Source organism: Azorhizobium oxalatiphilum, assembly GCF_014635325.1.
Lineage (GTDB): Bacteria > Pseudomonadota > Alphaproteobacteria > Rhizobiales > Xanthobacteraceae > Azorhizobium > Azorhizobium oxalatiphilum.
On the sequence record NZ_BMCT01000001.1, the window covers coordinates 223976 to 280479 of the forward strand.

The following is a 56504-nucleotide window of genomic DNA, read 5'->3' on the forward strand; positions in this document are numbered from 1 at the left end:
CGCCCGGCGTGTCGGCAATCAGCGTCTCCAGAGCCGCCGAGCCATAGCCGCGTGGCCCGCAGATCAGGTAGTCCACCCCCTCATCGACGAGCCCCGACTGCACATAGGCTTCGATGCTCCGCTCGAAATTCTTGCGCCGCTCCAGCGCCCCCACCGTGAGGAGGAAGGGACGGGCGACCGCCTCCGGCCGCTCCACCAGCCCATCGGTGGAGGCGGCGCGCGTATAGAGGGGGATCACGTCCAGAAACCGGAAGTCGCTGCCGAACAGGGAGGTGAACTGGTCGCGCGAAAAGGCGCTGACGAGGACGATGCCGGGCCGCGCCTGCGCGATCCGGCTATAGGCCGCCTGATAGAGCTGCACCGTGCGCCGGTCGAACAGCGCGGGCATGGTCAGCGGGCCGACGTCGTGGCACAGCACGATGTCGCGGGGCGACACGCCCGAGAACAGGACATAGAGCGGGTCGAGGAACAGAACCCGGCCGCGCCGGGGGGAGGGCGTCCCGCGTCCGAGCGGGAGGCCGGCGGCGCGCAGCTTCAGCTCCGCCAGCATGGCCTTCGCGAGGCATTTGCGGATCAGGCCACTGGGCTCGCCGGACAGGCGAAAGCGCCAGAACCTCTTGCTGCCCACGAAGTCGGCGCTGGCGGCCACCAGATCGCGGCACGCATAATAGGCTCCCGTGCGGTTGATCAGCGCCAGAGAGAAGTCGGCGATAAGGGCGCGATCAGGGTTCATGTGCTCCCGTCCCGGAAAGAGAGGGAAGCCGCGGCGGCATGCCCGGCCTCGTCTGCGGAGCAGGGTCGCGCGCTCCTGCATGCTGACGGAAGATGCCGTCCCGGCGCGGGGCCACCGCCGTTTTGACAGCTGGCTTTGTTGCAGTGCGGTCGGCGGCGTTGGCCTATCCGTTTTACTTAAGACCATACCGCTCTTGAGCTGCCCGCCGTGGTCGGTGGCCGGCTATACTGCGCGCCGGCTTCGGGGGGCGGCCTAGGTCGGATCGACATTCAAAACACAACGCCAATGCAGCAATAGACCGTCATGGCCGGGCTTGTCCCGGCCATCCACGCCGGGCCGACGGTGCTGACCTCTAAAGACTGATCCCAGCGGAACCGCGTGGATGCCCGGGACAAGCCCGGGCATGACGGTGTTCTGTTGAAAAACGAGCCCGTTGAATGTCGATCCCTCCTACCACCTGATGGTCGGCTCCGTGGTGCCGTCGGGCATCTGCCAGCGGCGGAAGGTCTGGCGGCCGGATGCCGGTCTGTCGGGTGCCCATTGCGGGTTCGGCACATCCACCTGCCGCATGCCGGCCGCCTCCGGCGTCCAGTCGGGCGCGTCCATCCAGAGCCGGAGGCCGGGTGTGTCCGTCCCGTTCCCGCGCAGCGCGAAGCGGCGGGCGGCGGCCAGTTCGCTGAGCCGGTCGCGCAGCGCATCCGGGGCATAGACCGCTACCCGGAGCAGAAAGCGCGGTGTGGGATCGGAAGGCGTGACGGGCGCCGAGCCCGGCAGGTTGGGATCGAACCGGGGCGAGCGCGAGAGGTCCGTCAGCGAGAGTTGCAGCCTGTTGCCCGAGACGCTGGTGAGCGTGGCATAGACCTTCCGGTTGTTGGTGGAATTGCTGTCCATCTCATCGCCGGGGCGGAACAGGGTTTCCGCCTGCCAGCCTGCTTTCAGCAACTGGTCCGTCAGCGCGAGCGCCCGCCGGTCGGCCTCCGGGAAGGGGAGGGGCTGGTCGTACAAAGTGGTGTCGAAATCCGCCACCACGCCCGCGCTCTGCCCGACCATGAGGATGCGCCCCGGCGGCAGATCGAAGCTGGCCGCCACATCCTCGAACCGCACCGCCACCCAGACATCGGTGAAGAAGAGCGTGCTGTCGTCGCGGTGCCTGTCCACGGCGATCGTATAGGCCCGTGGCCCGCCCGGCCCTTCCTTCAGCTCATTGGCCGTCATGAAGGTGCCCACCGTCTCGCCCAGCCGCAGGCGGATGGGGCGCGCGGTGCCCGTGGCGGGGTCGGAGGGCAGGGCCTGATAGACGCCGGCCCCCGCCAGCACGGCGGCGGCGAGGGCGAGGCCGAGCCATGTGCGTCTCTTCATGCGGGGCAGGGGGCTGTGCGGGCCGGGTGTCGCCCGTCTGCGCGGAAGCTCAAGGGTCCGTCCGTCTCCGTTTCCGAAACCTTCGTTCTCCGGGCGATCCGGCCGGTCAGCCGGGATTGCCCGGAATGGTGCGTCCGACTGTATAGTTAGGTGCTGCGTGCGCCCGAGGCCAGTCCGAGGGGGGGCGCGGCAATATCCGCCAACAGACCGGCCACGGCACGGCCGGCACCAGAGCGGGACGGGAGGGACATGCTTCAGGCCTGGGTCGTCGTCATTCTGGCGTTCGCCTATATCGGCAGCCTGTTCGCGGTGGCGAGCTTCGGCGACCGCTGGTCGCCCGGCCGTGTGCTGGCCACCTCCCGGCCCTTCATCTATGCCCTGTCGCTGGCGGTCTACTGCACGTCCTGGACCTTCTACGGCTCGGTGGGCCTTGCCACCGCGCAGGGCTATGACTTCCTGACCATCTATGTCGGCCCGGTGCTGGTGATCGCAATTGGCACGCCGGTACTGCTGCGGGTGGTGCGGCTCGCCAAGGCCCACAACATCACCTCCATCGCCGATTTCATCGCCGCCCGCTATGGCAAGAACCAGGGCATCGCCGCGCTGGTGGCTCTCGTGGCGGTGGTCGGCGCCATCCCCTACATCTCGCTGCAACTCAAGGCGGTGGCCGCCTCGCTGGTGGCGGTGATCGGGCATCTCACCGGCAATGAGACGGTGGGGCCGGTGGTGGGTGATCTGGCCCTGTTCGTGGCCTTCGCCATGGCGGTGTTCGCCATATTGTTCGGCACCCGCCACACCGACGCCACCGAGCATCAGGAGGGCCTGATGCTGGCGGTGGCGACCGAGTCCCTCGTCAAGCTCATTGCCTTCCTCGCGGTGGGCGGGCTCGTCACCTTCGTCATCTTCAACGGTCCCGGCGATCTGTGGCGGGCGGCGGTGGCGGGGGGCGTGGCGACGCCCTTCCAGCACGGCGTCTCGCTTGAGAACTGGATCACCATGACGGTGCTGTCGGCGGGGGCCTTCGTGCTGCTGCCGCGCCAATTCCATGTGGCGGTGGTGGAGAACAAGAGCGAGGCCGAGATCCGCCGCGCCCGCTGGCTGTTCCCGCTCTATCTGGTGCTCATCAATCTGTTCGTGGTGCCCATCGCGCTCGCCGGCATGACGCTGTTCCGGGGCGGGGGCGTGGACAGCGACGTCTATGTGCTCGCCGTGCCGCTGGCCTCCGGCTACGAGGGCTTCGCGGTGCTGGCCTTCATCGGCGGCCTGTCCGCCGCCACCGCCATGGTGATCGTGGAATCGGTGGCCCTCGCCATCATGATCTCCAACGATCTGGTGGTGCCGGTGCTGCTGCGCCGCCGGGCGCGACGGGCCAACAGGGAGGGCGGCGGCGGGGAAAGCCTGTCCGCCCACGACATGTCGGAGACGCTGCTGCTGGTGCGGCGCGCCGCCATCTTCGCCATCATGTTCCTCGCCTATCTCTATTACCGCACCACGGGCGAGGTGCAGCTGGCGCAGATCGGCCTGCTGTCCTTTGCCGCCATCGCGCAGGTGGGGCCGGCCTTTGCCGCCGGCCTCATGTGGCAGCGGGCCACCGCGCGGGGAGCCATGGTGGGCATCCTCATCGGGGTGGGCATGTGGGCCTACACGCTGCTGCTGCCGAATCTGGCCGATGCCGGGCTCGTGCCGCGCGCCATCGTGCTGGAGGGGCCGTTCGGCCTCGGCTGGCTGCGCCCGACCGCGCTGCTGGGGCTGGAGGCGACGCCGCTGGCCCACGGCGTGGCGTGGAGCCTCGCGCTCAATACGCTCAGCCTCATCATCGTGTCCTTCCTCACCCGGCCCAGCGACATCGAGCGGGTGCAGGCGGGGCTGTTCGTGCCCGGCGGGCAGGCCATGGTGCGCCCGCCCTTCCGTCGCTGGCGCTCGGCGGTGGGCACGGAAGAGCTGATCGCCACCGTCGCCCGCTATCTGGGACAGGAGCGCACCCGCTCGGCCTTCGACACCTTCGCCCGCGACAATGGCATCCGGCTCGATCCGCTGCGCGAGGCCGACGCCCATCTGGTGCGCTTCGCCGAGCATCTGCTCGCCTCCGCCATCGGGGCTGCCTCCTCGCGCCTCGTGCTGTCGCTGCTGCTGCGCAAGCGCACCGTCTCCACCAAGGCGGCGCTGCAATTGCTGGACGATGCCTCCGCCGCCATCCAGTACAATCGCGAGCTGCTGCAGAACGCCATCGACCATGTGGGGCAGGGGATCGCGGTGTTCGATCGCGAGGCCCGCCTCGTATGCTGGAACCGCGGCTTCGGCGCCATGCTGGACCTGCCGCCGGACTGCTACGCCATCGGCATTCCGCTCGCCGACATCCTCGCCAACGCCCCGCCGGACGGCGAGATGCCGCAGGCCGGCGCGCGCCTTGCCCGCTATGCCGCCGCCACCGGCGCGGTGCTGGAGCGCCTGAGCCAGCGCGGCGCCGTCATCGAGGTGCGCTCCGACCCCATGCCGGACGGCGGCACGGTGGTGACATATACGGACATCACCGCCTCGGTGGAGGCGGAGACCGCGCTGGAACGGGCCAACGAGACGCTGGAGCGCCGCGTGCGCGAGCGCACCGAGGAGCTGGAGCGGCTCAACGGCGCGCTGGAGAAGGCCAAGGGCGAGGCGGAGGAGGCCAACATCTCCAAGACGCGGTTCCTCGCCGCCGCCAGCCACGATATTCTCCAGCCGCTCAACGCCGCCCGCCTCTATGTGACCAGCCTTGTTGAGCGGGCACGGGGAGCGGATGCGGAGAAGCTCGCCGGCAATATCGATGCCTCGCTGGAGGCGGTGGAGGAAATCCTCGTCGCGCTGCTCGACATCTCGCGCCTCGACAGCGGCACGCTGAAGCCGGAGATCTCGCCCTTCCGGCTGGACGAGGTCCTGAAGCAGCTGCAGCTGGAATTCACCCCGCTGGCGCAGGAGAAGGGCATCGACCTGACCTTCGTGCCCTGCTCGCTCTCCGTGCGCTCCGACCGCCGCCTGCTGCGCCGCCTGTTGCAGAACCTCATTTCCAACGCGGTGAAATATACGCCCAGGGGGCGCGTGCTGGTGGGCTGCCGCCGCCGCCGGGGGCGCCTCGTGGTGGAGGTGATCGACACCGGGCTGGGCATTCCCCGTTCCAAGCAGAAGCTGGTGTTCCAGGAGTTCCAGCGCCTCGACCAGGGCGCGCGGGAGGCGCGCGGGCTCGGCCTCGGCCTGTCCATCGTGGAGCGGATCGGCCGGGTGCTGGATCATCCGGTGAGCCTGCGCTCGGCCTCGGGCAAGGGCACGGTGTTCGCGGTGACGCTGCCGGTGGCGGTGCCGCTGCCGGAGGAAAGGCTGGAGCTGCCGCCGCCGCCGCGCGGCGTGGCGCAGCTCTCGGGGCTCACCGTGCTGGCCATCGACAACGAGCCGGCCATTCTGGACGGCATGGAGCTGCTGCTCACCGGCTGGGGTTGCCACGTGGTCAAGGCGCCGGATGTGGCCGGTGCGCTGGAGGCGGTGCGCCTCGCCCGCGCCCAGCCGGATGTGGTGCTGGTGGATTATCACCTCGACGAGGGCACCGGCATCGAGGCGGTGGCGGCGCTGCGCTGGCAATTGGGGCGCCTGCCGGCGGGCCTGATCACCGCCGATCGCACCCGCAGGGTGCGCGAGGCGGCGCGGGAGGCGGATATGGCGGTGCTGCACAAGCCACTGAAGCCCGCCGCCCTGCGCGCGCTGCTGGCGCAGGCCCGCGTGGCGGGGAAGGCGGCGGAGTAGGGGCTGTGTTCAGCCTGCCCGGGCTTGGTCGTTTGATGGCGGAAGGCGAATGGGCCTCAGACAAGCGCGCGCCGGTTCCAGGGCAAGATCCGAAGTAGGCTCGCCATGCCGCACCAGCCGGTCGTTCCTGCGAAGATCAGCCCGGCACCGACAAAGGCCGACAGACCGAAGAAGGCCGGAGCGACCAGAAGCCCCAGAACCACGCCCAGCAACACCAGAGCGCCCGCCGTGATCTGCACTTGCCGCATGATCTCTAGGGGCTGAGAGCGGTCCGTGACCGTAGGACGGCCCGCGCCGCGCCACGCATCAATCCCGCCATCGAGAATGAAGGCCGTCGCAGATCCCGCCGCCGCAGCAGCCGCAGCGAGCTTCCCGGAATTGGTCGAGGTTCGCATGCCGGAGCGACAATGGAAGATGATCGGCCGATCGTCGGGCGGCAGATCGCCCAGACGCTCGAGCGGCAGGTTGAGCGCACCGGATATATGCTCCCTGCCGTATTCATCGGCATTGCGAATGTCGATGAGACGAGCACCGGCGTCGATGGCACGCCGGGCATCGTCGGGAGAGATGAGCTTCAACGTCATCGCATCAATCCTTGCAGTAGAGGCGATAGAGGGTGGCGAGCAGCGCCTCGACGCGCGGATCGGCGATCGCATACCAGAGCGTCTGGCCCGTGCGCCGGAACGTCACCAGGCCTTCGTCGCGCATCTTGGCGAGGTGCTGCGAGCAGGCTGACTGCGAGAGGCCAACGTCCTGTGCGAGGTCCGTCACCGTCACCTCGCCGTGCTCCACCAGCTTGCAAAGCAACATCAGCCGCCGGGTGTTGCCGATCGCCTTCAGCGTGTTGGCGACCTGTCCAGCCTTCGCCTCGAAGGTCGCGGGATCCATCTGCGGTTTCGGCATCGTCGCTCGCATATTAAGCTTTACTAATTTAGTATCTTCTAATGTTTCGTCAAGGCACGTTGAAGGGACGCTCTTGATCACCCTTTCACCGAAGCTCTTCAGCGCCGCCGAAACCACGCATCGTGTCGAAACGCGCGCGGTGTCGGCCCACCGCCGGCTTGATCGTGGCCGTGGGAAGGCGCGCGCCTGCCGGCCGCCTTACCGAAAGGTTAAACCACGGGCGGCAACCCGGACTGTGGCCCGCAATCCACATCCCTTTCCGGCCTCTGGATGATCCCTGTTCTTCCCCCTCGCCGCCGCAATCGCGCCCGGATCGGCTGTTCTTCTTGGGGTCATGCCGGGGGCGAAAAGGTCTCCACCGCTTCGCTGCTCCGGCATCAAGAACAACCATCGTCTAAACTATGGTTAACGCTTTATTAACCTTGCGGGGATGCCATGACGATCACCATCAACATGCCCATCTTTCCGATGCGGAAGGAAATTGAAGCCCGCAAGGCGCGAAAGGCCATGTCTTTTCTGTTCTCCATGCCCGGCACCGGCCGCTCCGACCGCAATCGCTCGCGGGATGCGGAGGGCTATCTCGAGATGGAGATGCTGCCGCTCGAGGAACTGGAAGGCGTGCGCCGGCCCAAGTCCAAGGCCAAGACGCCGAACGGCCGCAAGACCTCCTGAGCCGAATTTTCTGAGTTCAAACACCCCGGGCACCGCCTCCGAGGCGGCGCTCTCCCGGCGCGGCCTCGGGGACGGAGGCGCGCCTGCCCGCCGGGCGTATCCCGGCCGGTACTTGAAGCTTGGCCTGTGCCGCAGCGTGCGTGCCGCCATATGCGTCCATCCGATATTGACTCCACATCGGATTGTGACGTCTAATTTCCTCAACCCTTGAGTATTGGCGGCCGCAGCCGGGGGGCGAATGCGGCCAGCGTCAAAGGCGGAACCGTCCCGGTTTGCCGCCGCGTGTTGACGCGTGCTCTCGCCCTGCACGATCCGGTTTGGGATGTCGCCCGGTCACGCCGGCTGAGGCGATCCCATGCCTGTGGCTGCAACGCTTCCGTAGGGTGCGCGGGGGAGAGGCGGGCGACAGCATGAGCCTGAGCGACGTCATCGTGGCGGGACCGCTGCCGCGCCGGTCTTTCTTCCGGCGCGGGCCGTGGCATGCGCTCGCGGCGCTGGTGGGCTGGGTGGCCGCCATCGCATGCGCGTCCTTGATCCTGTCAGGCATCCTCATCACCGGCTCCTTCTTTCTGGTGGGGATGGGGATGGGGCTGCGCGTGGTCGAGGATGTCCCCGCCGGCCTCATCGATCTCTATGCGCCCGAACACAGTGCGGCGCTGGTCTGGTGCGTCCTCCTGGCTCTCACCTTCCAATGGCTGGCCATGCTGCGGGTCGGCCTGCGCCTCGCCCGCGTGAGCGGGTATGGCAACACGGCAGAGGGGGCGGGCAACCGGCCGCTCCGGCACCCGCTGGCGATGGTTGCCCTTGCCGTCGGCATGTGCGCGGTGGCGGCGGCGTGGACGTCAGGCGGGTGGACAGGGGACGTCACCCCCCGGCTGCCCGCGCTGCTACGATTGGTGGATGACACGCGCGGCGTGGCGGATCTGGGCTTCGGCTGGCATTGGCACCTGGCCGAAATCGTGCTGATCCTTGAGATCGTGCTTCTGGCTCCGGTGGCTGAGGAGCTGTTCTTTCGCGGCTGGATCTGGACTGAACTCAGCCGCAAGTGGTCCGCGCCCGGCGTCATGCTCGCGACAGCGTTACCCTTCCTGCTGCTGCATGGCGTGACGGACGTGGGGCGTGTGCTGGTTTTACTGCCCGTGACGGCGCTGCTGACGCTGGCCCGGCATTTCGGAGGCGGCATACGCGCCTCCCTGCTCTGCCATGTCTTCTACAACGCCGGGGTGTGCGCGGCCGTTCTGGTTCTGTGGGATCCTATGGGCACCCCCTGAACCACCCCATCCACCCCCCTGCCACCCCGCCGCGTGGCATCCTGCGCCGTGATCCGGTAAGGTCGCGCCGAAACGACGCCGGGACCCCACATGGAACGCTCTGAAACCACCGCAGCCGAAACCCATTTCGGCTATCGCACCGTCCCGCTGGACGAGAAGCAGACGCTGGTGGACGACGTCTTCCACAAGGTCGCCAAGCGCTACGACATCATGAACGACTTCATGTCCGGCGGCCTGCACCGGGCGTGGAAGAACCTGCTCATCTCCCGCCTGCGCCCGCCGCAGGGCGATCGCCCCTTCCTGCATCTGGATCTGGCCGGCGGCACCGGCGATGTCGCCTTCCGCTCGGTGAGCGCCGGCGGCACCGGCACCCGCGCCATCGTCGCCGACATCAATACCGAGATGCTGGCGGTGGGCCGCGAGCGGGCCGAGAAGCGGGGCCTTGCCGACCGGGTGGAGTTCCGCGAGGCCAATGCGGAGGAACTGCCCTTCGAGGACGGCATGTTCGATGCCGTCACCATCGCGTTTGGCATCCGCAACGTGCCGCGCATTCCGCTGGCGCTGAAGGAGATGCGCCGGGTGCTGAAGCCGGGCGGCCGCTGCATGGTGCTGGAATTCTCCACGGTCGATGTGCCGCTGCTCGACAAGATCTACGAATTCTATTCCTTCAAGGTCATCCCCAGCATCGGTGCGCGGGTGGCAGGCGATGCCGAGCCCTACCAGTATCTGGTGGAGAGCATCCGCAAGTTCCCCCCGCCGGAGGCGTTCGCGCAGATGATGCGCGATGCCGGCTTCGGCCGCGTCACCGCCACCCCGCTCACCGGCGGCATCGTGGCGCTGCATTCGGGATACCGCATCTGATGGCCGGGGCCGCGCTCCTGGTCGTTCGCTCAATGTCTGTCGCTGACCGCCCCGCCGTCTCGGGCGCCGGGGCGTGTTCGGGAAAACGCTCGTGATCCTCGTTCTCATCGACGCCGCCCGCCTCGCGCGGGCCGGCTATGTGTTTGCCCGCGAGGGCGTGCTCAGCCTCGTGAACCCGGCGCTGGTGCCCCCGCTCGCGCGGCCCGGCCTGCGCATCGCCCGCCTGCTGGCCCGGCCGGATGCCGGCTCGCGTGCCGCGCGCCTCTCTGCCGCGCTCTCCCGCCTCGGGCCCACTTATGTGAAGCTCGGCCAGTTTCTCGCCACCCGCCCCGATGTGGTGGGCGCTTCCGTGGCGCGCGATCTGGAGATCCTGCAGGACCGCATGCCGGCCTTCGGCCATGATCTGGCCGAAGCCACGGTGGCGGATGCCTTCGACCGGCCGGTGAAGGACACCTACAGCTGGTTCGGCCCGCCGGTGGCCGCCGCCTCCATCGCCGAGGTGCACAAGGCCGACGTGACCGAGCGCGACGGCACCACCCGTGCCGTGGCGGTGAAGATCCTGCGCCCCGGCATCGAGCGCCGCTTTGCCGCCGACATCGCCACCTTCCGCCGGGTGGCGACCTTCGTGGAGCAGATCTCCGCCGAGGCGCGGCGCCTGCGCGTGACCACCGTGGTGGAGACGCTGGGCCGCTCCGTCACCATGGAGATGGACCTGCGCCTCGAGGCCGCCGCCTATACGGAGCTGGCCGAGAATGTGAAGGACGATCCGGACGTGCACGTGCCGGCGGTGGACTGGGACCGTTCCGCCCGCGAGGTGCTCACCACCGAGTGGATAGACGGCATCAAGCTCTCCGACCGCGCGGCGCTGGAGGCGGCGGGGCACGATCTGCAGAACCTTGCCCGCATCGTCATGCAGTCCTTCCTGCGCCAGGCCATGCGCGACGGCTTCTTCCATGCCGACATGCACCCCGGCAATCTGTTCGTGGATGCGGATGGCCGCCTCGTGGTGGTGGATTGCGGCATCATGGGGCGCCTCGGCCTCAAGGAGCGGCGCTTCCTGGCCGAGATCCTCTACGGCTTCATCACCCGCAACTGGCGGCGCACGGCGGAGGTGCATTTCGAGGCCGGTTACGTGCCCATGCACCATTCGGTGGACGACTTCGCGCTCGCCATCCGCGCCATCGGCGAGCCGATCCATTCGCGCAGCGCCGAGCAGATCTCCATGGCGCGTCTGCTGACGCTGCTGCTGGAAGTGACCGCGCTGTTCGACATGAAGACGCGGCCCGAGCTGCTGCTGCTGCAGAAGACCATGGTGGTGGTGGAGGGCGTCGCCCGCACCCTTGATCCGCAGCTCAACATGTGGACCACGGCCCGTCCGGTGGTGGAGGACTGGATCGCCCAGAACCTCGGCCCCGTGGGGCGTTTGCAGGAAGTGGGCTCCGGTCTCGGCGAGGTGGGGCGTTTCGTGCATGACGTGCCCATGCTGCTCACCCGCGCCGGCCGCGTGGTGGCGCAACTGGACGATGCCACCCGCAACGGCCTCCAGCTTTCGCCCGAGACGCTGGAAGGCATCGGCCGCGCCGAAGCCCGCCGCGCCTTCTGGGGCAATCTGGCGCTGTGGCTGATCGCCATCGCGCTGCTGATCCTCGCCTTTGATTGAGCGGGTGACTGCCCGCTGACGCGACGCACCCCCTCCCCCCTTGCGGGGGAGGGCCGGGGAGGGGGGTAGTGCCCTCTCCGCATTAGCAACATCAGGGAAGTAGCAGGCGCAACAGACGCAGCCGCGTTACCCCCCTCTCCAACTCTCCCCCGCAAGGGGGGAGAGAGCGCGTTGCGCTTGCGGCGCAGGCAGAGCTCGACGCCACACCTGCCCCATCCCGGCGTCCCCCGGACCTCGCGCCAAGCCTGACCGGAACCAGAGACGGAGCAGATCGTTCTTCTGCTACCGTGTCGTTCCGGAGTTCTGGCACCATGAGCACGTGGGCCACCAAGACTTGCGCCACAAGGGTTTCGCCCGCCGGATATGCGCGCCTTCTGGCTTGCGCGGCCGTGCTGGCGCTTGGCCTCGGCGGCCCTGCGCACGCGTTGACGGCGCAGGACATCAACGCCGCCACCTTCACCCCGCCGCCCCCGCCGGACGCCAAGCCCGAGAAGGGCGCGAAGGCGGGTAAGGACGCCAAGGCGAAGGACAGCAAATCCGAGAAAGCCAAGGCCGCCAAGGCCAAGAAAGACGCCGGCAAGCCCGATGCCCTCACCGCCAAGGTGCAGGTGCTGCTCGCGCGCCGCAGCATCTCGCCGGGCGAGATCGACGGCATGGACGGCGAGAATTATCGCAAGGCGCTGGCCCAGTTTCGCCGCCAGAATAATCTGGGCGAGGGCGACCAGCTGGACGAGCCCACATGGATGGCCCTCGGCGGCCCCGATGCCACCCCCGTGGTGAGCGAATACGAGCTGACGAAGAAGGACGCGGGGCAAAAGTTCCCCAAACGCATCCCGCGCGACTACGCCAAACAGGCGAAGATGAAGAAGCTGGATTACACCGGCGAACGCGAGATGCTGGCCGAGCGCTTCCACATGAGCCCCGGCCTGCTCGCCGCCCTCAATCCGAAGCTCAGCAAGGCCAAGGCCGGTGACAGGCTGTTCGTGGTGAGCGTGGAGCGCAGGAAGCCGGAGATGCCGGTGGAGCGCATCGAGGCGGTGAAAGCCACCGGCATGGTGGTGGTGTATGGCGCGGGGGACGCCATCCTTGCCAGCTATCCTGCCACCATCGGTTCCAGCGAGACGGCGTCACCGCAGGGTGAGCACACGGTCAAGAGGGTGGTGAAGAACCCGACCTATCACTACGACCCGGAAAAGAATTTCCAGCAGGGCAAGAACAAGAAGCGCCTCGTGCTGCCGGCAGGGCCGAACAATCCGGTGGGGACGGTGTGGATCGGCCTCTCCATGCCCACCTTCGGCATCCACGGCACGCCCGAGCCCTCGCAGGTGAGCAAGACCTCATCTCACGGTTGCGTGCGTCTCACCAACTGGGATGCGGAAGAGCTGGCCTCCATGGTGAAGCCGGGCGTGAAGATGCGCTTCGTGGAGCCCTCCGGGACATGAGGGCGCGGCGCGGCCTCGCGCTCGCGGCTGCGGTGCTCGTGGCCGGGGGAGGTTTCCTCGGGGCAGGGGGCGGCCCGCTCAGCATCGCCCCGGCGCAGGCGCAGTCCCTGCCGTGGCCCTTCAACACCCCCGCCAAGCCGCGCCCGAAGAAGCGCGTGCCCGCCGCGCAGAAGCCGGGTGCCGCTCCCGTGCCGGCGCCCGCGCCCGGCCGCATGGCGCAGGACGTGCCTTTGCCGCTGCCCCGCCCGCGCACGCTGGGTGCGGTGGCCGGAGCCGCAGCCGGAACGGCGAAGACGGAGTCCGCAAAAGCCGCCGTGAGCGCGCCCACCCCCATCGCGCCTGTCTCGCCGGCCCGGCCCGATGCGGGCGCACCGGCCGCCAGCAAGGCGGAGGCGGCGAAGCCGAGGGACGGGCAAACGGATGCCCCGAAGGCCGATGCGGCCAAGACGGATTCGGGCAAGACCGAGGCTGGCAAGGCCGATACGGGCAAGACGGATCCGGGCAAGACGGACGCAGGCAAGACGGAGACGGCGAAGACGGATGCCGACACTCCGCCCGCCGCGCCCCTTCCGCCGGCCCGTCCGCCGCGCGATCTGGTGGCCGAAGCGCCCGCCCCGCCGCCCGTGATGGAGGGGGCCTATGCCGCCTGCCTCGCCGAATTCGCCAGGCGCGGCGGCGAGGTGGAGCAGCAGGCGGAGATGCCCGCACCGGAGCCGGAAAAGGTGAGCGCTGCGCAACCGGAACGATCAACCGCTCAGCACGTCTTCGCGAAGGAGACGGATCGCAGTTCGCCCAGCGCCACGGCGGCAAACGTCGCGAAGGAGACGGCGACGGCCGACTTTGCCCCGCCGCCCGAGCCGACCACCCAACCGGAACCCGGATCCGCCGCACAGCCCACCGAAAAGCCCGCCGAGCGGATCGTCGCCAGCCTTCAGGCCAAGGGCCAGCCGGCGGCCTGCGCCATTCCCGGTCCGCTCACCTTCCGGACGATCAACGTGCCGGATGCCCCCGCCGTGACGCTGGAAGGTGCCGTCACCGTGCGCTGTACCATGGCGCTGGAGCTGGCCGGCTGGATCCGCGACGACCTTTCCGCCATCGCGAAGCGCCACGGCAGCACGCTGGCGAAGGTGACGGGTGTCGGCGGCCATGCCTGCCGCCCGCGCAACAATCGCCCCGGCGGGCAGGTGAGCGAGCATGCCAGCGGCAATGCCTTCGATCTGCTGGGCCTGAAGTTCACCGACGGCCGGCTGATCGAATTGTGGAAGGATGATCCGGCGACCAAGGAGATCCGCGAGGAGGTGAAGAAGAGCGCCTGCGCCCGCTTCCACACCGTGCTCGGCCCCGGCGCCGACAGCGCCCATGCCAACCATGTGCACGTGGACCTGCGCGAGCGCCGCAGCGATTTCCGCATGTGCCAGTGGAACGTGAAATAGCCCGCCGCGCTCGCCTTCACGCCTGTCGCCGGCGCTTGCGTGCATTCGCATGCCTGCCATGATGGCGCGCTATAGCGTTTCAGTGTTTCATGGAAACACAGAAACGCTCTAACTCTTTGATAGAGAATGTCTTGCGGCTTGGATTGCGAAGCAATCAAAGCCGGACATGCTCTAGCCTCCGGCATCCCCGTTAAGGATATGGACCCGTGAATGTGACCCCCGATCCTGAACGCCTCGCCATCATCGCCGCCTGCATGGACAGCTACGATGTGGGCGAAGCGGATGCTGAATGGCCGAACAACATCATCTCGCGCTTCGCCGCGGTCCATGGCGACGGCACCATCGCCCGGCAGGGCGAGGCGGTCGCCCATGAGGTGGATGCGGCCGAGGTGGCGTTGTGCGCGGCCCTCGCCATGGAGGCTGCCGGCCTCATGGGCGAAGCCGGCGTCGGCATGGGCTCCGAGGCGGACGATCCCTTCCGCCCCTTCTCCGTGCCCGGTGGGCCGGCCCCGGCCATCGACGAGGCGCTGGTCCGCGCCCGCTTCGGCGGCACGCTGTTTCCGCAGGCCACCCTCACCGTGGAGCCCCTGGCGGAAGACACCGTATGGTGGCGGGAGGTGCTGGCGGACGGGGAGGGCATGGATGACGCCTATTTCGCGCCGTGGCGGGCGATGATGGACTGGTTCCGCCGGAACCCGGCCTTCGTCGCCACAGCCTTCGTGCGCATCGGCGACGCGCAGGCGCTGTACGAACTGCCCGAGGCGGCCTATCCGCCGGGCACGGTCATCACCGGCTGCTGCCTGCCCCGCCTCGCTCTCGGCCTCACACCGAAGGGCAGCCTCACCGGCCTCTTCGGCCATGTGGTGCGCACCTGAAGGCGCCTGCTGATCAGGGCATCAACGGCTCCGCGCTGCGATCCTCCCCCATCTCCGCCCGCGCGCGCACGGCGTCGCGCCTGGGCGAGAGCTGGAACAGGCGGCCGTATTCGCGGGTGAATTGCGATACGCTCTCATAGCCCACCGCGAAGGCGGCCTGGGTGGCCGAATGGCCCTCGTCCAGCATCAGCCGGCGGGCCTCGATGAGCCGCAGGCGCTGCTGGAACTGGCCCGGCGAGAGCGAGGTCATCCGCTTGAAATGCTGGTGGAAGGCGGTGACGCCCATCCCCGCCGCCCGCGCCAGCCGCTCCACCGGCACCCGCTCGCGAAACGCCTCGCGCAGGATGGCGATGGCGGCGGCGAGCCTACTGGCATGGCTCTCGGGGGCGGCGAGCGCGCGCAGCTCCGCGCCGTGGCGGCCGGCCAGCAGCCAGTAGTGCAGCTCCATCATCAGGCCCGGCCGCAGCAGCGGCACCGCCTCCGGCCGCGCCAGCAGTTCCATCAGCCGCGCGGCACAGCCGAGCACATGGGCGTCGGTGTCCTCGGTGAAGACGGTGCGGGCCGCCGCGAGCCGCTGCCCGGGGGCGGCACCGGCCTGCGCGGTCACTTCGCGCAGCAGGCTCATCTCCAGCTCCACCGCGATGGCCATATAGGGCGCCTCCGGGCGCGCCGTCACGATTTGGCCCACCACCGGCAGATCGGCGGACACGATCACCGACTGCCCGGCGGTGACGAGGCGCATCTCGTTGCCGATGGTGAGGCGCTTGGTGCCCTGCAGAATGAGGCAAATGAGCGGCCGGTAGATGGAATGCAGCTCCCCGCGCGGAACCGTGACGTGCATCATGCGCAGGCCCGGCACCGGCGTGAGCGTCAGGCCGTCAGCATTGGCATGGGCTTGCGCGTGCCGGCCCACGGCGGATTTCAGCATGTGGAGGGTATCGTCGCTCATGGCGCTGTTATAGCAGGGCGAGCGTGGCGCATCACCTGTCCTGAAGGATCAGGCAAATATTCCGCAGCGTCAGGCAAGCGGCGCCGGCGGGAGCTGTGGCTGGATGGGGCTCGCCATCCCACAGGAGATATCGCCATGTCCGGCCAGCCCGAATTCCCCCGCCGCTCCCTTCTCGCGGCCGCTGCCACGATCACGGCGGCTGCCGCCACCCTTGGCGCCGCCAGCGCCCAGACCGCCGGTGCCACGCCAGCTCCCGCGCCGAGCGCCAGGGGCAAGGTCGCGCTGGTCACGGGCTCATCACGCGGCATCGGCGCGGCGACCGCCAAGCGCCTCGCCCGCGATGGTTATGCGGTGACGGTGAATTATGTGAAGAGCCGCGATCTCGCGAGCGCCGTGGTGAAGGAGATCGAGGCCGCCGGTGGTCGGGCCATCTCCGTACAGGCGGATGTGGCCGATCCCGCCGCCGTGCGCCGCCTGTTCGAGGAGACCGCGAAGGCCTTCGGCGGTGTTGACGTGGTGGTCAGCAATGCCGGCGTCATGCGCCTCGCGCCGTTCGGCGAGATGTCGGATGCCGACTTCAACCTGATGATGGACGTGAACGTGAAGGGCAGCTTCAACGTGCTGCGCGAGGCCGCCCGTCGGGTGCGCGAGGGCGGGCGCATCTTCACTCTGTCGTCCAGCATCGTGGAGCTGCGCAGTCCCACCTATGGCCCCTACACCGCCAGCAAGGGCGCGCAGGGCTATTATGCCAGCATCCTCGCCAAGGAGCTGGAGGGCAAGATGATCTCGGTGAACGCCATCGCGCCGGGCGTGGTGAACACGCCGCTGTTCACCGATGGCAAGACGCCGCAACAGATCGCCGGCTTTGCCGCCCGCACGCCCATGAAGCGCCTCGGCGAGCCGGCGGACATCGCCGGCGTCATCGCCACCTTGTGCGCGCAGGATGGCGGCTGGATCAACGGCCAGACGGTGTTCGCCAACGGTGGCATCGTGTGAGGCGAGGGGCGGGGCGCGCCGGGGAGGCTGGCGCGGCCCTTGCCTGCTGCGACATCTGCGGTTCCTTTGGCATATGAAGGGGGTCTCACGTTCTGGCACGTATTTGAAGGTTGATCCCGCGCCCTGTTCTGATCTGATGTCCGGATTGCCGCGCGCGGGGTGGGCCGGGCCAGATGACGACCGCTGTTACAGAATATATGGAGCAATACAAAAACGCGGTGCGATGGGTGGAGGGCATGCCCTTCCGCTGGGCGCGCAATGTGGGCGTACCGGGTGTGCTTCTGGCGATCCCGCTGGTGCTGCAAGCCTACATGGCCGGCAATGCCAAATGGCTCGGGCTGCTCTTCTTCCCGGTCGGATTGACCGTGCTGGGCGGCTTGAGCGGCTTTGTGGCCAGCCTCGCGTTGATGCGCGCCCTCAAACGGGGACGCGAGGCCGCGCTGCGGGCGGTGCCGTTGGCGGCCATCCTCGGCATGATGGCAGTGGCTGGGGCCAACGCGCTGGTCGGGCTGGTCGGCGTACTGGCCTCCGGCACCCAGGGGCGGATTCTCGAGGAGATGGTTGAGAGGCCGGGCAGGCCAGTTGGGTTCATTGCTGCTCTTCTGCTCATTCCCGTGGTGGTCGGGTTTCCGATCTCGCTTTTCTCCCGTCGTGGCCTGCGCAAGGCGTTGGACCTGGACACCGGGGACCGGGTTGCGCGCCGCTACATGGAAGAGCTGGAAACGGCGGATCAGGAGACGCTGAAGTCCGAGGCAGGTGCGGCGGCGGAGGGGGATGTGCAGGACGCACCTGCATCTGCCCTCTCGCCACCCCCTCTGCCCTCCGGTCCCCAGCCGCCGCCGCTGCCCTCCACCCAACGCCCGCCGCTCCTGCCGCCGGGCCATGACGGCAAGCACCGCCGCTTCAACAATTTCATTGCCCGCCACTGGCGGGGAGAGCTGTCGTTGCCGGTGTCCTATTGGGGCATCTCCTTCCTGGGCGCCATCGTCGTGGCGGCTGTCAGCGCGCTGATGGCGTTCCTGTTCGACGTGGACAAGGGCTATGAGCCGCGCGCCATCTTCTTCATGCTGGCGCTGGTCTGGGCCACGGTAGTGGTGGTGGCCGTTTGGCAGGTGGTCGGCACCTGGCGCTCGGCCGGCACTTATAGCCGCCAGCGCCGGGCCATGGGCCGGCGCACCGCGTGGGCGGTGGTCGCCCGCGTCATGCTCGTCCTGACCGTAATCCGCGCGGGCGTGACCTTCGCCGATACGGGCATTCCGCAATTGAGAGAAACCTACAAGATGGCCTTCCGGGGCGATCCGGACATGCCCGCCTATGCGCTGCGCGTCATGCGCAACGGCACGGAGATGGAGGTCTCAGGGGGCTTCAAATACGGCCTGACGCAGGATTTCGAGAAAGTGCTGGCGGCGTCGCCGCAAGTGCGCGTGGTGCATCTCACCAGCGTCGGCGGGCGGCTGGGCGAAGCCGCCAAGCTGGGGGAGGTGATCCGCGCACACGGGCTCGACACCTATGTGTCGGCCCATTGCGAATCCGCCTGCACGCTGGCCTTCGTGTTCGGCGGGCGGCGCTGGGTGGCGCCGGACGGCAAGCTGGGGTTCCACGGGCCGAGCTTCGCGGGCCTGCGCGGCGCGCAACTGGCGGCGAGCCGGCAGTCCATGAAGGCGGACTATGTCCGTGCCGGCATTCCGACCGCTTTCTTGGACCGGGCTCTGGCCGTTCCCGGCGACGACATGTGGTACCCGCCCCTGCCGGAGCTGCGCATGGCGAAGGTCATCACCGATGTGGCGGCCCGGGGGCAGTTCGCCGTCTCGGGCTATGGCATGATCCTGACGCGGGAGAAGATGGCGACGCTTCTGGCGGACTCGCTGCCGCTCTACGCGGCCCTCGAGGCGCGCATGCCGGACGCCTATGGCACGCTGGTGGATGGCTTCTTCGAGGGCTATCAGAGCGGCCTCACGCAGCCGGAGCTTTACCATCACCTCGATGAGAAGGTGCTGCCGCTCCTTCTGGCCGCCAAGCGTACGGCGTCGGACGATGTGGTGGTGGCCTATGGCCGTCTGGCGCTGGATCAGTATCTGGCGTTGCAGCGCGATCCGGCCCGCTGCTATCGCTTCATTTCGCAGGGGGCGGAAGAGGACGGGGCGAGCGCGGCTTCCCTGCCGCCGGCTCTGAAGGAGCGCGCTCTGGAGCTGGCGGCGCAGGCGGTGCTGTCTTCCGCGCCACGGCCGGAGCCGGACCCGAAGGCCACCGATGCCGCCTTCCGGCGGGTCTTCGCCGCCCTGCGCAAACAGTATGGCGCGCGGGTGGATGTGCTGGAACAGTCGGATGTGCCGGCGGCGCGGCAGGCGGATTATTGCGCCATGGTCATTGCCATGCAGCGGGAGATTCTGGCGTTGCAGCCGGCAGAGGCGGCATTGCTGCTGCGGGAGACGCAGGCGCAGTGAGGCGCGCAGGCCAGTGCCCTCTAAAGCTGCCGGCCGAGGTTTTCCGCGAAGGAGAGGATGTGCGCGCGCATGGCGGCTTCGGCGCCGTCCGCGTCGCGGCGGGCGATGGCGTCCACGATGGCGGCGTGCTCCTCCACCACGCGGTTATGGTGCTCGTGCTCGCGCAGCGACAGGAACCACACCCGCTGCGAGCGGTCGTGCAGATTGCGCAGGATGTCGCCCAGAACCATGTTGCGGGCAGCAGCCGAAATGGCGCCGTGGAAGCGGCGGTCGAGAGCCATCAGCGTGTCGGGATCGCCGGCCTGCGCCGCCGCCCGGCCGCGCGCGAGGGCGTCGTTCAGCGCACCGAGAACGGCATAGTCGGCCCGTTCCGCCGCGAGGCGGGCGCAGAACCCCTCGTTGAGCAGGCGCACGGCGACCATGTCCTGCACTTCGTCGCGCGTGATGGGGCGCACCATGATGCCCTTGCGGGGCAGGATCTCGACGAGGCCGTCATGCATCAGCCGGTCGAAGGCCTGGCGCACCGGGGTGCGGCCGAGGCTCAAGGCGGAGGAAACCTGCGCTTCGCTCAGCGCCTCACCGGGCCGGAACAGGCCGGTGATGATCCGCTGCTTGATGATCTCGTAGGCTTCCTCGCGCAGCGAGCGCGGCGCCTCCTCAGGCTCGAGGGAGCGGAAGGAGGCGCCGTTCGCCTGCATGCTCAGCCGTTCACCGGCAGCACGACCACGTCATAGCCGTGGCGGATGGTGCGCTTCAGCACCGGGTCTTCCATCTCGAACTCGAAGCGCTCGGCCGGGCGGATGCCGCCGTGCACGGCGAACGTGCCGCAGAACATCACCGAGCCGGCGGAAAGATCCGCGCCCGAGAAGCCGGCCACGACCTCGTCCGGCGGCAGCATGGAGTTCACGGTGCCTTCCTGATAGAGCACGCGCTCACCGTCGATGATCGCGAACGAGCGCAGGATCAGGCTGTCCCAGTGCGGCAGCACGTCGTCCAGCACCCACAGCTCGGGGGCGATGGGCTTGTCGCACATCTGCTTGGAGACGGTGATGCCATAGGTCTCGACCTTGCGGTCGGTATGGTCGGAGCCGACGCCCAGATAGCGCTTGCCGCCCACGTTCACCAGCATGAACTCCACCTCGCCGGAGGAATCCGGGCCGGTGTTCTCCAGCACGGTCGCGGTGGTGAAGCGGGAGGTCGAGCAGCGGTAGTAGATCGGGGTCGAGGCGGGGCGGGCGACGCCCAGCTCTTCCAGCTCGACGATGTGCTTCTCCAGCGCCACCTTGTCCCGGCCGGTCCAGCCGGCGATGACCGCGGTCGTGATGTCCAGGGTTTCCTGCCGGCTCGTGCCGCCGGAATGGATGGTGAAAGTGAGCGCGGTGCCCATGATGGCGTGTCCTTGGAAGAGGGTCGTTGCCCGATAAGAATAGGGGGGACCGGCGGCAGGGGGGAGGGGGAGCCGCCGGTCCCGTACTCGCAGGCCTTATTCAGGCATGCGGGTGTCGAGAAGGGTCCACTTGCCGCCCTTGACCTCGAGAATGTAGATCGGCTTCACGGCGTCGCCGTCCTTGAAGGAGATCTTGCCTTCCAGGGCGTCGAAGTCCTTCAGCTTGGCCAGCTCGTCGCGCACCGCGGTGCGGTCGGAGATCAGCTTGTCCTTGGTGCCGGCCACTTCGCCGCGCTTCATCGCCTCGGCATAGAGATAGACGATGTCGTAGACAGCGGCGTCCATCTGGTTGGGCTCGGTGCGGGCGATGCCGGCAGCCTTCGTGCGCTTGGCGAACTCGGCCGAGAAGGCCTTGGTCTTGTCGTTCACGTCGGGGAAGAAGGTGGTGCCGATGGTCAGCGTCTCGCCGGCGCCGTCCATGCGCTTGGGAAGCTCCGGATCAGCGATGGTGGTGCCACCGATGACGCGGGTGTTCACGCCCTGGCGCTTCAGCTCCTTGGCCAGATTCACGGCGCCTTCCGGGGGCGAGCCGAGACCGACGATGTCGGGGGCCATTTCCTTCAGCTTGGAGACCTGGGGAGAGAGGTCGAAGGCGGAGAGCTGGAAGTCCACCGAGCCCTTGGCGGGGACGGAATACTTCTCGAACAGCTTCGGCACCACGACCGTGCCCATGGACTTGGACACCACGTCGTCGGTGGCGTAAGCGGCGGCGCCGGAAGCGGCCGGCAGGTTCTTGGACTTGATGGAGGCCATCACCTGATCGAGGACGATGCCCTCGTCGGTGGTGTTGCGGAAGCCGTAGGAGAAGCCCTTGGTGAGGCCCGGGGCCGAAGAGGCCATGGACATCTGCGGGATGCCGGCGCGCTCGCCCACCGGGAAGGTGGTGCGGATCTCGGACGAGGAGAACGGGCCGATGACGGCGATGGCGGCATCGTCGTCGGCGAAGCGGCGCAGCGCGGTGGTGGCCTGCTTCGGATCGCCGGCGGTGTCGAACTTGACCACCTTGATCTTCTTGCCGTTCACGCCGCCCTTGGCGTTGATCTCTTCCACCGCGAGATCGACCGCGATCTCGTTGGTGCCGGCGAGGCTCACATAGGGGCCGGACTTGGCCATCATGTAGCCGAGGATGAGTTCACCATCGGCACGGGCGGCCATGGCGCCGGCCGAGACGGCGGCCAGCAGGGTTGCACCAAAGACAAGCGACTTCTTCATTGAACCGGCTCCTTGTGGAAGGGGGGTCGTCAGTGAGAGGGAGTACCTTCGCCGAGATAGGCCTGTTGCAGGCGCGGATCGGCGGCGAGGGCCTTCGGATCGCCGGCCATCACCACGCGCCCGAGTTCGAGCACGGTGGCCTGATGGGCGACGCCCAGCGCCTTGCCGGTGTTCTGCTCCACCAGAAGGATGGAGAGGCCGTCACGGTTGAGTTCCTTGATCAGATCGAAGAGCTTCGAGACGAACAGCGGCGAAAGGCCGAGGGAGGGCTCGTCCAGCATCATCAGTCGGGGTTTCGCGAGCATTGCACGGCCGATGGCCAGCATCTGCTGCTCGCCGCCCGAAAGGCACGAGGCCAGCATGTGCCGGCGCTCCGCAAGGTTCGGGAAACGTTGATAAATCGCGTCGATCTCGGCTTTCACTCTGGTTGTGTCGGTGCGCATATGCGCGCCCAGCTGGAGGTTCTCCTCCACAGAAAGCGAGATCAGGATGCGCCGGCCTTCCGGCACCAGCACGAGGCCGGAGGCGATGCGGCTGTGGGTGGGTGCGCGGGTGATGTCCGCGCCGCTGAAACGGATACCGCCAGCCTTCAGCGGCACGGCGCCGAGGATGGCGCGCAGCAGCGTGGACTTGCCGGCACCGTTGGCGCCGAGCACGGTGACGATCTCGCCCTCGTTGACCGTCAGATCAACACCGGACAGCGCGGTCACGCGGCCGTAATTGACCTCGATGGCGGAGACTTCCAGAAGCGCCATCGGCCTCACTCCTCGTCCGAGCCGATATAGGCTTCGCGCACTTTCGGGTCCTTCCGCACGACGGACAGCGGCCCCTCGGCGATCTTCTCGCCGAAGTTCAGCACCACCACGTTCTCGCAGATGCTGTCGACGAAGTGCATGTCGTGCTCCACCACCAGCAGGGTCAGGCCGGAGGCGATCAGCGCCTTCAGGTGGTCGCGCAGCGCATTGGTCTCGCTGGGGTTGAGGCCGGCGGCCGGCTCGTCCAGCATCAGCACGTTGGCCCCGGCGAGCGTGGCGCGCACCAGATCGATGCGCTTGCGCACGCCATAGGGCAGGGCGCCCACCGTCTCGTCCGCATACTGGCCGAGCCCGCTCTCCTCCAGCGCGCGACGCGCCTCCCGCTTCCACTTGTGGTTGGGGATGAGGCGATAGGGGGTGATCAGCGCGCAGAGCGAGGAGGCCCGCACATGCTGGCCCACCAGCAGGTTTTCCAGAACCGAGAGATGGCCCATGAGCCGGATGTTCTGGAACGAGCGGGCGACACCGGAGCGGATGCGCTGGCGCGAGGGCATGCGGGTGATGTCGGTGCCGTTCACATGGATGGAACCGGCATCGATGCCGTAGACGCCGCTGACCAGATTGAACACCGTGGTCTTGCCGGCGCCATTGGGGCCGATGAGGGCCGTGGCGTGGCCCTTGGGCACGGTGAACGACAGGTCGCGGATGGCGCGCACGCCGGCAAACGACTTCTGCAGGCCCTTTATCTCAAGGGCAGGGGTGGCGGCGGTCATGCGGACGCTCCCTTGCCCTGAGCTTCGGTGCCCGCAGCAGCCTTGGGGCGGCGGCGGAAGATGCGGAACAGGGAGGCGGTGATGAGCCCCTGCGGACGCAGCGCCATGAAGACGATGATGAACATGGCGAACAGGGCATAGCGCCACTGCTCCGAGGCGCGCAGCAGCTCCGGCACCAGCGTGAAGAAGGCGGCGCCCACCAGCGGGCCCCACACGGTCTGCGTGCCGCCGAACAGCACATAGAGCACGGTGTAGACCGAGAGCAGCACGGAGAAGTGCTGGGCCTCGATGAAGTTGTAATGGTGGGCGTAGAAGGCGCCGCCGAAGCCGGCCACCGCCGCGCCGAGCGCGAAGGCGGACACCTGGATGCCGCGCACCGAAATGCCCATCAGGTCCGCGACCGTCGGGTCGCTCTTCACGGCGGTCAGATAGAGCGCATAGCGGGTGCGGGACAGCAGCACCATGAACAGCGTGACGCCGATGGCGGCCGCGAACACCACATAAGGCGAAGCGAACTCGGTGACGGGATAGCCGGCGGCGCCCCCCACCACTTCGAGGTTGAGGAAGATGGCGGCGATCACCTGCCCGAGGGCGAAGGTGGCCAGCGCCAGATAGATGCCGTGGGTGCGCAGCACCGGAATGCCGATGAGGATGCCCACCAGACCGGCGGCGGCGCTGCCGATGGGGATGGCCATCCACATGGGCCACATCATCTCGTTGGTGAGATAGGCGGCGGCATAGGCGCCCACCGCCATGAAGCCGGCGATGCCGAGATTGAGCTGGCCCGCCGCCATGGGCAGGTAGACGGCGTAGGCCGCCATGACATTGAAGGCGAGGACGACGAGGACGCCGGTCAGATAGCCGCTCATCACAGCTTCTCCCGCGCAGGCGGACGGCCGAGCAGGCCCTGTGGCCGCAGAATGAGGATCACCAGAAGAAGTCCATAGACAGTGATGTTGACCACGTCGGCGCCGATGAAGCTCACCGAGAGCACCTCGGCGAGGCCGATCAGCAGGCCGCCGATGACCGCGCCCCAGATGGAGCCCATGCCGCCGATGATCATGGCGGCAACAGCCTTGAAACCGATGCCCTCGCCCATGAAGGGCGTGACCTGCTGGTAGTTGATGGCGAACAGCAGGCCGGCCAGCGCCGCCAGCAGCGCGCTGCACACGAAGAGCTGCGGCACGAGGCGCTCGATATTGATGCCCATGAGCATGGCCGTCTCGCGGTTCTCGGCCACCGTGCGGATACGGCGCCCCGCATTGGTGGTGCGCAGGAACCAGGAGAGCCACGCCACGAGGCCGAGCGAGATGGCCATGGAGACCAGCTGCACGATGCCGATGACGAGGCCGCCCACGCGCAGGTTCATGTCCGGGAACAGCGCCGGGAAGGCCTGCTGGTCGGAGCCGTAGCGGATGAGCACGAGATTTTCGAGCAGCACCAGGAAGCCGAGGGAGGAGACAAGGGGCACGTCCGCGTCCCCCTCCTTCATCCGTCTGTAGGCGAGCCGCTCCACCAGCAGCGAGACGAGGGCGGCGATGAACAGCGCGCCGGCAGCGGCCAGCAGGAAGGGCCAGCCCATCTTCAGGAAGCCGAAGGTGGCCACCCCGCCCAGCATGAACAGGCCGGGGATGGAGAAATTGAGGAAGTTCAGCACGCCGATGGCGAGCGTGAAGGCCACGGCCACCAGCATGTAGATGGCGCCGAGCATCAGGCCGTTGATGATCTGCTGTGTCAGCATGGGCGGCTCTGGCACCTTTCCTGAAAGGACCGTCTGGGGGACGGCGGGACCACCCGGCCGACCGCCTGCGGACGCAGGGGAAGGTCGATCGGTACGGCAATCAAATTAGATAATAAACAAAGCTAAACGTAAGAGTTGGTCAAGCTGAAATTTCAGGCGGATTTCAGTTCATTTCGCCTCTTGTGACGTCACTTGGGTAACGGCGGGAAAACCGGAGGCTGGGCCTTTCGAGGGCTAGAAAATCCTTTTGCGGCGGGGCTTCGAGGCGCTTGACGGGACGCCGGTATATGGTGGACGTTATTCGGGTGTAATCTGGGGGGATGCGCGTTCGGGTGGCGGGTTCGCGGTGCGGTTCATGGTGAAAGGTGGCCTGAGGCTACCCACTTCCTGTGGACCACGCGACGGATCGGGCACCGGGTCGACGGATTGCCGGCCGCAGACAGCCGATCGGCGCCTCCGGGGGAGGCGGGCCATGGGCTGTGCGGGCCGCGATGCCGGTTTCGGGCGAACTCCGCTCGCAGGCTGCTGCGGGTGACGTCCCGAGGGCTTGACCCACGAACGGCTTGATCCGTTGCGACAGATGCATGTGGTCGGCACCGCTGGCGAGGGCTGGGGTGCACGTGGCGTGTGTGGGCGCTCTGCGTGCGGGTGCCTTCTGTGATGAGGCAGATCGTTTCTGCGCGCGACAAATCCCTTCCCCCGCAAGCGGGAGAGGGCTTTCCGGCAGGTGGGAGCGGAGAGGGCGCTCCCTCTTCGCCCGCACGACAGGTCCCCTCTCCCGCCTGTGGGGAAGGGGGCCAGGGAAGGGCAAGGGAAGGGGCAGAGGGCGTCCGGCATCGGAGCGCCGGGCGGGCTTGATGCGGACGAGCCTGTCGGCGGACGAAGCGTCGGATGAGGAACGGGGCGGGGGAGCCACCTTCCGAAAGGGCTCCGGAAATGCGGCTGCCTTCCGAAAGGGAAGGTTCGGCATCATCCGGCGGCTCCGGGGTGCGTAAACAGGGCACGGTACAGGTACAGGCACAGGACTTGGACGATCGAAAGCACCGGGGGCGGGAGCAAAAGCGACATGGCGTCCATTACGCGCGAAGACATCGCGGATCTGACCGGTCGGCTCTATGAGGCGGCCTATGACGCGGAGGCGTGGCCGGCGGCCATCCGCACCCTGCAGGATGCGTTTCATGGCGCAGCGGCCTGCTTCTGCATCGAGTTCGCGCACCATGCCGACGTGGTGAGCGGCAATTGCGATCCCGGCTATGCCAACCTCTATCTGAACGACATGCTGAACCACAACCAGATCTGGCGCCCCCTCATGGGCGCCGTGGACGGGCTGGTGGCCACCGATCAGTCGTTCATGACCAAGGCCGAGTTCCGCAGCAGCGTCTTCTATAACGAGTGGTACGCCCCGCAGGGCTATCTCGGCTCCATGGCCTGCAAGGTGCCTGCGCCGCAACTGGGCGGCTCCGGCTTCTTCATCGTCACCCGTGGCCGCACGCAGCCGGATTTCGATGCGGAAGACATGGCGGCCATGCGGCTCATGGCGCCGGTGATGATGAAGGTGGCGCGGCTACGCCAGCAGTTCGGCGCGCTGCGCGTGGCCGAGCGGGCGGAGGCGGCGCTGCTGGCCAATGCGGGGGTGGGCTTCGCGCTGGCTGACCATGAGGGGCGCCTGCTGCACACCAGCCCCACCGCCACCGATCTTCTCGCCCGCGCCGGCCTGCTGGCGCGCGGCGACCGGCTCGGCGTGGCGCGCACGGCGAATGCCGGGGAGAGCGTGGGCCGCACCTTGCAGCGCCTGCTGGCGCGGGCCTGCGCGCCGCAGCCGGGCGTTCTGGATGGTGGCAGCGGCGAGCTGATGCTGCGGCCCGATCCCACGCGGCCGGATCAGGTCTATGCGGTGGCGATCAGCCCGGTGCGCGATGCGGAGGCCTATGGTCTTTCGGCGCGGGGCGTCGCGGCGGTGTTCGTGCGTCAGGTGGGCTTTGGCCTGCCGGAGGGGTTCTCGCGCATGACGCGGACCCTGTTCGGCTTTTCCGCCCGCGAGGCGGAGATCGCCGCCTGCCTCGCCGCCGGCGGGGCGCTGAAGGATGCGGCGGCGAGCTGCGGCATCACCATGGCCACCGCGCGCACCTATATGGCGCGCATCTTCGAGAAGACCGAGACCAGCCAGCAAAGTCAGGTGGTCGCCCTCCTGCGCGGCCTCATCCCCGCGCCGGGGTGAGGGAGGCGTGCCCCTGCGCGCGATCTGAACCGGATGTGAGCCACACGGGGGGAGCCGATGGCGGGGAAGCGGCAGGCGATCGTCCTCATTCCCGGCCTGCGCCGGCTCCAGCGCAACGTGCAGCGCGCCGTGCTGGTGGAGAACCTGCTGGTGGACGAGCACGTCCCCCTGCGGCGCTCGGGCACGGACGAGACGGCGGAAATCAAGATCCCCGGCGCATCGGGTGTTCGCCTGCGGGTGGTGGAGGCGCGCGCGGGCGAGGCTGCGCCGCCGGCAGGGCTCGAAAGCTGCGATGTGTTCGAGGCCTATTGGGTCGATCTGCTGCCCGCCGAGGCCGAGACCAAGCCGTTCGTGCGCATGATGCGCGGCTTCGGTCTTCTGTCCTACTGGTTCATCAGCCGCATCTGGCTGGCCGTGCTTTGGGCCACGAGCTGGCAGGTGGCGCTGGGGCTGCTGCTCGGCGGCATCGCGCTCATCGTCTGGTACGCCTCAGTCGTGATCACGGCCGCCAATTGGGTGCTCGACCCGGCAACCGGCGGGGCGATGGCCACCACGTTGCTGGGAATGTTTCCCCGCACCACGTCCGGGCTGCGCTGGCTGGCGGGATGGTGGGGCTGGCCCATGATCGCGCTGCTGCTGCCGGTCACGCCGCTGATGGTGCTGGTGGAGCATGCGCAGGCGGTGCGGGTGCTGCTGACCAATGCGCTGGACGAGCGCGGCGTCGGCCAGCGCAGCCGCATCCGCAAGGCGGTGGGCGACGTGCTCTCCGCCGTGGCCGGGGCGAGCGACGAGCAGGGCCTGCCGTCCTATGACGTCATCACCGTGGTGGCGCACAGTTTCGGCGCGGTGATCCTCATCGACCTGTTGGCGGACTGGCCGCATGACCGCGACTTCGCCCGCATGGAGGTGGTGACGCTGGGCTCGCCCGACAGCGTGCTCGCCGTGCGCTCCCGCTGGCTGCGCGAGGAGACCGCGCGCGTGCTGGCGCAAAAGCCCGTGGCGCGCTGGACCGACGTGTCGGCGGGCAATGACTATCTCAGCGCGCCGGTGGCGGGGCATGCGGCGGCCTATGGCTCACAGGCAAGCCGCCAGTTGGTGCTGGATCAGGGCGGGCTGTTCCAGACCCGCGCCCACGGCGCCTATTTCACCTCGTCCGAAGTGCTGGAATTGCTGCTGGCCCGGCCCGCCCAAGCGCCCGCGCCCCACACTCCGCCCGAATAGGGCCGGAACAGACGGCCTGCCGCGTGGATTGCGGCGTCACCAAGTCAGCGGTGTTTTAGCCCTCCATTTGTCCTCCATTTGGTGGATACCGCCATGCCCGTATCCAGCATAAGTTCATGTTCAGTGGCTATATGCTTGGCGGTGGATCTTGCGGGGGGCGACCCCGGCAGGCGGCCCGTCCGGGCATATGGGAGAGCCACTGGAGTTTCGGGGGACGTGCCGCGGGCGGCCGTTTCCTGTTCGGGCTCCCAGCCTGGGGACACCCCGTTCGCGGGGTGCAAGGGGAGAAAACGGCCGGCCTGCCGTAGGCCGGCCGTTTTATTTTGCCCGCCTGTCCACGCCGGGACTGCCGACGCCGGGGCTGCCCGCACCGGAACTGCCCGCACCGGACCTTCCGTGACATGAAAACGGCCGGCTGCGGGGCGCAGCCGGCCGTCGTCTTCCCCCGGGCGAAACGGGGACAGCTACATTTCCAGCGGGCGCTGAAGGCCGTGGAAATCGGCCATGCGCGCGGTGGATGAGCGCATGGAGCCGGGGCGGGATAAAAGGCTGTCCAGCGCCGGCTGCGACGGCTCGATGAGGGCGTCGAGGAAGGTCTGCGCCCAGTGGTCGATGTCATTGTCGGTGAGCACCGCCATCATGCGCTGGTAGCGGTCCTGCCGCTCCTTCAGCGGCATTTCCAGCGCCCGGCGCAGGGCGAGGGCCACGCCCTCGATCTCGTGCGGGTTCACCATCAGCGCCCCGCCGCCCATCTCCGCCGCCGCGCCCGCGAACTGGGAGAGCAGCAGCACGCCGGGATCATTGGGATCCTGCGCCGCCACGAATTCCTTGGCGACGAGGTTCATGCCGTCGCGCAGCGGCGTCACCATGGCCACGTCCGCGACCCGGTAGAGGCCGGCCAGCGCCGAGCGGGAATAGGTCTTGTTGACGTAGCGCAGCGGCGTCCAGGAGACGTCGCCGAACTCGCCGTTGATCTGCCCCGCCTTGGTGGAGATGTAGCGGTCCATCTCCGCATATTCGGGCACGGCCGTGCGGCTCTTCGGCGTGATCTGCACGAACGTCACCTTCTCGTGCCATTCGGGCGTGGTGCGCAGCAGGCTCTCGAAGGCTTCGAGGCGATTGGGGATGCCCTTGGAATAGTCGAGGCGATCCACGCCCAGCACCATCTTCTTGCCGCCGAGGCTGGAGCGGAAATCCTTCATGAAGTTGGTGCGCATGGCGTGGCGGGCACGGCGCGCGAAGCTCTCGGTCTCGATGGCCACCGGGAAGGCGCCCACCTTCACCCGCCGGCCGCCGATGTCATAGGCGCGGCGATCGGCGGTGGCCTGTCCGCCACGGGATTCCAGATAGCGGCCGAAGTTTTCCTTGTCGCTCTCGGTCTGGAAGCCCAGCAGATCGTAATGGGCCAGCGCGCCGATGATCTCGCCATGGCGCGGCAGCGCCTGGATCAGCTCCGGCGGCGGCATGGGGATGTGCAGGAAGAAGCCGATGCGGTTCTTGTGCCCGCGCTCACGCAGATACCGGGCCAGCGGCATCATGTGATAGTCGTGCACCCAGATGATGTCGTCCGGCTCCAGGATCTTCGAGACATGGTCGGCGAAGATCTTGTTGACCCGGATATAGCCCGACAGATCGGAGCGGTGGAACTCGGCCAGATCCACGCGATAGTGCAGGATCGGCCACAGCACGCGATTGGCGAAGCCGTTGTAATATTCCTGGTAATCGTCCTCTTTCAGGTCGATCACCGCGTATTTGACGCCGTTGCGATTGGAGATGGCGGGGCGCTCGGACGGCTCCTCGCTGATCTTGCCGCTCCAGCCGAACCAGATGCCGGAACGCTCCTTCAGCGCCGCGTTGACGGCGACCGCAAGGCCCCCGGCGGCGGTCTTGCCGGCCTCGGGAACGGCAACGCGATTGGATACGACGATCAAGCGCGACACGGTCAGTTCCTCCGGGCGGTTTCGGCGAGGGTCTCAAGGAGGGCGCGCACGTCCTCCGCCTGGGGCAGCACCGCATCGGCGATGGGCAGGTCACGGCCGACGGACACCACCACGCCGCCCATGTCCTTCATGACGGCGAACGCCGCCTCGTCGGTCACGTCGTCGCCCATGAACACGGGCGTGCGGCCGGCGAACGCGGGCATCTGCATGAACTGGCGCACGGCCGAGCCCTTGTCGTGGCTGGCCCGCTTGACCTCGAACACCAGCCGGCCCGGCAGCAGCGAGAGGCCGTTCCCGGCCTCGCTGACAAAACGCTCAAGAAGCGATTTCAGTTCGGGTCCGGCCTCCGGATTGAGGCGATAATGCAGGGCGACGGTGGATTTCTTGTCCTCCACCAGCACGCCTTCGATGTGGCGGGTCAGGTCCACGAGGCCGTGGCGGATGTCCTTCTCAAGCTCCGGGCTCTGGCGGTCGATCTCGGCGTCCGCCGACAGCCGCATCTCGCCGCCATGCACGCCGGATGCGGCAAGGCGGAGCGGGGAGAAGAGGGCGTCGAGACCGGCCACGGTGCGTCCGCTGACGAGCGCAAGGGCGCCTCCGGTCTCGCGGTCGAGGGTCTCCAGGGTCTTCAGCAGGGTTTTCGGCACGGTGACTGCGTCCGGATGGATCGCGATGTCGATCAGGGTGCCATCTACGTCAAAGAAGAACGCGCAATCGTGCGGGTTCAGGAGATCCTCCAGCGGGAGCGCTGAACGACCATGCGCCTCGGAAGGTGCAAAGGGTGCGTGCATGAAATCCTCTTGGATGAATCGCTTATGAACAACGCGTCGTGCGCGCCACGGTTCCCCCTAAAGTTGAACGAACTTTCGCCAGAATAGGCAGCCGCGGCGCAGATGTCCAATTGCGGCGCAGGCGCGCAGGGGTCGATCATCTCAGGATCAACCCAAATGAAGTAATTGCTTCATCCAACCTCAACCGTCACCGGAACCTGCGACGTGACTCTGCGTTTCCCTAGCGAACAACGGAGATAGGCTCATGCTTGGCTATGGATCGCGATCCTCGACCAACGATATTTCCCGCCAGATCGATGCGCTGAAGACGGACATCGCGAAACTCGGCGAGGCCCTCGCCGGGGCGGCGGAGGAAAACACCCGCCAGCCGCGCAAGGATGCGGCCCGCTATGCCAGCCGCGCGCTGCATGTGGTGGAGGACGGCGCGCAGGCGCTGGCCGCCAGCGGCTTCTCCCTGGCCCGCGACGGCAGCCGCTCGGCGGCGCGCTCCATGGGCCGCACGGTAAACCGCGCCGAGGGCCTGGTAAGCGCCAATCCGGGCACCGCCGTTCTCGCGGCGGTTGCCGTGGGCTTGACCGTGGGAGCTGTATTGTATGCCATGGCGGCAGGTGAGCGCGCCTCGCGCCGCTGATGGCGGGCCGGCCTGACGGCGCGTCCGTCGGGGTCGGAGGTGAGCGACGCCAAGGGTTTTCATGTCGTCGCGGGCTCTGCCTGCGGGGCTGGAAAGCGGAGGGCGCGTCCTGCGGAGGGAATCATCCCGGCCGCAGGGTTGCGCGTAGTTAGAGTGTCAGCGCCACGCGATCGGGAGCATGCTTCCGGGGGCGGCGCAATCCACCGGCCAGGCCGGCGACGACTGAAGGGAGAGTAGTTATGAAGGGTGCTATGGTGGTCCTCGCTGCCGCGTTGGCTCTGGCCGGCTGCAGCCAGTATTCCGAATCCGACCGCGCTGTGGGCGGCGGTCTCATCGGTGCGGGCGCGGGCGCCCTGATCGGCGGCGCTGCCACCGGCACGGCCGGCGGCGCGCTGATCGGCGCGGGCCTTGGCGGCGTCGGCGGCGCGATTGCCGGCGCGGCCACCACCCCGAACGCCTGCTGGGCGCGCGATGCCTATGGCAATTCCTATCAGGTGCGTTGCCCCTGATCGCTTTCGCGATCACATCTGCGAGATCGGAACGGGGCGCCTTCGGGCGCCCCGTTTGCGTTTGGGGGGGCTTAGCGAGGCGGGAAGTGGGCGCATCGGAGTGGAATGCGCGGGCAGGCGCGACTTCGCCTGATGCCGTGCGCCCGGCTGTGGCCCCTCTCATCGTCCCCGCCCATTTCACCCTCTCCCGCTTGCGGAGGAGGGCAGGGAGGGGGCCGCGGGAAGCGCGGGCGTTGGGGGATGGCTGGGAAGCCGCGGGCACTGTCGGCGCGCGTCCTTTGCCCCCTCCCCAACCCTCCCTCGCAGGCGGGAGAGGGGGCGCGTTGTGCGGGTGGGAAGGGGCGCGTCAGTCTCCCCCGCAGCTAAGAGAAAGGGGCGCGTTGCGTGGGCGCGAAGGGCGCGTGTCAGCCCAGGAGGCCTTGGCGGAAACGACCATGCCTGATGCCGTGCGCCCGGCTGTGGACCCGCTCACCGTCCCCGCCCATTTCACCCTCTCCCGCTTGCGGGGGAGGGCAGGGAGGGGGCCGCGCGTAGCGCGGGAAGCGCAGGGCGTTAGGGGATGGCTGGGAAGCCGCGGGCACTGTCGGCGCGCGTCCTTTGCCCCCTCCCCAACCCTCGCCCGCAAGCGGGAGAGGGGGCGCGTTGTGCGGGCTGGAAGGGACGCGTCAGTCTCCCCCGCAGCTAAGAAAGGGGCACGTTGCTTGGGCGAGAAGGGCGCGTGTCAGAGTGAAGCGCAAAGACAAAATTACTGAGCGCGCGATCAGACGGGGTGGGATAGAGCCGCTGTCTCCGGAATCAGCCCGTCTGCCGGAAAGTTATCCGCAGGCACCGGCGCGATGCCGGCCAGATCCACGAACACCACGCCATCGGCACCGCACGGCTCCAGCGCCGCTCCCGCCAGCCCCGCGCCTTCCAACTGCTCCACCACGTCGTCCGGCACCGCGATCGGGGCAAGCGGAGCTTCCGCTTCCGCCCCCATCTCCGCCGCCCCCGCCGCGCCCGCATCCTCCAGCACGGCGGACATCATCAGGACCGCCGCCTGCGTCCCGCTCCGCCTGCCGTCCTTCGGCCCGTCCGGTGCTGCCTGCCCGCCCGTCGTCCCCGTCCCCGGCGGGGCGGAGAGCACCGGCACCGCCGGCATCACGCCGTGCGAGGACACCAGCACTTCCACATCCATGCCAAGGAACGCGCCCGGCGAACCGGAGAAGCTGCCCGCCACCGGGACCGCCTGCCGGGGATCGCGCGCCACTGCCACCCGCACCAGATGGTCGGTGCCGATGAGCGCGTTGGTGGGGTCGAAATCGATCCAGCCTGCCCCCGGCAGATAGACGGTGGCCCAGGCATGGGTGGAGCCTGCGCCGAGGAAATCGCCTTCCGCCAGAGGATCGAGCTGGGGGGTGTAGAGATAGCCGGTGACGAATTGCGCGGCGAAGCCCAGCTCCCGCACCGTCTCCATGAGCAGCAGCGCGAAATCGCGGCAGGTGCCGGTGCGCAGCTCCAGCGTCTGCGCGGGCGACTGCGTGCCCTCCTCGTGGCGGGCCTGATAGGTGAAGGTGTCCCGGATCGCCTGATTGATGGAGGAGAGCAGCGCCAGCGTGGGGATGCGGCTGCCGTCCGCCGGCAAAAAGGAGCGGGCGAAGGCTTCCACCGCGCCCTGATCGGGATAGGCGCGGGCAGCGGTGAGGGCGATGTCCAGCCGGTCGTCGCTGGAATAGACGAAGGGATAGAGCGCGGCCTCATTGGAGATCAGCGCCTCCAGCGGCGGCACCGGATAGATCTCCAGCTCCAGCACGCTGTCGACGCGCAGTTCCTCTGCGCCCTCCTTCAGCTCCACCAGCGCGATGGAATTGCCGAAGACGTCATAGACATAGTTCACGTCGGCGATGGGAAAGAGGGTGAGGGTGGCGTCCAGCAGGCGCAGGCCGTGGCTGTCGCGCGGGCGCAGCATCAGCCGGTGCTGGCCGAAGGAAACCGGCTCGCCGTAGCGATAGCGCGTGCGGTGCTCGACGGTGAGGCGTCTCATGGCGGCGTCTCTTTTCCCTACGTTGGAAGGCTGATTTACCGATCAGCCCGGACGGCTGGTCGGTTCAGGCTTCCGGCCGCGCGCTGCGGCACTGGTGTTGGCCGCACACGGCGGCATGGCCCCGACGCTCCGGGCGGCTCGGACGCCCCGGTCGGGTACCCTTTCTACGCAGCACTGGCACGCTTGGGTTACGCGGGATGGTCGGTGCCGTAGGGCAAGGGGTCGAGGCGCGGGCACAGGGGCGACACGGCCCACCCCGGCAGGCTCCCTGATTCCCGACTCAGCGCGAAGTCACAAGTTGCAGCCCGCATTGTCCTGCGGTTGGCCAAAGGTGCAAGCCGGCCATTCTGACAGGAAGCGGGGCCCGGCCGCGAAACAATATTCAGTCCAGCCATGCAGGCCGCGAAATAGCGTCATGGCCGGATCGCTCGCGGGCACGACGGCTGCCCGTCGCTCATCGATAAGGCATCGTCCGGAAATGACGATGGCCCCGGCAAGCCGGGGGCCAAGACCCCATAAAAGACGATGGTCCCGGCAAGCCGGGACCATCGAGGGCGCATGGCGCCGGCCGCATGCGCGGCACCTACTGGGAGTGTTCCGGGGCAGGGCGCCTTTACAGCGCCGGCCCGCGACCGCGCCGCATGAAGCCCATGACGGCGGAGATCAGGAACAGGATGATGGCGACGAAGAAGATGATCTTCGCAATCTCGATGGCGGTGCCGGCAATGGTGGTGAAACCAAGCACGGCGGCGATCAGAGCGACCACCAGGAAGGTCAGGGCCCAACTCAGCATTGTCTCAACTCCTTGAAGATTCAGACCTCTCGCAGAGCGCTTCGTGCTCTAGCGCCGTCGGCTCCACGGGCGGCGCGAGGGTCGGTCTGCGTTGACGGCTTCCCGCCATTGCGCGAACGGGGTGTGACCCGGAGCGTCGCGCCAGTTTCGATAGGCGTCGTCGTAGGCTTCCGCCTGCTGTCGCCTCCACTGCTGATAATCCGCGTCGAGGGCATTCAGTTCCGCCTCTTTCCACGCAAGATATTCAGGGTCGGTGGGTGGCTCCCGGCGCGCGGAGGGCATGGCCTCTTCCTCCCGGTGGAGGGCACCGGGTGGCAGGCCGCCGTCATGGATCAGGCAGGCGCCGGGGTCGTCATAATCCCCCTGCCGGGCGAAGTGGCCGGGGTCGGTCCGCTCCTGCTCGAGGGGGTCGGGTTCGGGCGGATTGAGCCGGCGGTCGCCGCCGGTCGCAAGGTCGGACATGTCCATCTCCGTCAGCACGTTGCTGGACCTGTGCTGTGGGAACTTGGCGGACGCATCGGCGGTTCCACCTTGGTACCGTCCGGTGATGCGAAAAACCTCAGGGGGAGGGGCGGAACAAACCGTCCCTGTCCGCGTTTCCTTGCAACTGTACGCAGAAGGAGAAGCACCATGGCCGCTCCGCGCACGCCCGCTTCCGGGCCACCGCATCGCGATCAGGTCGCTTGGCCGAAGGGCGCAGCACCGCATGGGTCGGCGCCTCACGGCTATGACGACTGCGAGTTCGCTCCCGAGCAGTGCACGCGAGATTTCGTGCGACCCCGCCGGCCGCACGAGGCAGATGAGGAACGCCGGCAATTGCGGATGGCGGACGAAGCCATCGGCAAGCGCACCAAAGAGGACATGAACGCGTATGCCGATGCCAAGTGGGACGAGGATGACGACGTCTCCGTCGACGGCGCATCCCGGCTTTACAAGGACTGAGCCCATGCGGCCCCGGTCTCTTGCGGCTGAGACATCCGGCATCGCGCCGTTCACCATAACGGTCCGGCCGTTCGCGCGAAGGGGTGCCCGCAAGGGATCGACCCTTGCGCCGGGCGGCCAAGCCGTGGCAAATCACAGAGCCGAACTTCGTCTTGCGACGCAAGTCCAGGGCCGAATTTCACAAGCAGGCGGGCAGTCACGATGCGCATGCAGCGCCCGGATCGTCTTATGACGCAAGATCAGAGAGAAGGAGGCGGCATGAAAGCCCCTCATCGGCGAGATATTTCGGCTCGGCAGGACCTGCTTGGCAAGGAATTACGTCAGTTGTTCGATGACTTCACGCAAGAAGACATGCCGGAAGAGTTGCTGAGGCTCGCCGCCCAGCTGCAGGGGGCGGTGGAAACCGATCGCCCTGCCACCGGCGCTGCCCCGGCTGCTTCCGCCTCTACGCTGGACGGTGCCACCAACGGTGCCGCGGCCAAGGGGCCGAAATCCTCGGATCCCGAGATCGCCTGAGGGCGGTCTCCGCTCTCCTTTCCTCCCAGACCGACCACCGAGCCGTTTCCGCCTGCCGCCCCTCCGGGCAGCGGGCTTTTGTGCTTTGGGAAAAGGGCTTCCTGGGGCGGGATGCGCCGACTTTGTTTGCCCCACGGCCGTGAGTGCGACAGGCCCCTTCTCCCGCTCGCGGGGGGAAGGGTGGGGAGGGAGAAGGACGCGCCTCTCAAACGCCGCCGTGCTGACAGGCAGTCATTCCCAAAACTCAAGCGCTCACTATCTGGCTGCAATCAGCGCAGCGACTCGCTGATCATTCCCAAAACTCATACTCTAGCTATGGAGATGGGCGCTTTGGGGCTGCCGCGCGCAGTGAGCCATCGGGCGGACATGTCCCTGTCCATCCGCGTGCCATCCTGTGCCGTCCGTTCGCCGCCATGCGCAAACGCCCGCGTCGCAAGGGTTGCGCGCGGGCGTCAATGGACCATCGGAAGGGGCAAGCGCGTGCCATGCGCGCCTGTCCGTGCGCGCATGTGCCATCGCGTGGTCAAGGATGGATCAGGAGGAGGAGGAAGGCGCGCTGCGGGAGGCCGACAGCGCGAGGGCGTCGGGTTCCACCACGTCGGCGCTGCCATCCGCGCCCATGAGGGTCAGCAGCTTGGCGCGGGCGCGGTTGACGCGGCTCTTGATGGTGCCGAGCGCGCAGCCGCACACATCCGCCGCTTCCTCGTAGGAAAGGCCCGCCGCCCCAACCAGCACAAGGGCTTCGCGCTGGTCGGCGGGGAGCAGTTCGAGGGCTTCCTTGAGGCTTTTGAGCGTCACCGCCCATTCCTGCGCCGGGCCCATGTTGCTGTCCTGCTGGGCCAGCGTGGACATGCCGTCATTCTCGCGCCGGCGCTTGCGGATCTCGGTGTAATAGGTGTTGCGCAGGATGGTGAAGAGCCAGGCCCGAAGATTCGTGCCCGGGTCGAATTTGTCGATGTTCGACAAAGCCTTGAGCAGCGTTTCCTGGACCAGATCGTCGGCTTCCGTGCGATTGCGGGTCAGCGATCGCGCAAAGGCGCGCAGGGCCGGCAGCAGTTCCAGCACCTGGTTTCGCAAATCCGCCGCGCCGGGCGCGTCGGTCTTCTGAGGCAGATCCATGGGGCGTCCGATATCCGCTTCCTCTGGATGATACATGCCCAACCCCATTTGAGAACGAGGCACAGGCTATTGCCGGCCACGCCGATCCTGGACGCAATCCGGAACGCAGCCGTCTGGCCACGTCATCCTATCGTGAAGGGAGCAACGCCGGCCAAGCTCGATCGGTTCCGCACTTTGCTGTGAACCTGATACCGATCGTGCGCGCCAGTCCCGACGTGGTAAAGGATGCCTTGCGCAAGGCATTGCGAACGCACGCGCTTCCGTGTGCGTGACGCAGGGCGACCGCCCGGATGGTGCCGGGCGGTCCTCCAGGACTTCAAGCCGTCAGGTGCGTTCGGTGTTGGTGTTGGAGTGTGAGGCCTGCCCGCCCTTCTGGCCGGCCTGCGAGGCCAGGGAACGGTCCCGCGAGAAGCTGCGGTCCTCGTCGGCGACACTCTGGCCACCCTTGCGGCCCGCCGCCGATGCGAGCGCGCGGTTCTGCGAGAAGCTGCGCTTCTCCGCCGGAACGCTCTCGCCGCCCTTGCGTGCAATGGCCCGCTGCTTTTCCGCGTCCATGGCCGCAAAGCCTCGATTGGACGACCCTTTTGCGCGCGTCTCTGCCATCTCCTTCGCTCCTCGCTGCTTGGTCAGCCTGTGTGACTCGCCTGTCTGACGTGTCTGTTTGACTCTTGGGCACAACGAAGCGGGATGGCTCCGGTTCCGGTCCCCGAACCGGTCGGCGAATATGAAGCGCTGCCAACGGCTTCGCTTCAGTTTGGCCGGATGGAACGATTGTTGTCGCGTGTATGTGATCGCCGATGCACGTTTTCGGCGTTTGGCCGGATCGGCCCTGAAACGGGTCAGGCCTTTGAAGACACGGCGCTATCCGTTCTGGCCGCGGCCACGATCCAGCGCACGAAGGCGGTAATGGCGCCCACCCCGGCCTTGGTCTCGGGATAAACAACATAATAGGCCTTGTCCGAGGTCATGGGCTTGCCGAACAGCTCCACGAGCCGCCCGTCGGCGATCTCGTCGAGGGCCAGAAACCGTGGCACGAGACCGATTCCCAGCCCTGCGGAGGCGGCTTCCGCGATCATGGTGAACTGCTCGAAGCGCGGTCCCTTGAACGGGGCGGGATGGCTGGCGCCGGTCATCTCCAGCCATTCGGTCCACAGATGCGGGCGGGTGGACTGCTGGAGCAGGGGAACGTTTCCCAGCCGGTCCGGCGTGGTCAGGCCGTGCCTGTCCCTGAGCGCCGGGCTGCACACCGGCACCACTTCCTCGTCCATCAGATGCTCGCAGATGGCGCCCGGCCAGACGGGATCGCCATAATGGATGGCCACATCCAGCGGCTCGGCCTCGAAGTCGAAGGGCGCGATGCGGGTGACGAAATTCACCGTGGTGTCAGGAAAGCGGTCGAGAAAGTCCGGCAGGCGCGGCATCAGCCAGCGGATGGCGAAAGTGGGCAGCACCGCCAGTTGCAGCGAACCCGCCCCGCCGCCATAGGTCATGGCCCTCTGCGTGGCCTCGGAGAGCGCCTGCAGCACCTGCCGCACATCCGCCAGATAGAGCCTGCCGCCATCGGTAAGCACCACCTTCTGCCGCACCCGCTCGAACAGCTCGATCCCCACCTGCTCCTCCAGATGCCGGATCTGCCGGCTGACGGCCCCCTGCGTGAGGTGCAATTCCTCCGCCGCCCGCGAAAAATTCTGGTGCCGCGCCGCCGCCTCGAAGGCGGTCAGGGTGGGGATGGGGGGCAGGAAGCGGTGGCGCATGGGATATATTCCAAATGCTCATGGCATTCTGAGTATCTATCGCTTCACTTCCGCGCCAGTAAAGGAAACTCTCTCGTCCGAACGTTCGGGATCATGACGCAAAGCCATGACTAGGGTCTTGCGGTAGGGTTCCGGACCTCTTTGATTTGCGCGGCCGGGGCGTCCCGGCTGCCCGTGTTTGAACCGGAGTCTCCGCATGTCCGCCTTTCCCCGTCCCGGAACCATCGCTGCGGAGGCCCGTGCCATCCTCGATCGCCTCGGCGTGCCCGCGGCGGCCCTGTCCGGTGATCTCCCCGTCCGTTCGCCGCTGACCGGCGAAATCATCGCCTCCATCGCGCAGACCGACGCTGCCGGGGCCACCGCCGCCATCGGCACGGCGCAGGAGGCTTTCCTCGCGTGGCGCGCCATTCCCGGCCCGCGCCGGGGCGAGCTGGTGCGCCTGATGGGCGAGGAACTGCGCGCCGCCAAGGCCGATCTCGGCCGTCTCGTGACGCTGGAAGCCGGCAAGATCACCTCAGAGGGCCTCGGCGAGGTACAGGAGATGATCGACATCTGCGATTACGCGGTCGGCCTCTCCCGCCAGCTTCAGGGCCTGACCATCGCCACCGAGCGCCCGGACCATCGCATGATGGAGACGTGGCACCCCATCGGCGTGGTGGGCGTCATCTCCGCCTTCAACTTCCCCGTGGCCGTGTGGTCGTGGAATTCGGCGCTGGCTTTCGTCTGCGGCGACAGCGTGGTGTGGAAGCCCTCCGAGAAGACCCCGCTCACCGCGCTGGCCACGCAGGCCATCTTCGAGAAGGCCGCCGCCCGCTTCGGCGGTGTGCCGGCCGGCCTCTCCACGCTGCTGATCGGCGGCAAGGAGGTGGGCGAGGCGCTGGTGGACGACAAGCGCGTGCCCGTGGTCTCCGCCACCGGCTCCACTGCCATGGGCCGGGCCGTCGGCCCGCGTCTCGCGGCCCGCTTCGCCCGCGCCATCCTCGAACTGGGCGGCAACAATGCCGCCATCGTCTGCCCCACGGCGGACCTCGATCTGGCGGTGCGCGGCATCGCCTTTGCCGCCATGGGCACGGCCGGCCAGCGCTGCACCACCCTGCGCCGCCTCATCGTCCATGAAAGCAACTATGACGCCCTCGTCTCGCGCCTGAAGCCGGCCTATGGCTCGGTGAAGGTGGGCGACCCCGCTGCCGCCGGCACGCTCATCGGCCCGCTCATCGACAAGGCGGCGTTCGATGGCATGCAGAAGGCCCTTGAGGCGGCCCGCGCGCAGGGCGGCTCCGTCACCGGCGGCGCGCGTGTCGAGGCCGAAGGGCTGGCCGAGGCCTATTATGTGCGCCCGGCGTTGGTGGAGATGCCCGGCCAGAGCGAAATCGTTCAGCACGAGACGTTTGCGCCCATCCTCTATGTGATGCGCTACAGCGATTTCGACACGGCGCTCGCCCTCCACAACGGCGTGCCGCAGGGCCTGTCCTCCTCCATCTTCACCAACGATCTGCGGGAGGCCGAGCGCTTCCTCTCCGCCGCCGGTTCGGACTGCGGCATCGCCAATGTGAACATCGGCCCGTCCGGCGCCGAGATCGGCGGCGCGTTCGGTGGCGAGAAGGAGACGGGCGGCGGCCGCGAGGCGGGCTCGGATTCGTGGAAGGCCTACATGCGCCGCGCCACCAACACCATCAATTACGGCTCCACTCTGCCGCTGGCACAGGGCGTCACCTTCGACGTCGGCTGAGCCGCTCCTTCCCGATCAGACCCGCCAAGGCAGGATTTCTCCCATGACCGAGCTGAAACCCCGCACCGGCGGCCAGCTGATCGTCGACCAGCTCCGTGCCCAGGGCACGGAGCGCATCACCTGCGTGCCCGGCGAGAGCTATCTCGCCGTGCTCGATGCCCTGCATGATGCCGACATCGACGTGCTGGTGTGCCGCAACGAGGGCGGCGCAGCCATGATGGCGGATGCCTATGGCAAGCTCACCGGGCGGCCGGGCATCTGCTTCGTCACCCGCGGCCCCGGCGCCACCAACGCCTCCCACGGCCTGCACATCGCGGCGCAGGATTCCACGCCACTGATCCTGTTCGTGGGCCAGGTGGAGCGCGGCATGATGGGCCGCGAAGCCTTTCAGGAGCTGGATTATCGCGCGGTGTTCGGCTCCATCGCCAAATGGGTGGTGGAGATCGATGATGCCGCCCGCATTCCGGAGATCATCGGCCGGGCCTTCCGCATCGCCTTGCAGGGCCGCCCCGGCCCGGTGGTGATCGCACTGCCCGAGGATGTGCTGGTGGACGAGGCCACCGTCCCCGACGCGCCTTATGTGACGCCCGCCGAACCCGCACCCACGCCGGCCGATGCCGGAAGGCTCGCCGAGCTGCTGGCCGGCGCCAAGCGCCCGCTGGTGATCCTCGGCGGCAGCCGCTGGACCGACGAGGCCCATGCCGGGATGATCGACTTCGCCGAGCGCTGGCATCTGCCGGTGGCCACCTCCTTCCGGCGCGGCCATCTCTTCCCCTCCGACCATCCCAACTATGCGGGTGACGTGGGCATCGGCCCCAATCCCAAGCTCGCCGCGCGGGTGAAGGAGGCGGACGTGCTCATCCTCGTGGGCGCGCGTATGTCCGAGATGCCGTCCTCCTCCTACACGCTCATCGACATTCCGAACCCCCGCCAGACGCTGGTGCATATCCATCCGGGCGCGGAGGAACTGGGCAAGGTCTACCAGCCGGCCCTCGCGCTGGAGGCGACGCCGGGCAGCTTCGTGGCCGCTATGGCTGCCCATGCTCCGGGCCAGACGCCGCGCTGGGCCGAGGATGTGAAGACCGCCCATGCGGACTATCTGGCCTGGACGGAGACGCCCGCCACGCTGCCGGGCGCCTTCCAGTATGGCGAGGCCATGGTGCATCTGCGCGAGACGCTGCCGCCGGAAGCCATCGTCTGCAACGGCGCCGGGAACTATGCCACCTGGCTGCATCGCTACTACCGGCTGCGCAAGCGCGGCACCCAGCTCGCACCAACCTCCGGCTCCATGGGCTATGGCGTGCCGGCGGCGGTGATGGCCAAGCGCCAGCATCCGGATGTGCCGGTGGTGGCCTTCGCCGGTGACGGCTGCTTCCTGATGAACGGGCAGGAGTTCGCCACCGCCGTGCAGCACGACATCCCGATCATCGTGGTGGTGGTGGACAATGGCATGTACGGCACCATCCGCATGCATCAGGAGCGCGAGTATCCCGGCCGCATCTCGGCCACCCGCCTGAAGAATCCGGATTTTGCCGCCTATGCCCGCACCTTCGGCGGCCATGGTGAGACTGTGGAGCGCACCGAGGAGTTCGCCCCGGCCTTCCAGCGGGCGGTGGAGAGCGGCCTGCCGGCCATCCTGCATTGCAAGCTCGACCCTGAGGCCATCACCCCGGCCACCACGCTCTCCGCCATCCGCACGGCGGCGCTGGCGCGGCAGGGGCACTGAACGACCGGCTCAAGCCGGCGGAAAAGAAGGGCGCCACTCTCGGGAGGAAGGACGCTCCGCAGACTTCCAGACAGGCACGAAAGACGATGGCTGACTTGCATTACGACGTGGTGGTGGTGGGCGGCGCGGCGGTGGGCTCCTCGGTGGCCTACCATCTCGCCGCCAACCCGGACTTCAAGGGCACCATGCTGGTGCTGGAGAAGGATCCCACCTACCAGCGCTGCGCTTCGGCGCTCTCGGCGGCATCCATCCGCCAGCAATATTCGACGGCCATCAATGTGGAGATCTCGCTCTACGGCATCTCCTTCCTGCGCTCCATCGGCGAGCGGCTGGAAGTGGATGGCGACAGGCCGGAGATCGGCCTGCACGAGGGCGGCTATCTCTTCCTCGCCACGCCCGAAGGCGCCCCGGCCCTGAAGGCGGGCCATGAGATCCAGCAGAAACTGGGCGCGGACATCGCGCTTCTCTCGCCGGATGAACTGACGGCGACCTTCCCGTGGCTGTCCGTCGATGGCCTGACCGCCGGCTGCTACGGCCGCTCGGGCGAAGGCTGGTTCGACGGCTATGGCCTCATGCAGGCCTTCCGCCGCAAGGCGCGCTCCTTGGGCGTGGCCTATGAGCCGGTTGAGGCCGTGGACGTGATCCGCGACGGCAGCCGCGTCACCGGCCTTGTGCTGGCGGATGGCCGGCGCATCTCCTGCGGCACGGTTGTGAATGCGGCCGGCGCGGGCGGGCCGGCGCTGGCGAAGGCGGCGGGCATCGAGATCCCGGTGCACAACAAGAAGCGGATGATCTTCACCTTCCGCTGCGCCGACAAGGTGGAGCGCTGCCCGCTGGTGATCGACCCGACAGGCATCTACTGGCGCCCCGAAGGCGACGGCTTCATCTGCGGCCTTGCCCCGCCCGACGCGGAAGACCCGGACAGCACGGACTTCGAAGTCGATCACAGCTTCTTCGAGGAGCGCATCTGGCCGTTCATGGCCGAGCGCGTGCCGGCCTTCGAGCGCATCCGCGTGGGCCGGGCATGGGCCGGGCATTACGACATGAACGCGTTCGATCACAACGCCATCGTCGGCCCGTCACCGGAGCTGAAGAATTTCTTCTTCGCCAATGGCTTCAGCGGACATGGCCTCCAGCAATCTCCGGCCATCGGGCGGGGACTGTCGGAGCTGATCGTGCACGGCGGCTTCCGCACGCTGGACCTCTCGCCTTTGCGGTTCGAGCGCATGGCGGAGAACGATCCGGTGAAGGAATTGAAGGTCGTCTGACGCAAACAAAAGGCCCATGCACGCCAGTGCATGGGCCTTTGTCTTTCAAGGCTCAGCCGCGCCCGATGAACGGCATCTTGGTGGCCATGACAGTGAGGAACTGCACATTGGCCTCCAGCGGCAGGCTGGCCATGTAGACCACTGCCTCGCCCACATGCTTGGCATCCATGACAGGCTCCGGCTTCGTGCTGCCGTCCGCCTGCAGCACGCCGCTCTTCATGCGCTGGGTCATGTCGGTCTCGGCATTGCCGATGTCCACCTGCCCGCAGGCGATGTCATAGGCCCGTCCGTCCAGCGAGGTGGCCTTGGTGAGGCCCGAGATGGCGTGCTTGGTGGCCGTGTAGGGCGCCGAGAAGGGGCGCGGGGCGCTGGCCGAAATCGAGCCGTTGTTGATGATGCGCCCGCCGCGCGGCGTCTGCGCCTTCATGATGCGGAAGGCTTCCTGCGTGCACAGGAAGGGGCCGGTGAGGTTGGTGTTCACCGCCTTCTGCCAGTCCGCCAGTGTCAGGTCTTCCAGCGGGATCGGCGGCGCGCCGACGCCGGCATTGTTGAACAGCACGTCCAGCCGGCCGTACGTGTCCTTCACGGTCGCGAACAGGGCCGCGACGCTGGCGGCGTCTGTGACGTCGGTGACGGCGGCGAGCGTCTCGCTGGGGATCGCCCGGGCAGTTTCTGCAAGCGCATCAAGCCGGCGTCCGGCCAGCACCACCACATAGCCGGCCTTGCCCAATTCCTTCGCCACGGCTCGGCCGACACCGGAACCCGCACCCGTCACGATCGCGATCTTCTTATCCATTGGCGCTCCTCCTAATCGATTTAGGGATAGCGCAGTCGGACCGTCCTGCGAAGGCTCAGGTGGGGATTTCCGAAAGTGCCAGAAGGGCAGGGCCCCGGAGCCCCGCGTCTCAGTCGGAGGCGCGGGCGGCGAGGGCGTCGAAGTCGATGAAGTGGCCGGCGCGATCCCGCTTGGAGGCGAGGTAGCGCACATTCTCAGCCGTCGGCCGGCCGAGCACGCGGCGGTCCGCCGCCACCTCGATGCCGGCCGCCTTCAGGGCTGCGATCTTCTGCGGGTTGTTGGTGATGATCTCCACCGCAGAGACGCCGAGCTGGCGCAGCATCTCGGCCGCGAAGTCGAAGCGCCGCTGGTCCAGATCGAAGCCGAGGGCCGCATCCGCCTCATAGGTGTCGAAACCCTGCGATTGCAGCTGGTAGGCACGCATCTTGTTGGCGATGCCGTTGCCGCGCCCTTCCTGATCCAGATAGAGCAGGATGCCGCCGGAGGTGTCGGCCATGCGCTGGACGGTGTCGCGCAACTGGTCGCCGCAATCGCACTTCAGGCTGCCGAACAGGTCGCCGGTGAGGCAGGCGGAATGCAGGCGCACGGGCACGGGCCGCGAAAGATCCGGCTTGCCGACGATGACCGCCACCTGATCGCGCAGGCCCTCGCCGCCACGGAAGACGACGAATTCGGTTTCCGGTGCGCCTTCCAGCGGCACCGGAGCACGGCCGACCACCTTGAGCGTGCGGGCCTGCAGGCTGTGGAAGGCGGCGATGTCCTCCTTCTCCACATGCAGCAGATGAGGAAGCGCCTCGCGCGCCACCGGCGCCACGATGGCGGCGGGCAGCACAAGGGTCAGGCCCAGCAGGTCGAGGGCGGCAAGGTCGAGCGGGGTGGCGAGTGCCACCGGCGCGTCGATGCGCCCGTCGATCTTGAGGGCCAGCGTCTCGATGCGGGCGAGGTCCATGTCCGGCAAGGCGATGGAGCCGGCACAGGAGCGCGGCGCACCGATGCGGGTCAGCCGCGGGGCAGGGAGCACAAGGCGCGCCAGACCGTTGCCAATGGCGCTGAAGCCTTGGGCGATTTCCGCATCCAGGGCTTCCACCCCGATGACGATAATGGCTTGGTTCTCGTAGCCGATGACCACAGGCCGACCGGAGCGCAGTTCCGAAATGGCGCGCTCGACGTTGGTCCGGGTAGCACCGAAGGAGAGACCGGGTATTTCCACAGGTGGGGACATGAGGGCCTCACGATACGCTGAAAGCCGCAGGTTTGACAGTGGGGTGGAACAGGAAGGAGCGCATTAATGTACTTTAGAAAGGGTGTTCAGCTTCTCGCTGTGGAATTCGCATCCCCGGTGACGGCGCGTCCGTAACCTTGCTAAGCGTTGTCGCGTTCCGGCTCTGCCCACGAAAAAACCATACGGTGAGGCCCCTTGGATGGATGACCACAGGACGGATTTGGGGACGATCCTCGGCGAACTCAATGCCTTGCCGACCTTTGTGGTGGGCCAACTGGGGCAGTCGCTCGACGGGCGTGTCGCCCTTCCGTCGGGGGAATCCAAATACATCAGCGGTCCCAAGGCGCTGGATCATGTCCATCACTTGCGCGCGATGGTGGATGCGGTGCTGGTCGGCATCGGAACCGTGGAGGCGGACGATCCCCTGCTGACCGTACGTCGCGTGCCGGGCCGCAATCCCGCGCGTGTGGTGCTTGATCCTTCCGGTCGTCTGTCGCCGTCCGCGCGCGTGCTGACGGAAAATGGCGCCCGGCGCCTTGTGATCCGCCGGCCTGCCGCCGGGGCGGTCCTGCCGGCCGGCGTGGAGACGCTGGCGCTGGAGTCGTCGGGCGGCCTCATCCAGCCCGCCGAGATATTGGAAGCGCTACGGGCGGAGGGCCTGAACCGCATCCTCGTGGAGGGCGGCCCCCGCACCCTGTCGGCTTTTCTTGATGCCGGCGCTTTGGACCTCTTCCACATTGTCGTTTCGCCAGTCATCCTCGGGACCGGGCGGACGGGCCTTGATCTCGCGCCCATCGCCTGCCTCGGCAAGGCGACGCGGCCCGCCACCCGTGTGCATGTGTTTCCGGAAGGGGATGTCCTGTTCGCTTGCGATCTGCGACAGGGCGCGCATGGGGAGGGAGCCCATGGAAACGCCGAAAGCGAAAACGATGGCGACAAGACCGTCGGCGAAAGCCCTGCCGGCCACATATGCCCGGCCGGCTAGGTGGATCCACTGGGCCACGGCCATCGCCGTGCTGCTGGTGATCCCGGCCGGCATCGCCATGATGAATCTACCCTCCGGCCGGGCGCAGGATCAGCTGTTCGATCTGCACCGCTCGCTGGGCATCCTGATCCTCACGCTGGCGGTGCTGCGCGTGGTGGCGCGCATCCTCTTCCGCGTTCCGCCGGCTCCGGCCGGCGTACCGCGCTGGCAGTGGCTGGCTGCCAATGTGGTGCACTACCTGCTTTATGCGCTGATCTTCGTCATGCCCCTGCTGGGGTGGGCCTGTTCGTCCGCCTTCGGGGCGAAGGTGCGGGTGTTCGGCCTGTTCACCTTGCCGGACCTCGTGGCGAAGAACGAGGCCATGTCGGATTTCTACGGCCAGATCCATGCGGTGCTGGGTTTCGTCATGGCGGGGCTGGTGGTCCTGCACATCCTCGCCGGCCTCTATCACGGCTTCGTCCGTCGCGATGGCGTCCTATCCCGCATGCTGCCAAGTTCCGGGCGCTGAGCCATTCCCGCAGACGTGTGCGCGGTTCTGCGAAAGACTGTGCGACAAGCCCGTAGCTGAACGACACCCGGCCCGTTTAGCCGTTCAGCCGTTCGGCCAGGCCAGCAGGTCCATGTGGCCGATGCGGCATTGGCGTGCGCCCTGGTGGGCATCCAGCCACGCTTCCAGCCATTTGGGCTGGACAAGGCCGGTCTCGCCGGCCGCGTCCGCCATGCCGGTGGCCAGCGCCGCGATGAGGTCCGCGTCCAGCGGATGATGTCCATCCAACAGCCACGGGCTTTCGGCCGCATCGGTGACATAGCCGAGGCTGTGAAAGGCGTGGGACAGGAGATCGGTGGCGGCGTTGCCCGCCGCCGGCCCGAACCCCTTGTTGATGCGCTGGTGGGCGCGGAAGGCGGCGGCCACGGGCGCATCCGCCTCATGGGGCGGCGACCAGTCGTCCCGCCCGTCGCAGGTCAGCACCGTGAAGAAGACCGCCTTGCACCGGACCACCTCTGACACGAAGCGCTCTATCCAGGGGGCCGACGCCAGATCGAAGAAGGCCGATGAGGTGACGAGATGCGGCCGGCCGGTGGCGATAGCCTCCGGATGGGCGGCAAGGTCCGCCTGCTGGAAGGTCACGCGGATGCTGCGCCCGCCTTTCTCCAGCAGGAGATCATCAGCCCCCCGCGTGCTGTTCTCCGCCCAGTTGGAGAGGGCTTCGGCGGCGGTGTTCAGCAACGCCGTATCATGGTCGATGAGGTGCCAGTGCTGGCGCGGGCCGAGCAGGGGCGCCGTGGCGCGCAGGTTGGCGCCGGTGCCCGCGCCCACATCGGCCACACGCAGGTCATCCTCGGCCCAGAGCAGGGCTTTCAGCCTGCCAGCCAACTCGCGGCTGCGGGCATTGTGGTCGGCCGGCTCCCGCAGGGCCAGCCAGTCGGCGGAGAAGCCGCTCATGGGATGCTCTTCCGGTAAACCCGTCCGAGGACGGCGGCTGCGCGGGTGGCGGTGTCCGCCCAGGTGGGCAGTGTGTGTCCGACCCCATAGGCAACCTCAGCCAGTTCGCGCCGGGCCTCCGGCCGGGCGAGCAGGGTGCGCAGGGCGTCGGTGAGGGCTGCCGTGTCGCCCGGAGGGATCTTGAGGGCGGCCCCGTCCGGCACGGTGTCGCCGGCGGCCCCGCCGGTGGTGCAGATCATGGGCAGGCCCCGCCGCAGCGCATCCGCCAGCACCATGCCGTATCCCTCGTAAAGGGAGGGATGCACGAACAGATCGCAGGCCGCATAGGCGGCGTCGAGCGCCGCCACCGGCACAGCCCCCTTAAGCGCGATGCGATCCTCAAGCCCATGGTGGGCGATGCGGGCGCGCACGTCCTCGACCGTGCCGGGGGCGAAGGTGAGGCTGCCGATGATGGAAAGGTGCCACGGCAAATGCTTCACCTGCGCCAGCGCATCCACGAGGCCGGCGTAATTCTTGCGCGGGATGACCGAGCCGATGGCGAGAAGCCGGGGCGGATCGCCCACTGCCGCTGCCCGCGGGGCCGGCGCCACGCCGGGTTCGGCGATGGCGAGCCGGTCTTCCGGCACGCCGTAATGGGCCACGAGATCGCGGCCGGTGGCGGCGCTGGTGGCGATGACGCCGTCGCAGGCCGCCAGCGCTGCCCGCTCGCTTTCGGCAAAGGCCCGGCTCTGTTCCACCGTCAGACCCGCCTCGCGGGCGAGGGGGTGGTGGATCAGCGCGACGATGGGCCGGCCGGCGGCGCGTAGCACGGTGGTGGGCAGGGCACCGAGCGCGAGCCCATCGATGAACAGGACGGCATCGGGCGGGGTCTGCGACAGCAGGCGTGCGGCCTCCTCCACATCGGCGGGCTCGGGGAAGGGGAAGGCCTCGGGCAGCGACAGCGGCGTGATGGCCACGCCCTGCGTGGGCAGGGCTTCCAGCAGCATGCGATCGTAGACATAGCCGCCCGTGGGGGCGTCGATGGCGCCGGGAAAGACGAGGACAGCCTTCATGCCCCGATCGGCCCCTCGAACCAGGCGCGGGCGGCGTGGGATTCATGCAGCGTCACGCGCAGGCGACAGAGCGTATCCCCGCCCGCCCCGAGGGTGCCGGCGCGGGCGGCATCCGCCATGGCATCGAAGATGTGGCGGGCGAGGACTTCGGTGGTGCTGTTGCGGCCGACAAAGGCGGGCACCTCGTCGAGATTCCGGTAGTTGAGGGGGCTGAGCACGGCTTTGAGCGCCTCGGTCGCCCGGCCGATATCCACCACCACGCCCTCTGGGGTGAGCTGTTCGCTCATGAAGGCCACATCCACCACGAAGGTCGCGCCATGCAGCGCCTGCGCGGGACCGAACAGATCGCCCTTGAAGCTGTGGGCGATCATGATGTGGTCGCGGACTTCAACCGCGTAGAGGGATCCGCTGGACGGTGAGGGGGGCAAGGCGGGTCTCCTGTGACGAAGGGTAAGCTCAGGGATAGCGCACCACGGTGGCGACGCCATGCGGCGCGTCGCCCAGAATGCGCTCCAGCGCTCCCGGCAGGTCGGCGAAGGCCACCTCCTCGGTGATGAGCGCGTCGAGACGGGGATCGGCCAGTAGGTCGAGCGCCTTGGCAAGCCGGCGGCGCGGCGACCAGCGCGGCGCGCGGCCGGGCGGAACGGCGCCCACCTGGGAGGAAACGAGGCGCAGCCGCCGGGCGTGGAAGCTGCCGCCCAGCGACAGGGTGACGTCCCGGTCGCCATACCAACTGACTTCCACCAAGGTCGCCTCGCTGCCGCAGCAGGCGATCGCCGCATTCAGCCCCTCGGAGCAAGCGCTGGTGTGGAACACCACGTCCGCCTCGCCCAGAGCCTGCGTATTCTGCGCGAAGCGGGCGCCGAACCCGTGCACCAGCTTGGCCCGGCCATGGTCGGGATCCACGGCTGTCACCTCGGCGCCGGGCAGGCGGGCGGCAAGGAAAGTGATGAGCAGGCCGATAAGGCCCGCTCCCACCACAACGATACGATCCCCTGCACCGGCACCGCTGTCCCACAGAGCGTTGAGGGCGGTTTCCATATTGGCGGCGAGCGTCGCACGCCGGGCGGGCACGCCGTCGGGGACCACGAGCACGTCGTCCCGTTTCACCACGAAGCGGTCCTGATGGGGGTGCAGCACGAAAACGTGACGGCCGAGAAAGCGCGGGCTTCCTGCCTCCACCCGGCCGACGGTGCAATAGCCATACTTCACCGGGAAGGGGAACTCGCCACCTTGCATGGGTGCACGCATCTGCGCGCCCTGGTCTGCACTGATGCGGCCGGAGAAGACCAGGCGCTCCGTGCCCCGGCTGAGGGCGCTCCATTCGGTGGCCACCAGCAGTTCGTCGGAGGCGAGGTCGGGAAGAGGCTCTCGTCGCAAATCCGCCCGCCGTGGCTCCACGTACCAGAGGGCACTTGCCGAGGCATGCGTGTCGGCCGAGCGATCGGGGGCGATTTGTGCTTTCATCACCGCATCTTCCCCAGAAGTTCGCGTCACGCCTCAAGATCCCCCGATTGCCCCGCCAGGGAGGTTCGATGCCACTGACGCCCACGACCCGGATTTTTGGTGCCGTTCAGGGTGCCCACCGTCCCAACTCTCTCTTTTTACGTCAAGAAATCGAAAATGGTTGAACACGATCTCGTCGTTTTACCACGGACGCGTTCGCTCACCGGCCGCCGGCTGCTGGTTCTGGCGCTGAATGTCGCGAGCTTTGTGGGCATCGCGCTCATGGCGGGCCATCTCGCTGCGGCGGCGGGCTGGCGGATCGTGGACATGGTGCTGTTCCTGTGCGTGCTCATGGCAACGCCGTGGGTGCTGATTGGTTTCTGGAATGCCGTGATCGGTCTTCTGCTGGCGCACGGTCTGCGAAATGGGCTGGAGCAGGCGGCCCCCTTCCTGAGGGGTGGTCGCGAAGAGAAGCACCTTGTCGGGCGCACCGCCATCCTGATGACGCTGCGCAACGAGGATCCTGCGCGGGCGGTGGCGCGGCTGAAGGCGGTGAAGGCGGATCTCGACGCCACGGCTTATGGCCATGGCTTTGATTATTTCCTGCTCAGCGACACCGCGCGGGACGACATCGCCGCCGCCGAGGAGGCGGAAGTGGCGCGCTGGTGCGGTGAGGAGCCGGGCCGGCGCATCCATTATCGGCGCCGCGAGAACAACGAGGGCTTCAAGGCCGGCAACATCCGGGACTTTTGTACGCGTTGGGGCGCGTCATACGACTATATGCTGCCGCTCGACGCCGACAGCGTGATGGGCGCGTCCGCCATCCTCTTCCTCGTGCGCATCCTCGATGCCCATCCGCGCATCGGCATCCTGCAAAGCCTCGTGGTGGGCATGCCGAGCGTCAGCGCCTTCGCGCGCATCTTCCAGTTCGGCATGCGGCACGGCATGCGCTGCTACACGCTGGGCGCCACATGGTGGACGGGCGATTGCGGCCCCTTCTGGGGCCACAATGCGCTGGTGCGGATCAGGCCCTTTTACGAGCACTGCCATCTGCCGATCCTGCCGGGCACCCCGCCGCTGGGGGGACCGATCCTCTCGCACGATCAGGTGGAGGCGGTGCTGATGCGCCGGGCCGGCTACGAGGTGCGCGTGGTGCCGGTGGAGGGCGAGAGCTACGAGGAGAACCCGCCCACCATCGCCGAATTCGTCGCCCGTGACCTGCGCTGGTGTCTCGGCAACATGCAGTATCTGCGGCTGCAGGGACTGCCGGGCCTGAAGCCCATCAGCCGTTTTCAGCTTCTTTGGGCAGTGCTGATGTTCGCCGGTGTACCGGCGGTGCCGCTGGCGCTGGCGCTGCTGCCGTTTGCGGCCACAGGGCTGTCGCCCGAGGCGGCACAGGCGCTGGGGTCGGGGCTGGCCTGGCTCTATGTGGGCCTGCTGCTGCTCGGCCAGTTTCCCAAGCTCGCCGGCCTTGCCGACGTGGCGCTGACGCCGGGGGGCATGGCCCGCTATGGCGGGGCGCTACGCTTCCTCGGCTCGGCCGCGCTGGAGATGGTCTTTTCCCTGCTGCTGGGCGCCATCACCGCGCTCGCCACAACCCGTTTCCTGCTCGGCCTCGCATTCGGGCGGGCAAAGGCGGGCTGGAACGGGCAGGTGCGCGATGCCCATGCCTTGTCGCTCGCTGCCGCATGGCAGGGGCTCTGGGTGCAGACGGTGTTCGGCGTTCTGGTCGGGCTCGGGCTGGCGCTGACGGCGCCTGTTCTTCTCCTCTGGACCCTGCCGCTGCTGGCCGGCTGCTGGCTGGCGGTGCCCTTCGCCGTCTTGAGTGCCGCCCCGCGCGTGGGTGCGTTTTTGTCCGCGCGCGGCATCTGCGCCATTCCTGAAGAGCAAGTGCTGCCTGCCATCCTTCGACGGGTGGCCGGAGCCGAAGCGGATGCGCAGCTGGGGCGGGTCGCCTGACACGAAAACGGGCGGCCTCTCGGCCGCCCGCTCGTGTTTGGGGTGAGGCTCGCTCAGCGGCGGAAACCACCGTGGAAGCCACCTCCAAAGCCGCCGCCCCCCCGGAAGCCGCCACCCCCGTAGCCGCCCCCGCCGAAGCGATCGCCGCCCCATTCGCGGGCCTGCCGCTCGCCGTCGAGCCCCCGCATATCGGCGGAGCGATCCACGGGCTGCCAGCCGCCTGAAGTGTGTTGGCTCCAGCCGGAGGCGTTGTGCTGGTAGACGTTGCCGTCGTGGCCCGCATAGACATTGCCGTTGTTCCAGGCGACCGAATTGCCGGTGCGCTGGTTGGTGGCGACGCCCTTGCTGTCCACATTCACCTGCCCGTCCACGCGGGTCGCGGTGGTCTGCGAGGCATGTGCCGTACCGGTGGAGGCATTGTAGCCGGCGGACTGGCGGCCCGCCGCCGCATTGCCCGTATAGGCATTGCCCACCGCACCGGCTCGCGCCGCCTCGGTGGAGCCGGTGGCGGCATTGTGGGTCACGCCCTCGCGGCCGGCCGCATAGTTGCCGGTATAGGCATTGCCCTCGACGCCCGCGCGGCCCGCGCCCGATTGTCCGGTGTAGGGATTGTGGTAGCTGCCCTCGCGCCCGGCGGCGTAGTTGCCGGTGTAAGGGTTGAACGCAGCGGCGGAACGGCCCTGGAATTCGGTGCCGCGGGCCGTGGTGCCCACGGCGGCCCGGCTGCCCCATTGCGTGCCATAGGGCGTGACGCCCCACGAGCGCCCCACCACTGCGCTGCCGCCCCAGCGGCCATAGACGTTGGCGGCATTCACATTCACATAGCCCCAGTGGCCGCCCCACGGGCCGGCGCCCCAATAGGGGCCCCAATAGGGGGTGACTGCCGCGCCCCAGGCCCAGCCGGCAGCAAAGCCGAAGCCGAAGCCCACTGCCGCGCCCATGGAGAAGCCGGCGCCATAACCATAGGTGGCCGGGCAGGCGTACCAGGTGCTGCCCACATAGCCGTTGCAATAATAGCCGGTGCCATAGACCACCGTGCCGCCGGGCTGCACCACCACGCCCATGTAGCCGGGCGTGTAGCCCATCACGACGGTTTCGGGCTGCACCGAATAGATGCGCACGTAGGTGACGTAGGAAATCGGCGAGGTGATCGGGATGGTGTAGATCACCTCCGGCACGAAGGTGGCCACCCGCCACGGGCCGGACGGCTTGGCGGCGGTGAACCACACGCCGCCGGACACCATGTAGTAGGTGTTGCGATCCACCTGGATCACCGGCTGGGGCGTGTTGACCGCGTAGCTGAGCGCGGTTCCGGCGATGGCGACGAACTTCGGCTCGCCATCATAGCTCACCTTGGCGGTGGTGGAGCGCTTCACTTCCGCCGTCTGCGGGATGGTGGCGGCGATGGCCGCCTCCTTGGCCTGCGGCGTGCCCGCCACCGAGATCAGCACGTTCCCCTTGGGATCGTTGGGGGAGATTTTGGCGAAATCGGCCGGCAAGGCGTCATTGGCCACATAGCTCCAACTGCCGTCGAGGCTGGCGGAGGAGAACCAGCGGCCGGAGATCAGCACGTAATAGGTGTTGGAATTGGGATCCATGAACACCGCATGGTCGGCATTGTTCATGGACAGCAGGGACGTGCCGGCCACGGGCAGCATCTCGGGCTGGCCGTTGGTCTGGATGAGTTCTGTAGGCTCGGTGGCGACCTGGATCGCCGGGGGCGGGGTGATGGCCTTGCCGTCCTGTCCCAGCAGCGGATCGGCCTTCGCGGTCTTGGTGGCTGCGGCTGCGGCCGCCTTCACATCCGCCGGCAACTGGGGCGTCACCACCCACGGGCCGGCGAGGTTCGGGGACTCGTACCACGTGCCCGCCGCCTGCAGATGATAGGTGCCTGCATCATCCTTCAGGAGCAGCGGGCGGGTGTTGATCACCCGCTGGAAGGTGCGCGCGCCATCCACCGGGCGCAGCACCGGCTGGCCGGCCACCGGCACCAGAGTGGTGAGCGTATTGACGAAGACGATCTTCGGCGGCTCGTTCTGCACCGGCTGGGTGCGCAACTCGGCGATCTTCTTGTTGACCGCATAGCTCGCCTGCAACTGCACCAGCGCGACGGTGATGCCGCCCTTGGGCAGGCGTGCTTCCAGCGCCTTGCGCACGGTGGAGGCCTGCTGGGGCGCGGTCGCCACATCCACCGTATCGATAGCGATGGTGTCGAGGTGGACGAGGCCGGCGGTCTTGTCGACGGTGGCGCGGGCGGTGAAGTGGGCATAGCCATAGACGGGCGCGCCGTCCTTGGGGCCGATGGCCAGCGCCGCGCGGCCGCCGATCAGGTCGCCGTCCCAGCTTTCGATCTGCGGCTGGTACAGCTGGAGGCGATTGTCGCCCACATCGAAATTGCGCGGCCAGGACAGAGCCTGTGTGGCCGCCTGTGCGTTGGCATTGGCGCCGGCCTGCGGCTGCGGCGCGGCCTGCTGCGCCCATACCGGGCTGGTGCTCATGAGCAGCGCCGCCGCAAGGCTGAGCGCGAGTGCTTTCTTCCCCGTATCGGTCGGCATGACAACCGGCTCCTTATGGCCCCCACATCTGGCCGCAAGGACTATCACGCTGACCTTTGTGCGTCAGCGGGGCCGAACATTTCCGGAAGGTGTCAAAACTGACCCTATTCCTTCGCGCCGCAAGGCATCGCCATGTGCTCCACCCGCGTCGGGGTGGCATGCTGCCTTGTCTTTTCCTGTGCGGGACAAAACGCCAGCGCTGTTACATTCTGCAATACATGACGGGCGCGTGAAGAGACGCCTCGGCGGAACGGGTGTCTTCCTCGGCGGATCGTCTGGCCCATGTCGGCTGGCGAGGAGGCAAGGCCAAGGCTCGGCTCGGAGCCGGCACTGGGGCGCGCGGCCTTGCGTCCCCATCGGGCATGCCCTGCACCCGTGCGCCTTGCCTCGCGCGCGGTTCGCGGCTAAGCCGCCCGCTTGGATTTAGCGGGCGCGACCCGCCAATGACGGGCGCGAGGATCAAGATGGCTCAGGACGGTCTCAATTATCGCGACGCGGGCGTCGACATCGACGCCGGCAACCGGCTGGTCAACATGATCAAGCCGCTGGTGAAGGCCACCGCCCGCCCCGG

General features: G+C 67.9%; 50 protein-coding genes (2 of these 50 running past the window's edge). 23 read left to right on the forward strand and 27 right to left on the reverse strand.

Annotation, left to right across the window (positions count from 1 at the left end; genetic code table 11):
• Nucleotides 1-733 carry the 5' portion of a glycosyltransferase gene (locus IEW24_RS01095; RefSeq protein ID WP_188574606.1) on the reverse strand. The gene continues 356 nt to the left of window position 1, outside the view, so only the first 733 of its 1089 coding nucleotides appear in the window; its start codon is at nt 731-733; the stop codon falls past the left edge of the window.
• 450 nt (nt 734-1183) lie between these two features.
• The gene (locus tag IEW24_RS01100; protein ID WP_188574609.1) at nt 1184-2092 is read right to left on the reverse strand and encodes a hypothetical protein; all 909 of its coding nucleotides are present in this window, start codon (nt 2090-2092) and stop codon (nt 1184-1186) included.
• A 249-nt stretch (nt 2093-2341) separates the two neighbouring features.
• Here IEW24_RS01100 and IEW24_RS01105 point away from each other — a divergent pair, with 249 nt between their 5' ends.
• Nucleotides 2342-5860 (forward strand): PAS domain-containing hybrid sensor histidine kinase/response regulator, encoded by a 3519-nt coding sequence (locus tag IEW24_RS01105; protein ID WP_188574612.1) that lies wholly within the window; start codon nt 2342-2344, stop codon nt 5858-5860.
• Between the two features lie 56 nt (nt 5861-5916).
• Here IEW24_RS01105 and IEW24_RS01110 read toward each other — a convergent pair whose 3' ends face one another.
• Complete coding sequence (locus IEW24_RS01110; protein WP_188574614.1) at nt 5917-6444, reverse strand: rhodanese family protein; 528 nt, start codon at nt 6442-6444, stop codon at nt 5917-5919.
• A gap of 4 nt (nt 6445-6448) precedes the next feature.
• Nucleotides 6449-6748 (reverse strand): ArsR/SmtB family transcription factor, encoded by a 300-nt coding sequence (locus tag IEW24_RS01115; protein ID WP_244644071.1) that lies wholly within the window; start codon nt 6746-6748, stop codon nt 6449-6451.
• Nucleotides 6749-7198: 450 nt separating this feature from the next.
• Here IEW24_RS01115 and IEW24_RS01120 point away from each other — a divergent pair, with 450 nt between their 5' ends.
• The 7 genes from IEW24_RS01120 (at nt 7199) to IEW24_RS01150 (ending at nt 14977) form a co-directional block, all read left to right on the forward strand.
• A complete protein-coding gene (locus IEW24_RS01120; protein WP_188574618.1) occupies nt 7199-7435 on the forward strand; it encodes a hypothetical protein in 237 nt (78 codons plus the stop codon).
• 410 nt (nt 7436-7845) lie between these two features.
• Nucleotides 7846-8706, forward strand: a complete 861-nt coding sequence (locus IEW24_RS01125; RefSeq protein WP_188574620.1) for a CPBP family intramembrane glutamic endopeptidase — start codon at nt 7846-7848, stop codon at nt 8704-8706.
• Nucleotides 8707-8796: 90 nt separating this feature from the next.
• Complete coding sequence (ubiE, locus tag IEW24_RS01130) at nt 8797-9567, forward strand: bifunctional demethylmenaquinone methyltransferase/2-methoxy-6-polyprenyl-1,4-benzoquinol methylase UbiE (RefSeq protein ID WP_188574621.1); 771 nt, start codon at nt 8797-8799, stop codon at nt 9565-9567.
• A gap of 91 nt (nt 9568-9658) precedes the next feature.
• Complete coding sequence (ubiB, locus tag IEW24_RS01135) at nt 9659-11227, forward strand: 2-polyprenylphenol 6-hydroxylase (protein WP_244644073.1); 1569 nt, start codon at nt 9659-9661, stop codon at nt 11225-11227.
• 311 nt (nt 11228-11538) lie between these two features.
• Nucleotides 11539-12669 (forward strand): L,D-transpeptidase family protein, encoded by a 1131-nt coding sequence (locus IEW24_RS01140; protein ID WP_188574624.1) that lies wholly within the window; start codon nt 11539-11541, stop codon nt 12667-12669.
• A complete protein-coding gene (locus IEW24_RS01145; RefSeq protein WP_188574626.1) occupies nt 12666-14102 on the forward strand; it encodes an extensin-like domain-containing protein in 1437 nt (478 codons plus the stop codon). Before IEW24_RS01140 ends, IEW24_RS01145 begins: the two co-directional genes overlap by 4 nt.
• A gap of 206 nt (nt 14103-14308) precedes the next feature.
• The gene (locus tag IEW24_RS01150; RefSeq protein WP_210324109.1) at nt 14309-14977 is read left to right on the forward strand and encodes a hypothetical protein; all 669 of its coding nucleotides are present in this window, start codon (nt 14309-14311) and stop codon (nt 14975-14977) included.
• A 13-nt stretch (nt 14978-14990) separates the two neighbouring features.
• On the opposite strand, the gene IEW24_RS01155 is transcribed toward IEW24_RS01150, so the two are convergent.
• Nucleotides 14991-15926: an AraC family transcriptional regulator gene (locus tag IEW24_RS01155; protein ID WP_188574628.1), complete on the reverse strand. Its 936-nt coding sequence runs from the start codon at nt 15924-15926 to the stop codon at nt 14991-14993.
• 135 nt (nt 15927-16061) lie between these two features.
• On the opposite strand from IEW24_RS01155, the gene IEW24_RS01160 reads away from it, so the two are divergent.
• The gene (locus tag IEW24_RS01160) at nt 16062-16922 is read left to right on the forward strand and encodes an SDR family oxidoreductase (protein WP_188574629.1); all 861 of its coding nucleotides are present in this window, start codon (nt 16062-16064) and stop codon (nt 16920-16922) included.
• Nucleotides 16923-17095: 173 nt separating this feature from the next.
• Complete coding sequence (locus tag IEW24_RS01165; RefSeq protein WP_188574631.1) at nt 17096-19366, forward strand: COG3904 family protein; 2271 nt, start codon at nt 17096-17098, stop codon at nt 19364-19366.
• A 20-nt stretch (nt 19367-19386) separates the two neighbouring features.
• Here the strand turns inward: IEW24_RS01165 and IEW24_RS01170 are convergent, their stop codons facing one another.
• The 7 genes from IEW24_RS01170 to IEW24_RS01200 all read right to left on the reverse strand — a co-directional run bounded on the left by IEW24_RS01170 (nt 19387) and on the right by IEW24_RS01200 (nt 25294).
• A complete protein-coding gene (locus IEW24_RS01170) occupies nt 19387-20064 on the reverse strand; it encodes a GntR family transcriptional regulator (protein ID WP_210324110.1) in 678 nt (225 codons plus the stop codon).
• 2 nt (nt 20065-20066) lie between these two features.
• On the reverse strand, nt 20067-20753 hold the full coding sequence (locus tag IEW24_RS01175; RefSeq protein ID WP_188574633.1) for a DUF2848 domain-containing protein: 687 nt from the start codon (nt 20751-20753) through the stop codon (nt 20067-20069).
• A gap of 96 nt (nt 20754-20849) precedes the next feature.
• Entirely contained in the window at nt 20850-22025 is a 1176-nt protein-coding gene (locus IEW24_RS01180; protein WP_188574635.1) for an ABC transporter substrate-binding protein, read from the reverse strand.
• Between the two features lie 29 nt (nt 22026-22054).
• On the reverse strand, nt 22055-22780 hold the full coding sequence (locus tag IEW24_RS01185; RefSeq protein WP_188574637.1) for an ABC transporter ATP-binding protein: 726 nt from the start codon (nt 22778-22780) through the stop codon (nt 22055-22057).
• A 5-nt stretch (nt 22781-22785) separates the two neighbouring features.
• A complete protein-coding gene (locus tag IEW24_RS01190; protein ID WP_188574639.1) occupies nt 22786-23553 on the reverse strand; it encodes an ABC transporter ATP-binding protein in 768 nt (255 codons plus the stop codon).
• Nucleotides 23550-24422 (reverse strand): branched-chain amino acid ABC transporter permease, encoded by an 873-nt coding sequence (locus IEW24_RS01195; RefSeq protein ID WP_188574641.1) that lies wholly within the window; start codon nt 24420-24422, stop codon nt 23550-23552. Before IEW24_RS01195 ends, IEW24_RS01190 begins: the two co-directional genes overlap by 4 nt.
• Entirely contained in the window at nt 24422-25294 is an 873-nt protein-coding gene (locus IEW24_RS01200; RefSeq protein ID WP_188574642.1) for a branched-chain amino acid ABC transporter permease, read from the reverse strand. Before IEW24_RS01200 ends, IEW24_RS01195 begins: the two co-directional genes overlap by 1 nt.
• A gap of 1066 nt (nt 25295-26360) precedes the next feature.
• Between IEW24_RS01200 and IEW24_RS01205 the strand changes: the two genes are divergently transcribed.
• Nucleotides 26361-27512 carry a helix-turn-helix transcriptional regulator gene (locus IEW24_RS01205; protein WP_188574644.1) on the forward strand — a complete coding sequence of 384 codons (1152 nt, stop codon included), beginning with the start codon at nt 26361-26363 and terminating at the stop codon, nt 27510-27512.
• A gap of 57 nt (nt 27513-27569) precedes the next feature.
• On the forward strand, nt 27570-28733 hold the full coding sequence (locus tag IEW24_RS01210) for a hypothetical protein (protein WP_188574646.1): 1164 nt from the start codon (nt 27570-27572) through the stop codon (nt 28731-28733).
• Between the two features lie 464 nt (nt 28734-29197).
• Here the strand turns inward: IEW24_RS01210 and otsA are convergent, their stop codons facing one another.
• Both otsA and otsB read right to left on the reverse strand, forming a co-directional pair.
• The gene (gene otsA / locus IEW24_RS01215) at nt 29198-30673 is read right to left on the reverse strand and encodes an alpha,alpha-trehalose-phosphate synthase (UDP-forming) (protein WP_188574647.1); all 1476 of its coding nucleotides are present in this window, start codon (nt 30671-30673) and stop codon (nt 29198-29200) included.
• 2 nt (nt 30674-30675) lie between these two features.
• Nucleotides 30676-31464, reverse strand: coding sequence for a trehalose-phosphatase (otsB, locus tag IEW24_RS01220; RefSeq protein ID WP_188574650.1), 789 nt, complete (start codon nt 31462-31464; stop codon nt 30676-30678).
• 244 nt (nt 31465-31708) lie between these two features.
• Here otsB and IEW24_RS01225 point away from each other — a divergent pair, with 244 nt between their 5' ends.
• Together IEW24_RS01225 and IEW24_RS01230 are read left to right on the forward strand one after the other, a co-directional pair.
• Nucleotides 31709-32095, forward strand: coding sequence for a hypothetical protein (locus IEW24_RS01225; RefSeq protein WP_188574652.1), 387 nt, complete (start codon nt 31709-31711; stop codon nt 32093-32095).
• A 239-nt stretch (nt 32096-32334) separates the two neighbouring features.
• On the forward strand, nt 32335-32604 hold the full coding sequence (locus IEW24_RS01230) for a YMGG-like glycine zipper-containing protein (protein WP_188574654.1): 270 nt from the start codon (nt 32335-32337) through the stop codon (nt 32602-32604).
• Between the two features lie 760 nt (nt 32605-33364).
• On the opposite strand, the gene IEW24_RS01235 is transcribed toward IEW24_RS01230, so the two are convergent.
• The 3 genes from IEW24_RS01235 to IEW24_RS01245 form a co-directional block, all read right to left on the reverse strand.
• On the reverse strand, nt 33365-34627 hold the full coding sequence (locus IEW24_RS01235; protein WP_210324111.1) for a transglutaminase family protein: 1263 nt from the start codon (nt 34625-34627) through the stop codon (nt 33365-33367).
• Between the two features lie 613 nt (nt 34628-35240).
• Nucleotides 35241-35420, reverse strand: a complete 180-nt coding sequence (locus IEW24_RS01240; protein ID WP_188574656.1) for a DUF1328 domain-containing protein — start codon at nt 35418-35420, stop codon at nt 35241-35243.
• Between the two features lie 48 nt (nt 35421-35468).
• Entirely contained in the window at nt 35469-35882 is a 414-nt protein-coding gene (locus IEW24_RS01245) for a hypothetical protein (RefSeq protein ID WP_188574658.1), read from the reverse strand.
• 168 nt (nt 35883-36050) lie between these two features.
• Between IEW24_RS01245 and IEW24_RS01250 the strand changes: the two genes are divergently transcribed.
• Together IEW24_RS01250 and IEW24_RS01255 are read left to right on the forward strand one after the other, a co-directional pair.
• Nucleotides 36051-36362, forward strand: coding sequence for a hypothetical protein (locus IEW24_RS01250; protein WP_188574660.1), 312 nt, complete (start codon nt 36051-36053; stop codon nt 36360-36362).
• A gap of 228 nt (nt 36363-36590) precedes the next feature.
• Nucleotides 36591-36878, forward strand: a complete 288-nt coding sequence (locus tag IEW24_RS01255) for a hypothetical protein (RefSeq protein ID WP_188574662.1) — start codon at nt 36591-36593, stop codon at nt 36876-36878.
• 534 nt (nt 36879-37412) lie between these two features.
• On the opposite strand, the gene IEW24_RS01260 is transcribed toward IEW24_RS01255, so the two are convergent.
• The 3 genes from IEW24_RS01260 to IEW24_RS01270 all read right to left on the reverse strand — a co-directional run bounded on the left by IEW24_RS01260 (nt 37413) and on the right by IEW24_RS01270 (nt 39751).
• Nucleotides 37413-37997 carry a sigma-70 family RNA polymerase sigma factor gene (locus tag IEW24_RS01260; RefSeq protein WP_188574664.1) on the reverse strand — a complete coding sequence of 195 codons (585 nt, stop codon included), beginning with the start codon at nt 37995-37997 and terminating at the stop codon, nt 37413-37415.
• Nucleotides 37998-38321: 324 nt separating this feature from the next.
• Entirely contained in the window at nt 38322-38600 is a 279-nt protein-coding gene (locus IEW24_RS01265) for a con-10 family general stress protein (RefSeq protein WP_188574666.1), read from the reverse strand.
• 236 nt (nt 38601-38836) lie between these two features.
• On the reverse strand, nt 38837-39751 hold the full coding sequence (locus tag IEW24_RS01270; RefSeq protein WP_188574668.1) for a LysR family transcriptional regulator: 915 nt from the start codon (nt 39749-39751) through the stop codon (nt 38837-38839).
• A gap of 196 nt (nt 39752-39947) precedes the next feature.
• On the opposite strand from IEW24_RS01270, the gene amaB reads away from it, so the two are divergent.
• The 3 genes from amaB (at nt 39948) to IEW24_RS01285 (ending at nt 44474) form a co-directional block, all read left to right on the forward strand.
• Nucleotides 39948-41480, forward strand: a complete 1533-nt coding sequence (gene amaB / locus IEW24_RS01275) for an L-piperidine-6-carboxylate dehydrogenase (RefSeq protein ID WP_188574669.1) — start codon at nt 39948-39950, stop codon at nt 41478-41480.
• A 43-nt stretch (nt 41481-41523) separates the two neighbouring features.
• Nucleotides 41524-43206, forward strand: coding sequence for a thiamine pyrophosphate-binding protein (locus IEW24_RS01280; RefSeq protein ID WP_188574671.1), 1683 nt, complete (start codon nt 41524-41526; stop codon nt 43204-43206).
• Nucleotides 43207-43292: 86 nt separating this feature from the next.
• Nucleotides 43293-44474: an NAD(P)/FAD-dependent oxidoreductase gene (locus IEW24_RS01285; protein WP_188574673.1), complete on the forward strand. Its 1182-nt coding sequence runs from the start codon at nt 43293-43295 to the stop codon at nt 44472-44474.
• Nucleotides 44475-44526: 52 nt separating this feature from the next.
• On the opposite strand, the gene IEW24_RS01290 is transcribed toward IEW24_RS01285, so the two are convergent.
• Together IEW24_RS01290 and ribA are read right to left on the reverse strand one after the other, a co-directional pair.
• Entirely contained in the window at nt 44527-45270 is a 744-nt protein-coding gene (locus tag IEW24_RS01290; protein ID WP_188574676.1) for an SDR family oxidoreductase, read from the reverse strand.
• A gap of 109 nt (nt 45271-45379) precedes the next feature.
• Entirely contained in the window at nt 45380-46492 is a 1113-nt protein-coding gene (gene ribA, locus IEW24_RS01295; protein WP_188574677.1) for a GTP cyclohydrolase II RibA, read from the reverse strand.
• A gap of 199 nt (nt 46493-46691) precedes the next feature.
• Between ribA and IEW24_RS01300 the strand changes: the two genes are divergently transcribed.
• Together IEW24_RS01300 and IEW24_RS01305 are read left to right on the forward strand one after the other, a co-directional pair.
• Nucleotides 46692-47477, forward strand: a complete 786-nt coding sequence (locus tag IEW24_RS01300) for a RibD family protein (RefSeq protein WP_188574680.1) — start codon at nt 46692-46694, stop codon at nt 47475-47477.
• Nucleotides 47422-47985 carry a cytochrome b gene (locus IEW24_RS01305; RefSeq protein ID WP_188574681.1) on the forward strand — a complete coding sequence of 188 codons (564 nt, stop codon included), beginning with the start codon at nt 47422-47424 and terminating at the stop codon, nt 47983-47985. Before IEW24_RS01300 ends, IEW24_RS01305 begins: the two co-directional genes overlap by 56 nt.
• Before the next feature lie 84 nt (nt 47986-48069).
• On the opposite strand, the gene IEW24_RS01310 is transcribed toward IEW24_RS01305, so the two are convergent.
• From IEW24_RS01310 to IEW24_RS01325, 4 genes are read right to left on the reverse strand one after another with little or no spacing between them, the layout of a single operon-like run.
• On the reverse strand, nt 48070-48921 hold the full coding sequence (locus tag IEW24_RS01310) for a class I SAM-dependent methyltransferase (protein WP_188574683.1): 852 nt from the start codon (nt 48919-48921) through the stop codon (nt 48070-48072).
• Nucleotides 48918-49973, reverse strand: a complete 1056-nt coding sequence (locus tag IEW24_RS01315; protein ID WP_188574685.1) for a glycosyltransferase family 4 protein — start codon at nt 49971-49973, stop codon at nt 48918-48920. Before IEW24_RS01315 ends, IEW24_RS01310 begins: the two co-directional genes overlap by 4 nt.
• Nucleotides 49970-50401 (reverse strand): 6-pyruvoyl trahydropterin synthase family protein, encoded by a 432-nt coding sequence (locus IEW24_RS01320; protein ID WP_280514949.1) that lies wholly within the window; start codon nt 50399-50401, stop codon nt 49970-49972. The genes IEW24_RS01315 and IEW24_RS01320 overlap by 4 nt, the downstream gene beginning before the upstream one ends.
• A 28-nt stretch (nt 50402-50429) precedes the next feature.
• Entirely contained in the window at nt 50430-51440 is a 1011-nt protein-coding gene (locus IEW24_RS01325; protein ID WP_244644075.1) for a zinc-dependent alcohol dehydrogenase, read from the reverse strand.
• 156 nt (nt 51441-51596) lie between these two features.
• Between IEW24_RS01325 and mdoH the strand changes: the two genes are divergently transcribed.
• Nucleotides 51597-53378 carry a glucans biosynthesis glucosyltransferase MdoH gene (gene mdoH / locus IEW24_RS01330; protein WP_188574689.1) on the forward strand — a complete coding sequence of 594 codons (1782 nt, stop codon included), beginning with the start codon at nt 51597-51599 and terminating at the stop codon, nt 53376-53378.
• A 53-nt stretch (nt 53379-53431) separates the two neighbouring features.
• Here the strand turns inward: mdoH and IEW24_RS01335 are convergent, their stop codons facing one another.
• A complete protein-coding gene (locus tag IEW24_RS01335) occupies nt 53432-55933 on the reverse strand; it encodes a carbohydrate-binding family V/XII (protein ID WP_188574691.1) in 2502 nt (833 codons plus the stop codon).
• 464 nt (nt 55934-56397) lie between these two features.
• On the opposite strand from IEW24_RS01335, the gene purM reads away from it, so the two are divergent.
• Nucleotides 56398-56504: the start of a phosphoribosylformylglycinamidine cyclo-ligase gene (gene purM, locus IEW24_RS01340; protein WP_188574693.1), read on the forward strand. It continues 964 nt past the right edge of the window; the window shows 107 of its 1071 coding nt (coding positions 1-107); it begins with the start codon at nt 56398-56400; the stop codon falls past the right edge of the window.

Coding starts and splice junctions, on each gene's coding strand:
- IEW24_RS01305 (WP_188574681.1), top strand. CDS start 47,422: ATGGCGACAAGACCGTCGGCGAAAGCCCTGCCGGCCACATATGCCCGG.
- IEW24_RS01335 (WP_188574691.1), bottom strand. CDS start 55,933: ATGCCGACCGATACGGGGAAGAAAGCACTCGCGCTCAGCCTTGCGGCG.
- IEW24_RS01100 (WP_188574609.1), bottom strand. CDS start 2,092: ATGAAGAGACGCACATGGCTCGGCCTCGCCCTCGCCGCCGCCGTGCTG.
- IEW24_RS01235 (WP_210324111.1), bottom strand. CDS start 34,627: ATGAGACGCCTCACCGTCGAGCACCGCACGCGCTATCGCTACGGCGAG.
- IEW24_RS01325 (WP_244644075.1), bottom strand. CDS start 51,440: ATGAAAGCACAAATCGCCCCCGATCGCTCGGCCGACACGCATGCCTCG.
- IEW24_RS01145 (WP_188574626.1), top strand. CDS start 12,666: ATGAGGGCGCGGCGCGGCCTCGCGCTCGCGGCTGCGGTGCTCGTGGCC.
- IEW24_RS01165 (WP_188574631.1), top strand. CDS start 17,096: ATGACGACCGCTGTTACAGAATATATGGAGCAATACAAAAACGCGGTG.
- otsB (WP_188574650.1), bottom strand. CDS start 31,464: ATGCACGCACCCTTTGCACCTTCCGAGGCGCATGGTCGTTCAGCGCTC.
- IEW24_RS01285 (WP_188574673.1), top strand. CDS start 43,293: ATGGCTGACTTGCATTACGACGTGGTGGTGGTGGGCGGCGCGGCGGTG.
- IEW24_RS01225 (WP_188574652.1), top strand. CDS start 31,709: ATGCTTGGCTATGGATCGCGATCCTCGACCAACGATATTTCCCGCCAG.
- IEW24_RS01315 (WP_188574685.1), bottom strand. CDS start 49,973: ATGAAGGCTGTCCTCGTCTTTCCCGGCGCCATCGACGCCCCCACGGGC.
- IEW24_RS01155 (WP_188574628.1), bottom strand. CDS start 15,926: ATGAGCGACGATACCCTCCACATGCTGAAATCCGCCGTGGGCCGGCAC.
- IEW24_RS01310 (WP_188574683.1), bottom strand. CDS start 48,921: ATGAGCGGCTTCTCCGCCGACTGGCTGGCCCTGCGGGAGCCGGCCGAC.
- IEW24_RS01245 (WP_188574658.1), bottom strand. CDS start 35,882: ATGTCCGACCTTGCGACCGGCGGCGACCGCCGGCTCAATCCGCCCGAA.
- IEW24_RS01125 (WP_188574620.1), top strand. CDS start 7,846: ATGAGCCTGAGCGACGTCATCGTGGCGGGACCGCTGCCGCGCCGGTCT.
- IEW24_RS01140 (WP_188574624.1), top strand. CDS start 11,539: ATGAGCACGTGGGCCACCAAGACTTGCGCCACAAGGGTTTCGCCCGCC.
- IEW24_RS01250 (WP_188574660.1), top strand. CDS start 36,051: ATGGCCGCTCCGCGCACGCCCGCTTCCGGGCCACCGCATCGCGATCAG.
- IEW24_RS01195 (WP_188574641.1), bottom strand. CDS start 24,422: ATGAGCGGCTATCTGACCGGCGTCCTCGTCGTCCTCGCCTTCAATGTC.
- IEW24_RS01205 (WP_188574644.1), top strand. CDS start 26,361: ATGGCGTCCATTACGCGCGAAGACATCGCGGATCTGACCGGTCGGCTC.
- IEW24_RS01255 (WP_188574662.1), top strand. CDS start 36,591: ATGACGCAAGATCAGAGAGAAGGAGGCGGCATGAAAGCCCCTCATCGG.
- IEW24_RS01175 (WP_188574633.1), bottom strand. CDS start 20,753: ATGGGCACCGCGCTCACTTTCACCATCCATTCCGGCGGCACGAGCCGG.
- IEW24_RS01190 (WP_188574639.1), bottom strand. CDS start 23,553: ATGACCGCCGCCACCCCTGCCCTTGAGATAAAGGGCCTGCAGAAGTCG.
- IEW24_RS01105 (WP_188574612.1), top strand. CDS start 2,342: ATGCTTCAGGCCTGGGTCGTCGTCATTCTGGCGTTCGCCTATATCGGC.
- ribA (WP_188574677.1), bottom strand. CDS start 46,492: ATGTCCCCACCTGTGGAAATACCCGGTCTCTCCTTCGGTGCTACCCGG.
- mdoH (WP_188574689.1), top strand. CDS start 51,597: ATGGTTGAACACGATCTCGTCGTTTTACCACGGACGCGTTCGCTCACC.
- IEW24_RS01210 (WP_188574646.1), top strand. CDS start 27,570: ATGGCGGGGAAGCGGCAGGCGATCGTCCTCATTCCCGGCCTGCGCCGG.
- IEW24_RS01265 (WP_188574666.1), bottom strand. CDS start 38,600: ATGGCAGAGACGCGCGCAAAAGGGTCGTCCAATCGAGGCTTTGCGGCC.
- IEW24_RS01300 (WP_188574680.1), top strand. CDS start 46,692: ATGGATGACCACAGGACGGATTTGGGGACGATCCTCGGCGAACTCAAT.
- IEW24_RS01170 (WP_210324110.1), bottom strand. CDS start 20,064: ATGCAGGCGAACGGCGCCTCCTTCCGCTCCCTCGAGCCTGAGGAGGCG.
- ubiE (WP_188574621.1), top strand. CDS start 8,797: ATGGAACGCTCTGAAACCACCGCAGCCGAAACCCATTTCGGCTATCGC.
- IEW24_RS01160 (WP_188574629.1), top strand. CDS start 16,062: ATGTCCGGCCAGCCCGAATTCCCCCGCCGCTCCCTTCTCGCGGCCGCT.
- IEW24_RS01230 (WP_188574654.1), top strand. CDS start 32,335: ATGAAGGGTGCTATGGTGGTCCTCGCTGCCGCGTTGGCTCTGGCCGGC.
- amaB (WP_188574669.1), top strand. CDS start 39,948: ATGTCCGCCTTTCCCCGTCCCGGAACCATCGCTGCGGAGGCCCGTGCC.
- IEW24_RS01290 (WP_188574676.1), bottom strand. CDS start 45,270: ATGGATAAGAAGATCGCGATCGTGACGGGTGCGGGTTCCGGTGTCGGC.
- IEW24_RS01115 (WP_244644071.1), bottom strand. CDS start 6,748: ATGGATCCCGCGACCTTCGAGGCGAAGGCTGGACAGGTCGCCAACACG.
- IEW24_RS01260 (WP_188574664.1), bottom strand. CDS start 37,997: ATGGATCTGCCTCAGAAGACCGACGCGCCCGGCGCGGCGGATTTGCGA.
- IEW24_RS01270 (WP_188574668.1), bottom strand. CDS start 39,751: ATGCGCCACCGCTTCCTGCCCCCCATCCCCACCCTGACCGCCTTCGAG.
- IEW24_RS01185 (WP_188574637.1), bottom strand. CDS start 22,780: ATGGCGCTTCTGGAAGTCTCCGCCATCGAGGTCAATTACGGCCGCGTG.
- IEW24_RS01280 (WP_188574671.1), top strand. CDS start 41,524: ATGACCGAGCTGAAACCCCGCACCGGCGGCCAGCTGATCGTCGACCAG.
- IEW24_RS01200 (WP_188574642.1), bottom strand. CDS start 25,294: ATGCTGACACAGCAGATCATCAACGGCCTGATGCTCGGCGCCATCTAC.
- IEW24_RS01110 (WP_188574614.1), bottom strand. CDS start 6,444: ATGACGTTGAAGCTCATCTCTCCCGACGATGCCCGGCGTGCCATCGAC.
- IEW24_RS01120 (WP_188574618.1), top strand. CDS start 7,199: ATGACGATCACCATCAACATGCCCATCTTTCCGATGCGGAAGGAAATT.
- IEW24_RS01240 (WP_188574656.1), bottom strand. CDS start 35,420: ATGCTGAGTTGGGCCCTGACCTTCCTGGTGGTCGCTCTGATCGCCGCC.
- IEW24_RS01180 (WP_188574635.1), bottom strand. CDS start 22,025: ATGAAGAAGTCGCTTGTCTTTGGTGCAACCCTGCTGGCCGCCGTCTCG.